Annotated in this window: 58 protein-coding genes (1 of these 58 running past the window's edge); 35 read left to right on the plus strand and 23 right to left on the minus strand. The window is 72.1% G+C overall.

Going from position 1 to position 54953, the window contains the following annotated elements; genetic code table 11:
- The coding region (locus HHX33_RS29690; RefSeq protein ID WP_182877488.1) for an ATP/GTP-binding protein at nt 1–283 on the plus strand (283 nt) is incomplete at its 5' end.
- A gap of 127 nt (nt 284–410) precedes the next feature.
- Complete coding sequence (gene ffh / locus HHX33_RS29695) at nt 411–1967, plus strand: signal recognition particle protein (protein WP_182877489.1); 1557 nt, start codon at nt 411–413, stop codon at nt 1965–1967.
- A gap of 10 nt (nt 1968–1977) precedes the next feature.
- Here ffh and HHX33_RS29700 read toward each other — a convergent pair whose 3' ends face one another.
- The gene (locus HHX33_RS29700; RefSeq protein ID WP_182877490.1) at nt 1978–2646 is read right to left on the minus strand and encodes a DUF4232 domain-containing protein; all 669 of its coding nucleotides are present in this window, start codon (nt 2644–2646) and stop codon (nt 1978–1980) included.
- A gap of 340 nt (nt 2647–2986) precedes the next feature.
- Here HHX33_RS29700 and rpsP point away from each other — a divergent pair, with 340 nt between their 5' ends.
- From rpsP to HHX33_RS37505, 10 genes are all read left to right on the plus strand, one after another.
- A complete protein-coding gene (gene rpsP, locus HHX33_RS29705) occupies nt 2987–3442 on the plus strand; it encodes a 30S ribosomal protein S16 (RefSeq protein ID WP_182877491.1) in 456 nt (151 codons plus the stop codon).
- 1 nt (nt 3443) lies between these two features.
- Nucleotides 3444–3686: an RNA-binding protein gene (locus HHX33_RS29710; protein WP_117409795.1), complete on the plus strand. Its 243-nt coding sequence runs from the start codon at nt 3444–3446 to the stop codon at nt 3684–3686.
- A gap of 189 nt (nt 3687–3875) precedes the next feature.
- Nucleotides 3876–4391, plus strand: coding sequence for a ribosome maturation factor RimM (gene rimM, locus HHX33_RS29715; RefSeq protein WP_182877492.1), 516 nt, complete (start codon nt 3876–3878; stop codon nt 4389–4391).
- Nucleotides 4392–4401: 10 nt separating this feature from the next.
- Nucleotides 4402–5250: a tRNA (guanosine(37)-N1)-methyltransferase TrmD gene (gene trmD, locus HHX33_RS29720; protein WP_182877493.1), complete on the plus strand. Its 849-nt coding sequence runs from the start codon at nt 4402–4404 to the stop codon at nt 5248–5250.
- Nucleotides 5251–5405: 155 nt separating this feature from the next.
- The gene (gene rplS / locus HHX33_RS29725; RefSeq protein ID WP_117409798.1) at nt 5406–5771 is read left to right on the plus strand and encodes a 50S ribosomal protein L19; all 366 of its coding nucleotides are present in this window, start codon (nt 5406–5408) and stop codon (nt 5769–5771) included.
- 158 nt (nt 5772–5929) lie between these two features.
- The gene (gene lepB, locus HHX33_RS29730; RefSeq protein WP_117409799.1) at nt 5930–6742 is read left to right on the plus strand and encodes a signal peptidase I; all 813 of its coding nucleotides are present in this window, start codon (nt 5930–5932) and stop codon (nt 6740–6742) included.
- 80 nt (nt 6743–6822) lie between these two features.
- Nucleotides 6823–7515, plus strand: a complete 693-nt coding sequence (gene lepB / locus HHX33_RS29735; protein WP_310741582.1) for a signal peptidase I — start codon at nt 6823–6825, stop codon at nt 7513–7515.
- A gap of 78 nt (nt 7516–7593) precedes the next feature.
- Nucleotides 7594–8319 carry a ribonuclease HII gene (locus HHX33_RS29740; RefSeq protein ID WP_182877494.1) on the plus strand — a complete coding sequence of 242 codons (726 nt, stop codon included), beginning with the start codon at nt 7594–7596 and terminating at the stop codon, nt 8317–8319.
- 78 nt (nt 8320–8397) lie between these two features.
- Nucleotides 8398–8721: a DUF2469 domain-containing protein gene (locus HHX33_RS29745; RefSeq protein ID WP_012888569.1), complete on the plus strand. Its 324-nt coding sequence runs from the start codon at nt 8398–8400 to the stop codon at nt 8719–8721.
- Between the two features lie 82 nt (nt 8722–8803).
- A complete protein-coding gene (locus HHX33_RS37505; RefSeq protein ID WP_310741583.1) occupies nt 8804–9541 on the plus strand; it encodes a M23 family metallopeptidase in 738 nt (245 codons plus the stop codon).
- Here the strand turns inward: HHX33_RS37505 and HHX33_RS29755 are convergent.
- The 5 genes from HHX33_RS29755 to HHX33_RS29775 all read right to left on the minus strand — a co-directional run bounded on the left by HHX33_RS29755 (nt 9521) and on the right by HHX33_RS29775 (nt 14613).
- Nucleotides 9521–10258, minus strand: coding sequence for a cytidylate kinase family protein (locus tag HHX33_RS29755; protein WP_220502357.1), 738 nt, complete (start codon nt 10256–10258; stop codon nt 9521–9523). The genes HHX33_RS37505 and HHX33_RS29755 overlap by 21 nt on opposite strands.
- Before the next feature lie 128 nt (nt 10259–10386).
- Nucleotides 10387–11307 (minus strand): tyrosine recombinase XerC, encoded by a 921-nt coding sequence (locus HHX33_RS29760; RefSeq protein ID WP_182877495.1) that lies wholly within the window; start codon nt 11305–11307, stop codon nt 10387–10389.
- Nucleotides 11308–11421: 114 nt separating this feature from the next.
- Nucleotides 11422–12705, minus strand: a complete 1284-nt coding sequence (gene dprA / locus HHX33_RS29765) for a DNA-processing protein DprA (protein WP_182877496.1) — start codon at nt 12703–12705, stop codon at nt 11422–11424.
- A gap of 5 nt (nt 12706–12710) precedes the next feature.
- Nucleotides 12711–14258: a YifB family Mg chelatase-like AAA ATPase gene (locus HHX33_RS29770; RefSeq protein WP_182877497.1), complete on the minus strand. Its 1548-nt coding sequence runs from the start codon at nt 14256–14258 to the stop codon at nt 12711–12713.
- A 1-nt stretch (nt 14259) separates the two neighbouring features.
- On the minus strand, nt 14260–14613 hold the full coding sequence (locus HHX33_RS29775; RefSeq protein WP_117409805.1) for a YraN family protein: 354 nt from the start codon (nt 14611–14613) through the stop codon (nt 14260–14262).
- 287 nt (nt 14614–14900) lie between these two features.
- Between HHX33_RS29775 and HHX33_RS29780 the strand changes: the two genes are divergently transcribed.
- The 6 genes from HHX33_RS29780 to HHX33_RS29805 all read left to right on the plus strand — a co-directional run bounded on the left by HHX33_RS29780 (nt 14901) and on the right by HHX33_RS29805 (nt 21193).
- Nucleotides 14901–16475 carry a CoA transferase gene (locus HHX33_RS29780; RefSeq protein WP_310741584.1) on the plus strand — a complete coding sequence of 525 codons (1575 nt, stop codon included), beginning with the start codon at nt 14901–14903 and terminating at the stop codon, nt 16473–16475.
- 296 nt (nt 16476–16771) lie between these two features.
- Nucleotides 16772–17680 carry a 30S ribosomal protein S2 gene (gene rpsB / locus HHX33_RS29785; protein WP_182877498.1) on the plus strand — a complete coding sequence of 303 codons (909 nt, stop codon included), beginning with the start codon at nt 16772–16774 and terminating at the stop codon, nt 17678–17680.
- Nucleotides 17681–17870: 190 nt separating this feature from the next.
- On the plus strand, nt 17871–18704 hold the full coding sequence (gene tsf, locus HHX33_RS29790; RefSeq protein ID WP_111701995.1) for a translation elongation factor Ts: 834 nt from the start codon (nt 17871–17873) through the stop codon (nt 18702–18704).
- A gap of 118 nt (nt 18705–18822) precedes the next feature.
- Nucleotides 18823–19521 (plus strand): UMP kinase, encoded by a 699-nt coding sequence (pyrH, locus tag HHX33_RS29795; RefSeq protein ID WP_244460937.1) that lies wholly within the window; start codon nt 18823–18825, stop codon nt 19519–19521.
- 9 nt (nt 19522–19530) lie between these two features.
- Complete coding sequence (gene frr, locus HHX33_RS29800; RefSeq protein ID WP_111701990.1) at nt 19531–20088, plus strand: ribosome recycling factor; 558 nt, start codon at nt 19531–19533, stop codon at nt 20086–20088.
- A gap of 160 nt (nt 20089–20248) precedes the next feature.
- Nucleotides 20249–21193: a phosphatidate cytidylyltransferase gene (locus tag HHX33_RS29805; protein WP_310741585.1), complete on the plus strand. Its 945-nt coding sequence runs from the start codon at nt 20249–20251 to the stop codon at nt 21191–21193.
- A gap of 63 nt (nt 21194–21256) precedes the next feature.
- Here the strand turns inward: HHX33_RS29805 and HHX33_RS29810 are convergent, their stop codons facing one another.
- Entirely contained in the window at nt 21257–22291 is a 1035-nt protein-coding gene (locus HHX33_RS29810) for a suppressor of fused domain protein (protein ID WP_182877499.1), read from the minus strand.
- A 106-nt stretch (nt 22292–22397) separates the two neighbouring features.
- Here HHX33_RS29810 and rlmN point away from each other — a divergent pair, with 106 nt between their 5' ends.
- Nucleotides 22398–23513: a 23S rRNA (adenine(2503)-C(2))-methyltransferase RlmN gene (gene rlmN, locus HHX33_RS29815; RefSeq protein WP_182883820.1), complete on the plus strand. Its 1116-nt coding sequence runs from the start codon at nt 22398–22400 to the stop codon at nt 23511–23513.
- A 42-nt stretch (nt 23514–23555) separates the two neighbouring features.
- On the opposite strand, the gene HHX33_RS29820 is transcribed toward rlmN, so the two are convergent.
- Nucleotides 23556–24227, minus strand: coding sequence for a hypothetical protein (locus tag HHX33_RS29820; RefSeq protein ID WP_182877500.1), 672 nt, complete (start codon nt 24225–24227; stop codon nt 23556–23558).
- Complete coding sequence (locus tag HHX33_RS29825; RefSeq protein WP_182877501.1) at nt 24224–24970, minus strand: ABC transporter ATP-binding protein; 747 nt, start codon at nt 24968–24970, stop codon at nt 24224–24226. The genes HHX33_RS29820 and HHX33_RS29825 overlap by 4 nt, the downstream gene beginning before the upstream one ends.
- A 155-nt stretch (nt 24971–25125) precedes the next feature.
- Here HHX33_RS29825 and HHX33_RS29830 point away from each other — a divergent pair, with 155 nt between their 5' ends.
- Nucleotides 25126–26529 carry a M1 family metallopeptidase gene (locus HHX33_RS29830; protein ID WP_182877502.1) on the plus strand — a complete coding sequence of 468 codons (1404 nt, stop codon included), beginning with the start codon at nt 25126–25128 and terminating at the stop codon, nt 26527–26529.
- Between the two features lie 322 nt (nt 26530–26851).
- On the opposite strand, the gene HHX33_RS29835 is transcribed toward HHX33_RS29830, so the two are convergent.
- The 7 genes from HHX33_RS29835 to HHX33_RS29865 form a co-directional block, all read right to left on the minus strand.
- Nucleotides 26852–28405 (minus strand): FGGY-family carbohydrate kinase, encoded by a 1554-nt coding sequence (locus tag HHX33_RS29835; RefSeq protein WP_182877503.1) that lies wholly within the window; start codon nt 28403–28405, stop codon nt 26852–26854.
- Complete coding sequence (locus HHX33_RS29840; protein ID WP_182877504.1) at nt 28402–30093, minus strand: glycerol-3-phosphate dehydrogenase/oxidase; 1692 nt, start codon at nt 30091–30093, stop codon at nt 28402–28404. Before HHX33_RS29840 ends, HHX33_RS29835 begins: the two co-directional genes overlap by 4 nt.
- A 70-nt stretch (nt 30094–30163) precedes the next feature.
- On the minus strand, nt 30164–31048 hold the full coding sequence (lsrF, locus tag HHX33_RS29845; protein WP_182877505.1) for a 3-hydroxy-5-phosphonooxypentane-2,4-dione thiolase: 885 nt from the start codon (nt 31046–31048) through the stop codon (nt 30164–30166).
- Complete coding sequence (locus HHX33_RS29850; RefSeq protein ID WP_138463249.1) at nt 31041–32087, minus strand: ABC transporter permease; 1047 nt, start codon at nt 32085–32087, stop codon at nt 31041–31043. Before HHX33_RS29850 ends, lsrF begins: the two co-directional genes overlap by 8 nt.
- Complete coding sequence (locus HHX33_RS29855) at nt 32084–33043, minus strand: ABC transporter permease (protein ID WP_182877506.1); 960 nt, start codon at nt 33041–33043, stop codon at nt 32084–32086. Before HHX33_RS29855 ends, HHX33_RS29850 begins: the two co-directional genes overlap by 4 nt.
- Nucleotides 33043–34551, minus strand: a complete 1509-nt coding sequence (locus HHX33_RS29860; protein ID WP_182877507.1) for a sugar ABC transporter ATP-binding protein — start codon at nt 34549–34551, stop codon at nt 33043–33045. Before HHX33_RS29860 ends, HHX33_RS29855 begins: the two co-directional genes overlap by 1 nt.
- Nucleotides 34552–34593: 42 nt before the next feature.
- The gene (locus tag HHX33_RS29865; RefSeq protein WP_259403011.1) at nt 34594–35712 is read right to left on the minus strand and encodes an ABC transporter substrate-binding protein; all 1119 of its coding nucleotides are present in this window, start codon (nt 35710–35712) and stop codon (nt 34594–34596) included.
- Between the two features lie 246 nt (nt 35713–35958).
- Between HHX33_RS29865 and HHX33_RS29870 the strand changes: the two genes are divergently transcribed.
- Complete coding sequence (locus HHX33_RS29870; RefSeq protein ID WP_182877509.1) at nt 35959–36702, plus strand: GntR family transcriptional regulator; 744 nt, start codon at nt 35959–35961, stop codon at nt 36700–36702.
- A 97-nt stretch (nt 36703–36799) separates the two neighbouring features.
- On the opposite strand, the gene HHX33_RS29875 is transcribed toward HHX33_RS29870, so the two are convergent.
- The gene (locus tag HHX33_RS29875; RefSeq protein ID WP_182877510.1) at nt 36800–37249 is read right to left on the minus strand and encodes a carboxymuconolactone decarboxylase family protein; all 450 of its coding nucleotides are present in this window, start codon (nt 37247–37249) and stop codon (nt 36800–36802) included.
- A gap of 83 nt (nt 37250–37332) precedes the next feature.
- On the opposite strand from HHX33_RS29875, the gene HHX33_RS29880 reads away from it, so the two are divergent.
- Nucleotides 37333–37953, plus strand: coding sequence for a sigma-70 family RNA polymerase sigma factor (locus HHX33_RS29880; protein WP_259403012.1), 621 nt, complete (start codon nt 37333–37335; stop codon nt 37951–37953).
- 21 nt (nt 37954–37974) lie between these two features.
- Here HHX33_RS29880 and HHX33_RS36715 read toward each other — a convergent pair whose 3' ends face one another.
- Together HHX33_RS36715 and HHX33_RS36720 are read right to left on the minus strand one after the other, a co-directional pair.
- Nucleotides 37975–38544 carry a PucR family transcriptional regulator gene (locus tag HHX33_RS36715; protein ID WP_259403013.1) on the minus strand — a complete coding sequence of 190 codons (570 nt, stop codon included), beginning with the start codon at nt 38542–38544 and terminating at the stop codon, nt 37975–37977.
- The gene (locus tag HHX33_RS36720; protein ID WP_310741586.1) at nt 38511–39494 is read right to left on the minus strand and encodes a PucR family transcriptional regulator ligand-binding domain-containing protein; all 984 of its coding nucleotides are present in this window, start codon (nt 39492–39494) and stop codon (nt 38511–38513) included. The genes HHX33_RS36715 and HHX33_RS36720 overlap by 34 nt, the downstream gene beginning before the upstream one ends.
- A gap of 92 nt (nt 39495–39586) precedes the next feature.
- Here HHX33_RS36720 and HHX33_RS36725 point away from each other — a divergent pair, with 92 nt between their 5' ends.
- Both HHX33_RS36725 and HHX33_RS29890 read left to right on the plus strand, forming a co-directional pair.
- Entirely contained in the window at nt 39587–39709 is a 123-nt protein-coding gene (locus HHX33_RS36725) for a hypothetical protein (protein WP_259403014.1), read from the plus strand.
- A gap of 15 nt (nt 39710–39724) precedes the next feature.
- Nucleotides 39725–40378 carry a cyclase family protein gene (locus HHX33_RS29890; protein WP_182877511.1) on the plus strand — a complete coding sequence of 218 codons (654 nt, stop codon included), beginning with the start codon at nt 39725–39727 and terminating at the stop codon, nt 40376–40378.
- Here the strand turns inward: HHX33_RS29890 and HHX33_RS29895 are convergent.
- Nucleotides 40375–40866, minus strand: a complete 492-nt coding sequence (locus tag HHX33_RS29895; RefSeq protein ID WP_111701955.1) for an Lrp/AsnC family transcriptional regulator — start codon at nt 40864–40866, stop codon at nt 40375–40377. The two genes, HHX33_RS29890 and HHX33_RS29895, sit on opposite strands and share 4 nt — an antisense overlap.
- Nucleotides 40867–41089: 223 nt before the next feature.
- Here HHX33_RS29895 and HHX33_RS29900 point away from each other — a divergent pair, with 223 nt between their 5' ends.
- From HHX33_RS29900 to HHX33_RS29925, 6 genes are read left to right on the plus strand one after another with little or no spacing between them, the layout of a single operon-like run.
- The gene (locus HHX33_RS29900) at nt 41090–42523 is read left to right on the plus strand and encodes a gamma-aminobutyraldehyde dehydrogenase (RefSeq protein ID WP_310741587.1); all 1434 of its coding nucleotides are present in this window, start codon (nt 41090–41092) and stop codon (nt 42521–42523) included.
- 52 nt (nt 42524–42575) lie between these two features.
- Nucleotides 42576–43721, plus strand: a complete 1146-nt coding sequence (locus HHX33_RS29905; protein ID WP_182877512.1) for an ABC transporter ATP-binding protein — start codon at nt 42576–42578, stop codon at nt 43719–43721.
- A 31-nt stretch (nt 43722–43752) separates the two neighbouring features.
- Nucleotides 43753–45012, plus strand: a complete 1260-nt coding sequence (locus tag HHX33_RS29910; RefSeq protein WP_182877513.1) for a polyamine ABC transporter substrate-binding protein — start codon at nt 43753–43755, stop codon at nt 45010–45012.
- Nucleotides 45009–45872 carry an ABC transporter permease gene (locus HHX33_RS29915; RefSeq protein WP_111701947.1) on the plus strand — a complete coding sequence of 288 codons (864 nt, stop codon included), beginning with the start codon at nt 45009–45011 and terminating at the stop codon, nt 45870–45872. The genes HHX33_RS29910 and HHX33_RS29915 overlap by 4 nt, the downstream gene beginning before the upstream one ends.
- Complete coding sequence (locus HHX33_RS29920) at nt 45869–46660, plus strand: ABC transporter permease (protein WP_111701945.1); 792 nt, start codon at nt 45869–45871, stop codon at nt 46658–46660. Before HHX33_RS29915 ends, HHX33_RS29920 begins: the two co-directional genes overlap by 4 nt.
- A 16-nt stretch (nt 46661–46676) precedes the next feature.
- Nucleotides 46677–48071, plus strand: a complete 1395-nt coding sequence (locus HHX33_RS29925; RefSeq protein ID WP_182877540.1) for an NAD(P)/FAD-dependent oxidoreductase — start codon at nt 46677–46679, stop codon at nt 48069–48071.
- A gap of 13 nt (nt 48072–48084) precedes the next feature.
- Here the strand turns inward: HHX33_RS29925 and HHX33_RS29930 are convergent, their stop codons facing one another.
- Entirely contained in the window at nt 48085–48489 is a 405-nt protein-coding gene (locus HHX33_RS29930; RefSeq protein WP_182877514.1) for a VOC family protein, read from the minus strand.
- An 89-nt stretch (nt 48490–48578) separates the two neighbouring features.
- Here HHX33_RS29930 and HHX33_RS37510 point away from each other — a divergent pair, with 89 nt between their 5' ends.
- The 4 genes from HHX33_RS37510 (at nt 48579) to HHX33_RS29950 (ending at nt 53091) form a co-directional block, all read left to right on the plus strand.
- Nucleotides 48579–49550, plus strand: coding sequence for a helix-turn-helix transcriptional regulator (locus HHX33_RS37510; RefSeq protein WP_182877515.1), 972 nt, complete (start codon nt 48579–48581; stop codon nt 49548–49550).
- An 86-nt stretch (nt 49551–49636) separates the two neighbouring features.
- Nucleotides 49637–51340: a serine hydrolase domain-containing protein gene (locus HHX33_RS29940; protein ID WP_182877516.1), complete on the plus strand. Its 1704-nt coding sequence runs from the start codon at nt 49637–49639 to the stop codon at nt 51338–51340.
- A 12-nt stretch (nt 51341–51352) separates the two neighbouring features.
- Nucleotides 51353–52015, plus strand: coding sequence for a response regulator transcription factor (locus tag HHX33_RS37515; RefSeq protein ID WP_396786001.1), 663 nt, complete (start codon nt 51353–51355; stop codon nt 52013–52015).
- Nucleotides 52012–53091, plus strand: a complete 1080-nt coding sequence (locus tag HHX33_RS29950) for a sensor histidine kinase (RefSeq protein WP_182877517.1) — start codon at nt 52012–52014, stop codon at nt 53089–53091. Before HHX33_RS37515 ends, HHX33_RS29950 begins: the two co-directional genes overlap by 4 nt.
- 41 nt (nt 53092–53132) lie before the next feature.
- Here the strand turns inward: HHX33_RS29950 and HHX33_RS29955 are convergent, their stop codons facing one another.
- Complete coding sequence (locus HHX33_RS29955) at nt 53133–54026, minus strand: aryldialkylphosphatase (RefSeq protein WP_182877518.1); 894 nt, start codon at nt 54024–54026, stop codon at nt 53133–53135.
- Nucleotides 54027–54099: 73 nt separating this feature from the next.
- Nucleotides 54100–54825 (minus strand): SDR family oxidoreductase, encoded by a 726-nt coding sequence (locus tag HHX33_RS29960; protein WP_182877519.1) that lies wholly within the window; start codon nt 54823–54825, stop codon nt 54100–54102.
- 44 nt (nt 54826–54869) lie between these two features.
- On the opposite strand from HHX33_RS29960, the gene HHX33_RS29965 reads away from it, so the two are divergent.
- Nucleotides 54870–54953: the 5' portion of a nuclear transport factor 2 family protein gene (locus HHX33_RS29965; RefSeq protein ID WP_165900768.1), read on the plus strand. The gene runs 375 nt beyond the window's last position; 84 of the gene's 459 nt are visible here — the first part of the coding sequence; its start codon is at nt 54870–54872; its stop codon lies off the right edge, out of view.

Below are 54953 nucleotides of genomic sequence, written 5' to 3' on the forward strand. Positions count from 1 at the left end.
GCGGGGGGCGATCGGTGCGGTGGTGCTGGTCGACACCCGGCGGTTGGCCGACAGTTTTCCCGCGGTGGACTACTTCGAGGAGGCGCGGCTGCCGTTCGTCGTCGGCGTCAACGGCTTCGACGGGCAGCACACCCATTCGGACGACGAACTGCGGGAGGCGCTCACGATCTCACCCGGGATTCCGATCGTCCGTACGGACGCCCGGGACCGGGAGTCGGTGAAGAGCACCCTGATCAGGCTCGTCGAGCACGCCCTGACGTCGCACGTCGGCGCGCTCCGTTGACGACCCCCGACGCCGTCGTCCTGCGATCTCACCCTGGCGGCGCGGGCGTGAACGCCGTACGGGCGGATAGTCTGGGGAGACTGATGGTTCACCGACCCGTCCACTCGCTTCGAGGCTGGCCAAACACGTGTTCGAGACGCTTTCCGACCGGCTGACTTCGGTCTTCTCCTCCCTTCGGTCCAAAGGCAGGCTTTCCGACGCCGACATCGACGCGACCTGCCGCGAGATCCGTATCGCGCTTCTTGAGGCGGACGTCGCGCTGCCGGTCGTGAAGGACTTCGTGGCCCGGATCAAGGAGCGGGCCCGCGGCGCCGAGGTCTCCCAGGCGCTGAACCCCGCCCAGCAGGTCGTGAAGATCGTCAACGACGAGCTGATCGAGGTGCTCGGCGGCGAGACGCGGCGGCTCCGCTTCGCCAAGAACCCGCCGACCGTGATCATGCTGGCCGGTCTCCAGGGCTCGGGTAAGACCACCCTCGCCGGCAAGCTCGCCAAGTGGCTGCGCGACCAGGGGCACGCCCCGCTGCTCGTGGCCTGCGACCTGCAGCGCCCCAACGCCGTGCAGCAGCTCGCCGTCATGGCCGAGCGGGCCGGGGTGGCGGTGTACGCCCCCGAGCCCGGCAACGGCGTGGGCGACCCGGTCGCGGTGGCGCGGCAGTCGGTGGACCACGCGCGGCGCCAGCAGCACGACGTGGTCATCGTCGACACCGCCGGCCGCCTCGGCATCGACCAGGAGCTGATGAAGCAGGCCGCCGACATCCGCGACGCGGTCACGCCGGACGAGGTCCTGTTCGTGCTGGACGCGATGATCGGCCAGGACGCCGTGAGCACCGCCGGCGCGTTCATGGAGGGCGTCGGCTTCGACGGCGTCGTGCTGACCAAGCTCGACGGCGACGCCCGCGGCGGCGCGGCCCTGTCGGTGCGGCACGTCACCGGCCGGCCGATCATGTTCGCCAGCACCGGCGAGAAGCTTGAGGACTTCGACGCCTTCCACCCCGACCGGATGGCCGGCCGGATCCTCGACATGGGTGACATCCTCACCCTGATCGAGCAGGCGCAGAAGACGTTCGACGAGCAGGAGGCCGCCAAGATGGCGGGCAAGCTCGTCTCCGGCGACGGCTTCACCCTGGACGACTTCCTCGAGCAGATGATGATGGTCCGCCGAATGGGGCCCATCAAGAACCTCCTCGGCATGATGCCGGGCATGGGCCAGATGCGCGAGCAGCTCAACCAGGTCGACGACCGCGACCTGGACCGCGTCGCCGCCATCATCCGCTCGATGACCCCGGGCGAGCGGCAGGACCCGAAGATCATCAACGGCTCCCGACGGGCGCGCATCGCCAAGGGCTCCGGAGTGACGGTCACCGAGGTGAACAACCTGGTCGTCCGGTTCTTCGAGGCACAGAAGATGATGAAGCGGATGACCCAGGGCATGGGCATCCCGGGGATGCCCGGAGGGCGCAAGCAGAAGGCGCAGAAGGCCAAGAAGGGCCGCCGCGTCAGCGGCGACCCCCGCAAGGCCGCGCTCGGCAAGGCCGGGGCGAACGCGTCGTCGGACGGCTCGGCCGAGCCGAAGCTGCCCAAGGGCCTGCTCGGCAACCTCGGGAACGGTGGTCAGCTGCCTCCCGGCCTGGAGCTTCCGCCCGGCTTCGACCCCTCCAAGCTCAAGCTGCCCGGCCAGAAGTAACGAGCGCGGGTCAGAGGCCGGAGCCGGGAGACATCGGCCTGGCGTCGATCCTGCCGTCGTCGCAGATCGAGGCGGCGAACGGGACCTCCAGGTGCGCCACCTCGTCCGGTGGAATGATCATCAGCCGGGCCGAGACGGGGCACCGGGTCTCGTGGTCGGTCGGCACCACCGTCCAGTGGAGCCGCGCGTGCGCGCTCGCGCCGGGCCGCAGCGTGACCCGGTGCGGCGTCACGCTCTCACGCCGGGTGCGGGTGCGCAGCACGTCGCCCCGGCCGTCGATCAGGACGAGCCCGACGAAGCCGTAGACCCAGCAGGTCCGGCCCGAGGCGTTGGTCAGGACGAGCGGCGCGTAGCGGTTGCCCGCCCCCGGGTCCTGCCGTCCGACGCGGGCCCGCAGTCCCGTCGTACGGCACCGAGCGGGCCCCTTCGCGGCGGAGGCCGTGGAAGCGGTGGAGGCGATGGCGGCGGAGGCCGCGCGGACGGTGCCGTGAGCCGCCGCCGGTGTCAGGGCGGCGGTACGTGCCGGGACGGTGGAGACCGTACCCGTGTCTCCGCCTGTGCCGGCGGCCGACGCCCCGGTGGCGGCCGGGGGCGCGGCGTGGCCGGTGGACAGGGCGCAGCCGGTGGACAGCAGGATGGCCGCCGCCGCGACGCCGGCCCTGCTCGTGATTGCTCGCATGCCTGTTGGACGGCCGATGCCGCCGGTCAGTTCGCGTGATCGGACGCCCTTTCACGTGGACGCGCGTCTCCCTGCCTCCGGCGCGGCCTCGCCGGGTCCTTCTCAGGGTGGTCCTTCTTCGGGCTGCCATTGCCGGGTGGCGGGAAAACGGGGACGGCGGCGGGGCCGTCGTTGCCCGAGCATGCGCAATCATCTGGCAGAATGTCAGGCTGGAACATCGTGACCAGGCGGATGCCCTCTCACCTCCGCCGGCCGCGTCTGTCCCTCGAGCGGGCTCCCGTCGTGCCCCACTCGACGAGACACCGCTCACCCACGCTCTAATGCAGGAGAGACCACACCCGTGGCAGTCAAGATCAAGCTCAAGCGGCTCGGAATGATCCGCAACCCGCAGTACCGCATCGTCATCGCCGACGCCCGGAGCAAGCGGGACGGCCGTGCGATCGAGGAGATCGGCCTCTACCACCCGAAGGAGAACCCCTCGCGCATCGAGGTGAACTCCGAGCGGGCGCAGTACTGGCTGAGCGTCGGCGCGCAGCCGACCGACCCGGTCCTCAAGATCTTCAAGCTGACCGGCGACTGGCAGAAGTTCAAGGGCGAGCCCGCCCCCGCCACGCCGCTCCAGGTCGCCGAGCCCAAGCCCGACCGGCACGCGGCGTACGAGGCCGCGGCCCGGGAGTCGCTGTCGAGCGACACCGGCGCCGCCGCCACCACGCCGAAGAAGGCCAGGAAGCCCGTGAAGGCCGAAGAGACCGCCGAGGCCCCGGCCGCGGAGGAGAAGCCGGAAGGCGAGGCCTGAGGTGCTCGAGGAAGCCCTCGAACACCTGGTCAAGGGCATCGTCGAGCACCCGGACGACGTCCGGGTCCGCGCCCGGCGCATTCGCACCGGGCGCGTTCTCGAGGTCCGGGTGCACCCCGACGACCTCGGCAAGGTGATCGGCCGTGGCGGCCGTACGGCCAGAGCGTTGCGCACCGTCGTCAACGCGCTGTCGGACGGCAAGTACGTGCGGATCGACCTGGTCGACCTTGAAGAGGCGCGCTGAGCCGGCTCTGGCGGCGATACTCGCGCCCGGGGGACCCCGCACCGGGGTCCCCCGGTGTGTTTTCCGGGGTCCTCCGGGGCTTTCCGAGGGTGGTCCGCGGGATGCGGTGATGCCTCGGGACGGGTCTCCCGGTGCGGGTTTCCCGGGCTGAAAGTGACGAAGAAGGATTGTTGCGGAGGTAGGCGGCACGTGCAGCTAGTCGTGGGCAGGATCGGCCGTCCGCACGGCGTGCGGGGCGAGGTCACGGTCGAGGTGCGCACCGACGACCCGGATTCGCGTTTCGCCCCGGGTACGACGCTCGCCACCGAACCGGCCTCGGCCGGCCCGGTGACCGTCGAGCGGTCCCGGTGGCACAAGGACATCCTGCTGCTGACCATCGAGGGCGTGGCGGGCCGCGACGCCGCCGAGGCGCTGCGCGGCACCCTGCTCGTCGTCGACTCGGCGGACCTGCCGCCGCTGGCGGACCCCGACGAGTTCCACGACCACGAACTCATCGGCCTGACGGTCGTCACGACCGGAGGAGAACGCGTCGGCGAGGTGGCCGACGTCCTCCACCACGGCCAGGACCTTCTCGTGGTGACCCGGCCGTCCCGCGACGACGCGTACATCCCGTTCGTCAAGGCGCTCGTGCCCGAGATCGACCTCGGGAAGGGGATCCTGGTCGTCGACCCTCCGCCCGGACTGCTCGACACCGAGGCGGAGTAGGAGCGGCCGCGTGCGCGTCGACATCATCTCGATCTTCCCGGAGTACTTCGCCCCGCTCGACGTCTCCCTGATGGGCAAGGCGCGCGAGCGCGGCATCCTGGACATCCACCTGCACCAACTCCGCGACTGGACCCACGACGTCCACAAGACGGTGGACGACACGCCGTACGGCGGCGGCCCTGGCATGGTGATGAAACCGGAGATCTGGGGCGCGGCCGTCGACGCCGTGATCGGCGAGGGACGCGCCGCCTCCGGCGAGGACACGCTGCCCCGGCTGATCGTGCCCACGCCGAGCGGACGGCCGTTCACCCAGGAAGTGGCGCTGGAGTACGCCAAGGAGCCGTGGTTGCTGTTCGCGCCCGCCCGGTACGAGGGCATCGACTCCCGGGTGGTGGCCGAGTACGGCGTCCGCCTGCGGGCCGACGAGGTCAGCATCGGCGACTACGTCCTGGCCGGGGGAGAGGCCGCCGTCCTGGTGATGGTCGAGGCCGTGGGCAGGCTGCTGCCCGGGGTCCTCGGCAACGCGCGGTCGGTGGCCGACGACTCCTTCGCCCCCGGTGCGATGGCCAACCTGCTGGAAGGCCCCGTTTACACGAAACCACCCGTGTGGCGGGGGCACGAGGTGCCCGAGGTCCTCCTGTCGGGCCATCACGGCAGGATCGCCCGGTGGCGGCGGGACGAGGCGCTGCGTCGCACGCTGGAGCGCAGGCCGGAACTGGCCGCCAGGTTCGACCCGGAGAGCCTCGACAAGCACGACCGGCGGGTCGTCGAGGAGTTCGGGGCACGCCGGTCCGCCGCCGCGCCGGAGGGCGCGCCGGGCGCCGCGTTTCGCGAACAGCCGGAAGATGTGGCAGACTGAATCGCTGCTGCCTCCTTCGGCATGTCCGGGTGAGCCCCGGTCGAGACGTGGCAGACAAGACGTATCAAGCCAAGCGCGCGTGTCCCCCTCGATGCCGAGCCCGTGGCCCGGCCGGGTGGACCTCCGCGTGCTCATGTCAATGAGGAACCGCCGCCATGCACACGCAGATCCAGGAGCTCGAGAAGGCTGCCCTGCGCAGCGACGTACCGGACTTCCGCCCGGGTGACACGCTGGAGGTTCACGTCCGCGTCGTCGAGGGCAACCGGTCCCGTATCCAGGTGTTCAAGGGGTTCGTCCTGCGCCGTCAGGGCGGCGGCATCCGTGAGACGTTCACGGTCCGCAAGGTCAGCTACGGCGTCGGCGTCGAGCGCACCTTCCCGGTCCACAGCCCGGTGATCGAGAAGATCACTCTGGTCACCCGCGGCGACGTCCGCAGGGCCAAGCTGTACTACATGCGTGACCTGCGCGGAAAGGCCGCCCGCATCCGCGAGAAGCGCGAGGCGCTGCCGGCCGCCAAGTAGGGCCTTGGGGATGGTGGTCCGCGCCTCAGGTGCGGGCCACTTTCTTTTTGGCCGGGGATGCGGTGTCCTCGACGCTCGCCGTCCTGGACATCATCTAGGCTCAGCAGCGTTGGCTAGCGAGGACAGGGGCCGGGCACGAGTCGCCTGTCGAGGACGGGGTGGACGTGGTCGCCGAAGACGTCAAGCAGAACGCCGAGGACGGCAAGAAGAAAGGCTCGTTCTGGCGGGAGCTGCCCGTTCTGATCGTGGTCGCTCTCGCTCTGGCCCTGCTGATCAAGTCTTTCGTGGTCCAGGCGTTCTACATCCCCTCGGGGTCGATGGAGAACACGCTCCTCATCAACGACCGGGTCCTGGTCAACAAGCTCGTCTACCGCGTACGCGACATCGCGCGCGGTGACGTCGTCGTGTTCTCCGGAGTGGACTCCTGGGACCCCGAGGTCCAGATAGAGGAGCCGTCGAACCCCGTCGTCGGGGCCATGCGCTGGATCGGCACGGCCTTCGGAATGGTGCCGGGGGAGAAGGACTACATCAAGCGGGTCATCGGCGTGCCCGGAGACAAGGTCAAGTGCTGCGACGCCCAGGGCCGCGTCACCGTCAACGGCGTGCCGCTCGACGAGAAGTCGTACCTGTACCCGGGCAACGCGCCGTCGGACCGGCCGTTCGAGGTGACCGTGCCGCCGGGCCGCCTGTGGGTCATGGGCGACCACCGCTCGCTCTCCTGGGACTCCCGCCTGCACACCGGTGATCCGGGCGGCGGTACGATCCCCGCCGACAAGGTGATCGGGCGCGCGTTCGTCATCGTCTGGCCGTTCGACCGGGCGAAGATCCTTCCGATCCCGGACACGTTCGGGCAGCCGGCCCTCCAGGCGGCCGCCGCCGGAGCCGCGCCGTTCGTGGCGGGCTTCGCCGGGGCCGTGCCGCTGGTCGCGGTGGGCCGTGGGTTCGGGCGCAGGCTGAGGCGGCGGCGGTAGGGCGGACGTGGCGAGCCCGGAGGAGAGAGCGAGAGCAAGTGAGCGAGGCCGACGAGAGCCGCTTAGGCGCGGGTAGGCCCGTGCGTCCCGTCGACGAGGACCCGGCCGTGGCCGAGCCCCCGGAGACGGTGCCGGCGGAGACAGTGCCCTCCGGCATCGGGCCGGCGGAGACCGGGCCGGGGGAACCGGGGAAGGACGCGCCCGCCAAGAAGGCCTCGGGCCTGCGGGACACCCTCCTGTACATGGTCGGCGGAGTGGTCGCCGCCCTGCTGATCCACACGTTCCTCCTGCAGTCGTTCTACATCCCGTCGGAGTCGATGCAGAACACGCTGCTGATCAACGACTACGTCGTGGTCAACAAGCTCGCGTACAAGCTGGGGTCCGTGCAGCGCGGCGACATCGTGGTCTTCAAGGGCTGGGACGGCGAGGACACGATCAAGCGGGTGATCGGCGTCGGCGGCGACCATGTGAAGTGCTGCGACGACAAGCGCCGCATCACCGTGAACGGGACGCCCCTGGACGAGGAGGGCAAGTATCTCTACCCGGGGGTCTATCCCTCCGGCCGGGACTTCGACGTGAAGGTCCCCAAGGGACGCGTGTGGCTGATGGGCGACCACCGGAACAACTCCGCCGACTCGCGCTTCTACATGGACGACGGACACCAGGGCACGATCTCGGAGGACGACATCATCGGGCGCGCGTTCCTGCGCTACTGGCCGCTGAACCGGATCTCGTTCCTGTCCCGTCCCGACACTTTCTCGGTCGTTCACTGAGCTCACCTGCGGCTTTGCCGCGGGAGGCGGTTTCGGCCGTATCGCGGGTCCCGAATGGGGCGTAATCTGCTTCTCGTCATGACAGCTGCCTATCGTCCGCGCCCGAGTGTCGTACGGCGGGACTCCGGACTCTACGGCTACGAGCGGGCCCTGGCCCGGCGGGGCTTCACGCCGGTCGCCGGGGTGGACGAGGCCGGGCGCGGCGCCTGCGCCGGACCGCTGGTGGTCGCCGCGGTCGTGCTGGGGCGGGAGATCGACGGGCTGGCCGATTCCAAGCTGCTCACCGAGACCGTCCGCGAACGTCTCCACGAGCGGATCATGGCGACCGCGCGGGCCGTGAGCGTCGTCGTCATCCCGCCCGGGGAGATCGACGAGCGCGGCCTGCACAAGTGCAACGTCTCCGGCATGCGGCGGGCCGTCGCCGGGCTGGGGCTCGTCCCCGGTTACGTCCTCGTGGACGGCTTCCCGGTGGCCGGGCTGCCCGCGCCGTCGCTGGCCGTCTGGAAGGGCGACCAGGTCGCGGCATGCGTGGCGGCGGCCTCGATCGTGGCGAAGGTGACCAGGGACCGGCTGATGCACGGTCTCGACGAGACCTTCCCGCAGTACGGCTTCGCCCTGCACAAGGGGTACGTCACGCCGGGCCACAGACGGGCGCTGGCCCGCCACGGGCCGTGCGCCCAGCACCGGTTCTCGTTCGTGACGGTGGCCAGGGTGACTCATGGGACATCGGTCCCGGCGCGGGGACTGCGGACGGGGCAGGATGGGGACATGCGCGAGAATGAGGTCGGGGCCGGTGCCCTCTGAAGAGGGCCGGTCTCGACCGGCGATCTTGATGGGGACCTCGACGGGGATCTCGACGGGGAGCGGAAGAGGAGGACCGGGATGAGCGCCGAAGATCTCGAAAAGTACGAGACCGAGATGGAGTTGCAGCTCTACCGGGAGTACCGCGATGTGGTCGGACTGTTCACCTATGTGGTCGAGACCGAGCGGCGCTTCTATCTCACCAACTCCGTCGATCTCGACGTGCGCACCGCCGAGAACGGCGACGTCTTCTTCGACGTCAAGATGCAGGACGCCTGGGTCTGGGACATGTACCGCCCGGCCCGCTTCGTGAAGAACGTGCGGGTCGTGACCTTCAAGGACGTCAACGTCGAGGAACTGGCCAAGCCGGACCTCGAGATGCCGAAGGAAGGCTTCTCCAACTGATCAGGTCCGGCGGCGGCTGACCCGGTGCGGCGGCCGACCCGGTGCGGCGGCTGATCGTGCGCGGTGGCTGTCTTCCACGTTGGTGCCTGTCCACAGAACGGCGCTCGGCCGCCTGGTGCGGGGCCGTACGGCGCACCCTGGCCGCATGCGTCTCGTCACCTGCTCGCTCGTCGTCGTCCTGCTGATCGCGGCCGCGGCCTCTCCCTCGGCCGCCGCCCGCCTCACCGGCGCCGCTCTTCCCCCGAACCTCTCCCCGAAGCCGTCCCAGGCCCCCGCGTCCTCGAAGGCGCCCCACCCGTTCCGCCCGTTCCGCCCCGAGGGGATGCGGCTCCCCGGAGGAGCGCCCAGGTGGATGTGGCCGCTTTCCCGGCCGGCACGGCCGCTCAGGCGCTTCGATCCGCCCGCACAGCGCTGGCTCGCCGGGCACCGGGGCGTGGACCTCGCGGCGGATCCCGGCGAGGAGGTCAGGGCCGCGGGGCCGGGAACGGCCGGAGTGGCGGAGCGGGTCGCCGGGCGGGGAGTCGTGACGGTCGTGCACGCCGGAGGGCTGCGCACCACCTACCTGCCGGTGCGCGCCCTGGTACGCCCCGGTGAGGTCGTCGTGGCCGGACAGGTCATCGGCGTCATCGAGGACGGCGCCGCGCACTGCCGGGTGTCATGCCTGCACTGGGGCCTACTGCGTGACCGGGGCCTACTGCGCGACCGGGGCCTGTTGCGTGACCGGCTCTACCTCGACCCGCTCCTCCTCTTCGGTCAGGGGCAGGTGCGTCTCCTGCCCCGATGGCCCATCGAGCGATCGTCAGATCCCGCGTATCGATGAGTGTGGCCGGACCTCCCAGGACGGCCGTTGGAGCTGGTCGTTGTACACGACGATGTCGGCGTGGTCGGTGGGGCGGGCGGTGGCGAAGTAGAGCTGCTGGGAGGGGATATAGCGGCCGCGCCAGGTCCGTTCGACTGCGGCGGTGTCGGCGGTGGCTCCGGCCAGCGCTGTGCTCCGGTCCCGGGCGCGATCCACCGTCGTCTCGAATGGGACGGACACGAAGACGCGCAGGTCCCACCGGTCGATGAGTTCCGGGCGCAGGAGGAAGACGCCGTCGAAGAGCAGTACGGCGTCCGCCGGGGCGCTCGTGGCCGGCGGGGACGTCGGGGCGTCGGCGTCTCTGTCGTAGACGGCGTGTCGGAACCTCCGGTCTCCGCCTGGGCCCAGGGGATCGAGCAGGACCCGGCACAGCGCGGCATGGTCGTGGGCGTCGAAGTAGCAGCCTTCGGCCGAGTACTGGCCGCGCCGGTAGCGCTGTGCACGGGGGAGAAGAAAGTCGTCGATGGTCGCGCGGATGACGTCGCGGTCCTGCGCGCGCAGGACGACGGCGAGCTCGTCGGCCAGCGTGGTCTTGCCGGAGGCGGGCGGGCCGTCGATGGCGACCCGCAGCGGGTGCGCGACCGTGACGGACCTGATCGCCTCGGCCAGCCGACTGATGAGCTCGCCGCGGGTGCCCTGGTCCATCGCCGCCTCTCTCACCGGGTCTGTTCTCAGCACCGTACGTCAGGCTGCGGTCGCCGGCTCGCGTTCGACGAGGCCGACTCGTTGCGTACTGGTCCGGGGGTGGCTCGGCCGGGCGCTGAAGGAGGGCGGGGTCGGCCGATCGAGGGTCGGCACGACGAGCGTCAGGCCCGGGGGTGGGCCTGGCGGTAGGCCGCCCGGAGTCGCTCTATCGACACGTGGGTGTAGATCTGCGTGGTGGCCAGCGAGGCGTGTCCGAGCAGCTCCTGGACGGACCGGAGGTCGGCCCCGCCTTCGAGCAGGTGGGTGGCGGCGGTGTGACGGAGCCCGTGGGGACCCATGTCGGGTGCCCCCTCCACCTGGGCCAGCCGGGCGTGGACGACACGCCGGACGGTGCCCTGGTCGACGCGGCCTCCCCGGACGCCGAGGAAGAGCGCCGGGCCGCTCCCTTCGCGGACCCACAGCGGCCTGCCACGCACACACCACGCGTCGAGCGCCCGGAGGGCGGGCAGGCCGAAGGGGACGGTCCGCTCCCTGCGCCCCTTTCCCATCACCCGGACCGTGTTGCGGTCCCGGTCCACGTCGTCGACGTCGAGGCCGCACAACTCGCTCACCCGCATGCCTGTGGCGTACAGCAGTTCGAGCATGGCCCTATCGCGCAGGTCCTTGGGTTCGTCCGCTTGGGGCGCGTCGAGAACGGCCCCGGCCTCGGTCTGGTCCAGCACCTTGGGCAGCCGGCGCTCCGCCTTGGCGGTGCCGAGAAGCAGACCCGGGTCGCTCGCCAGCCACCCCCGGCGGTGACAGAAGGCGGTGAAGACCCGGGCACACGCCGTCCGGCGGGCCAGCGTGGCCCTGGAGCGCCCGGCCTGGTGCTGGTCACCCAGCCAGTCACGCAGGCCGGTGATGTCCAGGCCGGACAGGTCCGTCTGCCCGGCGGCCGTCAGGTGCGTGATCAGCGCGGTGACGTCGCCCAGGTAGGCCCGCACCGTGTGCGGAGACAGGTCCCGTTCGAGGCGCAGATGCCGTTCGAACTGCTCCAGCACGACGTCGAACCGTCCCCGGTCCCGCCCTTCGCCCGCTGTCATGCCGCCATACCCTCTCGCACTCCACCCTTGTCGCGCCGGCGGGCCGCGCGAGCGGCCCACACAGGTGAACCTACGCGCGCTGGGGGCGATGTGGGGGAGTGCCGAGGCGCCCTGTCAGGTTCGGGCGGCGGGCCGCAGCCGCCAACCTCGGTCGGCGTTCTCGACGAATCCCGCGGCGGCCAGGACGCCGAGGCAGGCCAGCGCCGTCCCGATGTCCACCCCGGCTGAGACGGCGATCGCCGCGGGACCCGCCGCGCCACGCGCCGGGATCGCCTCCAGGACGCGCCTGGTCTCCTCGTTCAGCCCGTCGCGAGGCCGGACGGGGCCGCGCCGCTCAGGGGCGAGGTCGTCCCCGATGGAGCCGACCAACTCGACGACCTCCTCCGGGGAGGTCACGCAGACGGCCCTGCCCTGCCGGATCAGGATGTGGCAGCCCGCGGAGACCTCGGTGGTGACGGGACCGGGCACGGCCATCAGGTGCCTGTTGAGGCCGGAGGCGTGGGAGGCCGTGTTGAGCGCCCCGCTGCGGGCGGCGGCCTGGACGACGACCGTTCCCCGGGACAGGGCGGCGATGACCCGGTTGCGGACGAGGAAGCGGAGCCGGGTGGGGTGCGCACCCGGTGGCCACTCGCTGAGGATCACCCCACGCTCCCGCACGACGCGGAAGAGGTCCTCGTGCGCGCTGGGATAACAGACGTCTGTTCCGCAGGCCAGCACGACGATCGTCGGCGAACCGGAGGCCAGCGCTCCCCGGTGTGCCGCGCCGTCGATCCCGTACGCGCCGCCGCTGATCACGGTCCAGCCTCGCCCGCCGAGGCTCATGGCGAACTCGGCCGCCACGGTCGTGCCGTACGCGGTGGCCGCTCTGGCCCCGACGACCGACACCGAACGCAGGCAGGAGAAACGCAGGTTCGCCGGTCCGTCCACCCAGAGCCCGAAAGGCCTGACATGCCCAAGATCATCGAGCTGGGTGGGCCACTCGGCGTCGCCCGGGACGACGAGCCGCGCCCCCTGCCGCCGGCCCTCCGCGAGGTCGGCGGCCGGATCTCTGTAGCGGGCCGCCCAGGCGGCCGCATGCCGATCGAGGTCCACGTGGCGGGTCGACGGACCACCGCGGTCGCGCTCCTCACGCACGAACCCGGGGTCGAGCCGGCCCCGCCTCGCCTGCTCCATGGCGTCCAGGGGGCCGTGGCGGGCGATCAGGCGGCCCATCACGGCGTCACCCGCCTCCGCCATGCGCATGAGAGCCACCCGCGCCAGCCGTGCCGATTCGTCCGGCTGTTCCGCTCCGCCCGGTTGCCCTGCCCCGCCCGGCTGTTCCACCTCGCCTGGGTGTTCCGCTCCATCCGGCCGCTCCGGCTCGCCGGGCCGTTCGGTCTCCTTCGAGGGGTCGGTCATTCGCATCAGTCCACTCCGAGCCATAGTGCGAGGGCCGCCGATGTCTCGGTGCGGCCCGGACGGTCTTCGCCCGCGAGGTCCGCGAGCGTCCAGGAGATCCGGAGAACGCGGTCGAGGCCGCGCGCGCTGAGCGTGCCCACGTCGAGCCCCCGGTGCAGCGGGGCCATGACGGTGTCGGGCAGGCGGAACCGGCGGTGCAGCGCGGACGAGGACACCTCGGCGTTGGTGTGCCATGGCGTGCCCGCAAGCCTTCGGGCGGCCCGCTCCCGGGCCTGCCGGACCCGCTCGGCCACGGTCGCGCTGTTCTCCACGAAGTGCCGGTCCGCGAGCAACTCGGCACGGGTGGCCCGGCCGATCCGCACCTTGACGTCGACGCGGTCGAGCAGCGGCCCGGAGAGCCGGTCGAGGTAGCGGCGCCGGCCCGCCGGGGTGCATCTGCAGGGATGCCCGCCGGTGCCCTCAAGCCCGCAGGGGCAGGGATTCGCCGCCAGCACCAGCATGAACCGGGCGGGGAACGTGACCGTGCCGACGGCCCGGGCGATCGTGACCCTTCCCGACTCGAGCGGCTGGCGCAGGGAGTCGAGCACGGTGGTGGCGAACTCCGGCGCCTCGTCGAGGAAGAGCACGCCTCGGTGCGCGAGCGACACCGCCCCGGGCCGTACGACACCGCCGCTCCCGCCACCCACGACGGCCGCCATCGTCGCGCTGTGATGCGGGGCCATGAAGGGCGGCCGGGTGAGCAGCGGGCGTCCCGGCGGCAGCGTGCCCGCCACCGAGTGGATGGCCGACACCTCCAGGGCCTTGTCCTGGTCCAGTGGAGGCAGCAGGGTCGGCAGGCGCTCGGCGAGCATCGTCTTGCCGCTTCCCGGGGGACCCAGCATCCACAGGTTGTGCCCTCCGGCGGCGCACACCTCCAGCGCCTTTCGGCCCATCGGCTGCCCGGCCACGTCGCACAGGTCGGGCCCGGATGTGTCCTCCGTGCGGTCGTCGTCCACCGACAGGGACGCGGCGTCCGCCACCATCGGGAGCCGGCGCAGGTCGCCCGCTCGCAGCCATCCCACGAGTTCGCCGAGAGTGGTGACCGGAACGACGGTGAGGCCGGGCACCAGAGCGGCCTCGGTGGCGTTGAACGCGGGCACCACGATGATGCCCACACCCGCCTGGGCCGCGGCGAGCGCGGCGGGCAACACGCCCCTGACGGGCCGCACCCGCCCGTCGAGGCCGAGCTCGCCGAGGAACGCCGGAGTCGCGATCCGCTGCGCGGGCACCGCGCCGGCCGCGCCGAGGACGGCCACCGCGATGGCCAAATCGAAGATCGATCCGCGTTTGGGCAGGGTCGCCGGGAACAGGCTCACGGTGATCCGCGCGTCCGGCCAGGCGAAGCCACTGTTGATCAACGCGGACCGCACGCGGCCCCGGGCCTCGCTGATCGCGGTGTCGAGGAGCCCGATGAAGTGCGTTCCCGCTATGCCGCGGCCGACGTCGGCCTCGACCTCCACGAGGCGTCCGGCGACGCCCACGATGCCGGCGCAGTGGGTCCGGGCGACGGGCACCTCAGACCACCCCGCGTTCATGCCGGAGCGAGAAGTCGCCCGCGAACCTCTCCAACGCGATCACATCGACCCGTATCGTGTCGAACCGCTCGGCGTGCGCGGCCAGCCACCGGCCGGCCAGCGCGCGCAGGCGCAGCAGTTTGTCGCCGGTCACCGCCTCGAAGGCCGTGCCGTGGCTGCGCCCGGAGCGGGTCTTCACCTCCACGACCACCAGCGCGTTCCCGTCCCGGGCGACGATGTCGATCTCGCCGTCGGCGCAGCGCCAGTTCCGGTCGAGGACGCGCATGCCTCGCGCCGTCAGATAGGTCACGGCCAGTTGCTCGCCGTGCCTGCCCAATTGATCTTTCGCGGCCATGGGACCACCTCCGGCCCCCGACACTCGCCGAGCCCGCCTCGGCCACGTCCGGCCGAACGCCTTTCTGTGGACAGGCGGAGCGATCCACAGGCGCGGGACGGGGAGCGCTCCCTTGTCCACAGTCCGGCCCGCTGCCGGAAATCGGGAGGGGTGGCCGCGGCAGGCTGGGCACCGGCGTGGATACTTGCCCCGGTCCACCCGGGCGGGACGGCGGAGCACCGCGCCGCGGCGACGTGACGCGCCGTACGCGGAGGGTTCGCCGGGCGTTCGGGAGTGAGGAGTCGGCGGTGATCGAGAAGTTCATCCGGGATCTGGGGGCGGGTGTCGGGGTCGCCCTGCCCGCCGTGCGCGTCACGGGACAGGACCCCGTGCTGCCGTCCGTCTTCCCGCTCGGCACGATGGCCGCGGCGTCGGCCGGTGCGGTGAGCGCCGCCGTCGCCGCGTACGCCGCCCGGCACGGGCGCCCGGCCGGGCCGAATCCCGGGCCGAACTCAGGGCCGGTATCCGACCCGGATTCCGGGCCGATCCCGGGACCGGGCTCCGAGCCGGACCCCGCGACGGACCTCGGGCCGAGCTCCAAGCCGGACCCGGTGCCGGATCCCGCGCTGGGCCTCGGGCCGAACTCGGGGGCGGGGAGCGGGGACCCCGAGGTGGCGATCGACGTCCGCCACGCCGCCGTGGCCTTCCAGAGCGAGCGGCACTTCCGTACGGACGGGAAGGCCATGGACGTCTGGGCGGCCCTGTCGGGGGACTACCCCGCCTCGGACGGCTGGGTCCGGCTGCACTGCAACTTCGACCACCACAGGGACGCCGCCCTGCGCGCGCTCGGGCTCGCCCCGGGGTCGGGCAAGGAGGCCGTCGAGAGGGCGTGCGCCGGCCGTACGGCCGTGGAGGTCGAGGAGGCGGTCGTCCGCGAGGGCGGCTGCGCGGCCGCGATGCGGAGCAGGGCGGAATGGCTCGCGCACCCGCAGGCGCGGGCCCTGGCCGGCCTCCCTCTGGTCGGTCTCTCCCGGCTGCCCGTCCCCGGTGGCCCGGAGGACGGCGGCGGGAGCCGTGGCCGGGGTGGGGTGGGGGAGCACAGCGCGGGCGGTGGGGTACGACCGCTCGGCGGCGTCCGGGTGCTCGATCTCACCAGGGTGATCGCCGGTCCGGTGGCCGCCCGCACTCTCGCGGCCTACGGCGCGGACGTCCTGCGGGTGGGCGCGGCGCACCTGCCGGAGGTGCCGGGGCTCGTGGTGGAGACGGCGTTCGGCAAACGGTCGTGCCACGTCGACCTGCGCTCGGAGACGGGCCGGGAGCGGCTGCGGGAACTGGTCCGCGGGGCCGACGTCGTCATCCAGGCGTACCGGCCGGGGACACTTAGGGCCAGGGGCTTCGGGCCTGACGACCTGGCCGCCCTGCGGCCGGGCGTCGTCTGCGTCGACGTCTCCGCCTACGGAAGCCGGGGGCCGTGGGCCTCCCGGCGCGGGTTCGACAGCCTCGTCCAGATGGCGAGCGGGATCGCCCATGAGAACGGCGACGGGCTGCGGCCCGCGCCGCTGCCCGCCCAGGCCCTCGATCACGCCACGGGATATCTGGCGGCCTTCGGCGCGGTCGCGGCGCTGATCCGGCGCACCGCCGAGGGCGGCTCCTGGCACGTCGAGGTGTCGCTGGCGCGGACCGCGACCTGGCTCGACGATCTCGGCCGGATCGACGGCGGGGGAGTGCCGCGACCTACGGTCGAGGATCTGCTGGCGACGATGGACAGCCCCTTCGGCACGCTCACCTATGTGACGCCCCCCGGCCTCGCCGGGGGCGTGCGGCCGGGCTGGACGACCCCGCCGCCCCGCCAGGGTGAGCACCCCGCCGCCTGGGCGCTCTGAAGGGGCCGCGCCCGCGGAAGCCGCCGAGGTGAAGACCCTCTTCGGGAGCGCCGGAAGGAGCGTACGGGGCGCCGCCGGGTGCCGCGCCCGTGGAGGGTCATCGGAAGGGGCGGATCCGGGTAGACTGTTCGACGGCCTGTTAGGCCGAATTCGCACGCCCATTCACGAGCCGCCTTTCTCGGTCCGGACCGCGTCCGGTGAAAGTGGCGGCCCGGGGCGTCAGGGCGCGGGCAAGAGGGCCCGCGTGACCAACCGAGACCGTGCCCAAGGGCACACGACCATGGAGGACCATCACCATGGCCCCTGTCGTCACCATGCGGCAGCTGCTGGAGAGCGGCGTTCACTTCGGCCACCAGACCCGCCGGTGGAACCCGAAGATGAAGCGCTTCATCTTCACCGAGCGCAACGGCATCTACATCATCGACCTGCAGAAGTCGCTGTCGTACATCGACCGTGCCTACGACTTCGTGAAGGAGACCGTCGCGCACGGCGGCACCATCATGTTCATCGGCACGAAGAAGCAGGCGCAGGAGTCGATCGTCGAGCAGGCGTCGCGCGTCGGCATGCCGTACGTGAACCAGCGCTGGCTGGGCGGCATGCTCACCAACTTCTCCACCGTGCACAAGAGGCTCCAGCGGCTCAAGGAGCTGGAGGAGCTCGACTTCGACAACGTGGCCGGCTCCGGGCTCACCAAGAAGGAGCTCCTCATGCGCCGCCGCGAGAAGGAGAAGCTGGAGCGCACCCTCGGCGGTATCCGTGACATGGCCCGCGTCCCGAGCGCGGTCTGGGTCGTGGACACCAAGAAGGAGCACATCGCGATCAACGAGGCCAAGAAGCTCGGCATCCCGGTCGTCGCGATCCTGGACACCAACTGCGACCCCGACGAGGTCGACTACCCGATCCCGGGCAACGACGACGCCATCCGCGCCGTCAGCCTCCTCACTCGCGTGATCGCCGACGCCGTCGCCGACGGCCTGATGACCCGTGCGGGCGCCGGTCGCGGTGACGAGAAGCCCGCGGGCGTCGCCGCCGCCGAGCCGCTGGCCGAGTGGGAGCGCGAGCTCCTGGAGGCCCCCGCCGCCGAGGCTCCGGCCACCGAGGCCGCCGAGGTTCCGGCCACTGAGACCGCCGAGGCCGCGGCCACCGAGGCTCCGGCTGCCGAGGCCGCCGAGGCTCCCGCCGCCGAGCAGGGCGAGCAGGCCTAGGTAGACCACCGGTCCCCGCCGGTGCGGCTCCGGCCGCTTCCGACAGGCGGGGACCCCAGGGAAGACCTGGTCCCAGGCGCCGGTGCCGCACCGGGCACCGGCGCCCACGGCTCCACCGGGCGGGCGCGCCACACGGCCGGCCCCGCCCCCACGACGATTCGCATCCGGGTCCCGAAGAGGAAATTGGACAATGGCTTCCGTAAACATGGCCGACGTCAAGCGGCTTCGTGAGCTGACCGCCGCCGGCATGATGGACTGCAAGAAGGCGCTCGAGGAGTCCGAGGGCGACTTCGACAAGGCCGTCGACATCCTGCGCCTCAAGGGCGCCAAGGACGTCGGCAAGCGCGAGGCCCGCACCGCGTCGAACGGCCTGGTCGCCGTCAAGCACGAGGGAGACTCCCTCGCGGCGCTGCTGGAGCTCAACTGCGAGACCGACTTCGTCGCCAAGAACGAGCGTTTCCAGGAGCTCGCCGCCGACATCGTCGCGCACATCGTCGCGAGCAAGCCCGCCGACGTGCCGTCCCTGCTCGAGTCCGAGCTGAACGGCAAGACCGTCAAGGAGCTGCTCGACGAGGCCAACGCGGCGCTCGGCGAGAAGATCGAGATCCGCCGGTTCTCCGTGCTGGAGGGTGGCTTCATCACCTCCTACATGCACAAGACCGACCCACAGCTCCCGCCGGCCGTGGGCGTGCTCGTGCAGCTCGACACGCCGAACGCCGAGATCGCCAAGGACATCGCCCAGCACACCGCCGCGATGGCCCCGAAGTACCTCAGCCCCGCCGAGGTGCCCGCCGAGGTCATCGAGAAGGAGCGGTCGCTGTTCGAGCAGATGACCCGCGAGGAGGGCAAGCCCGAGGGCGCCATCCCGAAGATCGTCGATGGCCGGGTCAACGGCTGGTACAAGGACTTCACGCTCCTTGAGCAGGCGTTCGTCAAGGACAACAAGAAGACGATCGCGAAGGTCGCGGACGAGGCCGGCGTCAAGGTCCTGGCCTTCACCCGCTACAAGGTCGGCCAGGCTTAGGCTTAATTGCCAGGATCGACCCACGCGACACGAGGAGGCCGCCGCCGTGCAGGAGAACACCAGACCCGCCACGCCGGCGGCTTCGTCGTACGACGGGCCGCTGCGGTGGAAGCGGGTGATGCTGAAGCTGTCGGGTGAGGCGTTCGCCGGCGGCGAGTCCCTCGGGATCGACCCGCGCGTCGTCGCCCAGCTCGCGGACTCGGTCGCCGAGGCGGTCCGCGAGGGCGTGCAGGTGGCCGTCGTCGTCGGCGGGGGCAACATGTTCCGCGGCGCGGCCCTGTCGCAGGGCGGCATGGACCGCGCCCGGGCCGACTACATGGGGATGCTGGGGACGGTCATCAACTGTCTCGCCCTGCAGGACTTCCTGGAGAAGCGCGGCATCGACACCCGCGTGCAGACGGCCATAACGATGCAGCAGGTGGCCGAGCCGTTCCTGCCGCGCCGGGCGATCCGCCACCTGGAGAAGGGGCGCGTGGTCATCTTCGGCGCGGGCCTCGGGTCGCCGTTCTTCTCGACCGACACCTGTGCCGCGCAGCGCGCGCTGGAGATCGGCGCCGAGGCGCTGCTGAAGGGCACCCAGGTCGACGGCGTGTACGACTCGGACCCGCGCAAGAACCCCGACGCGGTCCGATTCGACCAGCTTGAGTACGGTGAGGTGCTGACGCGGGGACTCGGGGTCATGGACGCCACCGCGATCAGCCTGTGCATGGACAACGGCCTGCCCATCGTGGTCTTCGACCTCATGGGCGAGGGCAACATCCTGCGGGCGGTCCGCGGTGAGAAGATCGGCACGCTGGTGAGTCCGGCAGGGAAGTAGGGAGCCGCAGTGATCGACGAAACCCTCCTCGAGGCCGAGGAGAAGATGGACAAGGCGGTGACGGTCGCCAAGGACGATTTCGCGAGCATCCGCACCGGCCGCGTGACGCCCTCGATGTTCAACAAGATCAACGTTGACTACTACGGGTCGCCGACGCCCATCCAGCAGCTCGCGTCGTTCCACGTCCCCGAGGCGCGCATGGTGCTCATCCAGCCGTACGACAAGGGCTCGCTGAACGGGGTCGAGAGGGCCATCCGCGACAGCGATCTCGGCGTCAACCCCAGCAACGACGGCACCGTGATCCGCGTGGTGTTCCCCGAGCTGTCGGAGGAACGCCGCAAGGAGTACATCAAGGTCGCCCGCAACAAGGCGGAGCACGGCCGGGTGTCCGTGCGGAACATCCGGCGGCACGCCAAGGAGATCCTCGACAGGCTCGTCAAGGACGGCGAGGCCGGCGAGGACGAGGTCCACCGCGCGGTCAAGGAACTCGACGACCTCACCCAGAAGCACGTCGCGAAGATCGACGAGCTGCTGAAGCACAAGGAAGCCGAGCTGCTCGAGGTCTGACACCGCGGTCCCCGGGAGTGCCTGACAAAGGCTGCCCCACGCGCAGCAGGGCTTGATTTGTCAGACACGACCTAGGGCCGAACGGCATGACCGTGATCCTTGTGCCGCGCCATGGGCAGGTGCGGCACAAGGATCACGCGTATATGGAGAGTGAGACGCTGTGGACGGAACTGCTGCCGCCGGCGACCGGAACCCGGCGGGGGGCGCGACCGGCCCCTCCGGCGCCGGACACGGTACCGAGAGGGACGACCCGGCGGACGCGGCCGTGCCGTCCGGCGACGCCGGGAAGGCCACCGGCCGCACCGGGCGCAACCTCCCGGCCGCCGTGGCGGTCGGCGTCGCGCTGGGCGCGGTGGTCATCGGCTCGCTCTACTTTGTCAAGGTGGCGTTCCTCGTCGTGGTCCTGGTGGCCGTCGGCGTGGGTGTGCACGAGATCGTTAAGGCGCTCGGCGGCTACGGCGTGCGGGTGCCCCTCGCGCCGCTGCTCGCGGGCATGGCGGCCATGGTGCTCGGCCCGTACTGGGGCGGCGCCACGTTCCTGGTCGGCGCGTTCGCGGTGACCGTGATGGTGCTGCTGGCGTGGCGGATGTTCCAGGGCGCCGAGGGCTTCGTCCGGGACGCGACGGCCGCGTTGTTCGTCGCGGCCTACCCGGCGCTGATCGCCGGGTTCGTCCCCCTGCTGCTGGCCCCTGAGGACGGGCCCGACCGGGTGATCGTGTTCGTCGCGGTGACGGTCTGCAGCGACATCGGGGGCTACTTCGCCGGAATCTTCTTCGGCAGGCACCGCATGTCGCCGCTCATCAGCCCGAAGAAGACCTGGGAGGGCTTCGCCGGGTCCACCCTCGCCTGCGTCGTCGCCGGCGCCTTACTGGTGCACTTCCTGCTGGGCGGCGAGTACTGGGAGGGCGCGGTCGTCGGCCTGGCCGGAGTCACCTGCGCGACGCTCGGCGACCTGGTCGAATCGGTGATCAAGCGCGACATCGGAATCAAGGACATGGGCACGCTGCTGCCGGGCCACGGCGGGGCGATGGACCGTCTCGACTCGCTGCTGTTCACGCTCGTCCCCGTGTGGCTGCTCCTCACCCTGCTCGTTCCGGCCGCCTGACGACCGGCCGCGCCTGACAACCGTACGCCTCACAACCAACCGCCCGGCGACCGCGACGCCGGGTCAGATCCGGCTGGTGGGGGCGAGCCGCTCGGTCACCGCCCGATGCCCGTGCTCGGCCACCAGGCGGAGTTCGGCGTCGGTGAGCGGGAGCAGCCACAGCCACCGTACGACGTCCCCGCCAAACATGAATCCGGACATATCCGGTAGTCCTGGCGGGTCCATCAGCATGAGGACGCCCTCATGCCCGCCGCCCAGCGGGAACGTCACCGGCTTCTGGAACCAGCGGGCCGTGTGCCCGTGTCCCAGCCAGGTCACCGACCGCCACGGGTACTGCCCGAGCCAGGAGAACAACCGGGCGGCGACCCTCGGATCCTGCCTGGTCGCGAGCGCGAGTTCCACCCGGCACGCCGTGTCGTACATCTCCGCGGTGGGCATCCGCTGGCAGCTCATCCCCACGGTCGACAGGACGGTGTAGTCCCTGGTGAACGTCGGCGGGCGCTCGCTGACGCCGACGAGCGGCAGGCGGTCGCCGCCGACGTCCCAGTAGCGCCCCGGCGGGCCGAGCCTGCCGTCGAGGTGACCCAGCACGAACTGCTGGAAGGTGGCCCAGCTTCCCTCCGCCTGCCGCCACTGCCAGTAGGCGCGGGCCTTGGCCACGCGGGGGGCCAGCCCCTCCAGCGCCTCGGCGAGCGACCAGGCGTACGGCGACTCCCCGACCGCGTCCCTGGCGTATCCGGGCAGGCCGCGGTCGAGGTCGGCCCAGGACGGAATGACCGCGAGGAGTTCGCCGTTCTCGTACAGGGCGACGCCGTCGCCCTCCTCGAACCACAGCACCGACAGCGCCGCCGGGTCGAGCGGCGGGGTGCCCTGCGGCCGCGTGGTGCGGTTCGCGGGCAGCACCGGCGGCAGCCCGGCGCCCACCCGTGCGGGGTCCTCCTCGGCGGGGGCCGGGACGTGGTTGGCCAGCCAGACCGCTCCGTGGACGATCCCCCGCGCGTCGCGAAGGTAAGCTACGGAGGAGGTCCGGTCGGCTTCGATCGTCAGTGTGCGGCTCCCGTAGGGGTTGGGGCTGGTGAGCACGACAGTGATGTCCAACACCTCACCTCTCGTAGGCCTGCGGGATTCGGCCGCCAGACAGAATGTAGAACCGCTCGCGGCAGTCGTTAAGAGGACGGCCGCGAGGAGATGGAAAGGGTTTCGCGTGAGCGAGCAGCCGAAGACCGGGCAGCTGACCTTCGTCGCGCCCCGACGGGCCAAGCCGCAGCGCCATCTGGCCGACCTCACGATGGCCGAGCGCAGGGCGGCCGTAGCCGAGATCGGCGAGAAGCCGTTCCGCGCCGACCAGCTCTCGCGGCACTACTTCACCCGGCTGACCGGCTCGCCGGAGCAGATGACCGACCTGCCGGCGCCGCTGCGCGAGCGGCTGGTGGAGCAGCTCATGCCTCCGCTGCTGACGTCCGTACGCGAGATCACCTGCGACGGCGGCACCACCCGCAAGAACCTGTGGAAGCTGTTCGACGGCTCGCTGGTCGAGTCGGTCCTCATGCGTTATCCCGACCGCGTCACGATGTGCGTGTCCTCCCAGGCCGGGTGTGGCATGAACTGCCCGTTCTGCGCGACAGGGCAGGCGGGGCTCACCCGCAACATGTCCACCGCCGAGATCGTCGAGCAGGTCGTCGCGGGGGCGCGGGCGCTGGCGCGGGGCGAGGTCCCGGGCGGGCCGGGGCGCGTCACCAACGTGGTCTTCATGGGCATGGGCGAGCCGATGGCCAACTACAAGGCCGTCATCGGCGCCGTCCGCCGCCTGGTCGATCCCGCGCCGGAGGGCCTCGGCATCTCGGCCCGCGGGGTCACCGTCTCCACGGTCGGCCTGGTGCCGGCGATCGGCAAGCTGGCCGACGAGGGCCTGCCGGTGACGCTCGCCGTCTCCCTCCACGCTCCGGACGACGAGCTCAGGGACACGCTCGTGCCGATCAACACGCGGTGGAAGGTCGCCGAGGTGCTCGACGCGGCCTGGAGCTACGCGGCCAGGACCAAGCGGCGCGTCTCCATCGAGTACGCGCTGATCAAGGACGTCAACGACCAGGAGTGGCGGGCCGACCTGCTCGGCCGCCTGCTCAAGGGCAAGCTGGTGCACGTCAACCTCATCCCGCTCAACCCCACCCCCGGCTCGAAGTGGACCGCGTCGCGTCCCGAGGACGAGCGGGCCTTCGTACGCCGCCTGGAGTCCCACGGCGTCGCCGTCACCGTGCGGGACACGCGGGGACGGGAGATCGACGGGGCGTGCGGCCAGCTCGCCGCCGCGCCCCAGCCGTAGCGCGTCGGCCGCAGAGTCAGCCGTAGGGTCGGCCGCGGCGGGTCACGGCCGGGTGCGGCGCAGCCACGTGTAGGCCGCCAGGCCGATCGCGGGCCACAGCACCGACTGCGCCGTGAGCAGGAGCGGGTTCGCCAGCAGCACTCCGTGGTGGGCGTCCCGCATCCAGCCCATGACCGGCACGGTGAGCCAGCGGGCCCCGGTGAGGCTGAGCATCAGCATCAGCAGGTACCCGAAGATCAGGGCCATCGTGGAGACCGCCGGGGAGCGCAGGATCGGGCGGCTCGTCAACGCCCCGAGGGCGAGCCCCGCCGCCGCCGACAGCAGATGCAGCCATACGCCGGTCAGCAGCACGCCGGTCGTGGGGACGGTGGTCAGCCGGCCGAGCAGCGCGGCCTCGGCGATCGCGGCGAGCACGAGCAGCGTGGCGAACGCCGCCAGCAGGCCGCTCACCTGTTCCCGCGTTCGCAGGGCGGACAGGGCGACGGCGCGCTGCTCGTCCGGCTCGGTGTCCAGCAGGCCGCGGGCGGCCCACGCGAGCACCGGCACGAGCATGGCCGCCGAGTCGGCCGTGGCGGCGATCTCCTGACCGGTGGGCACGGCGGTCGCGTAGAGGACCGCGAGCAGCGCGAGCAGCGCGAGCAGTGGTTGCAGGGCCCGGTGCGAGGCGACGTATCCGGCGACGCGGAACCGCGCCAGGGCGATCACGGAGGTCATCCCGCGGCCTCCCCGGCGACGCGGGCCGTGCTACGCACCGTGCAGCCCTCGGCGCGCAGGCGGTCGGCCAGTTCCGCGGCCCTCGACGCGGGCACCGCCACCTCCAGCACGGTCAGGGGCTCCTCGGCGGCCCGCTCGACCGGCTCCAGTTCCCGTACGGCGCGGTCGCGGACCTCGAAACGGCGCAGCCCGGGGAAGTCGCGCAGGTCGCCCTGGTGGTCGCTCACCACCACGATCCCGCCGCGCGCGCGGATCTCCCCGATGATCCGGGGAAGCTCGGCGCGGGTGGCGGTGTCGAGCCCGGCGAACGGTTCGTCGAGCACGAGCAGCCCCGGCTCGGCGAGCAGCGCCTGGGCGAGGCCCACCTTGTGGGCGCTGCCCTTGGACAGGTCCGGCAGGCGCCGGCCGAGCAGGTGGTCCATGCCGAGCCGCTCGCTCCAGTGGCCGATCGCGTCCTGGGTCACGCGGCGGACCGCCGCCATGTGCCGCAGATAGGCCGCCACCGTGAACGGCTGGTCGGCGGGGAAGCGCTCGGGGGCGTACCCGACGACCCGGGGGCGGCCCTCCACGCGTCCGCGCACGGGCCTGAGCAGCCCGGCGGCGAGCCGCAGGAGGGTCGACTTTCCGGTGCCGTTGGGGCCCACGACCTCGGCGACGTCCCCGGGATCGAGGACCAGATCGGCGTCGGACAGGACCCACGGGTCGCGCCGTCCGTACCGGAAGGAGACGCTGGCGATCCGCATAGGTTTCCGAGCCTATCGAAGGATCTCCGCCCATTTCGGGTATTCGTGATCAATAGCCCGGCGTCCGGGCTGAAGCGGCACCCAGCTCCGCCGGAAAACCCTCATAAATCGCAACAAGTGTCAATTTCGTGGCGCGATACACCACGATGGTGCTCATGCTTCGCAGATCATCCCCCCTGACGGCTGTCCTCGCCGCCGGTCTCACATTGACCGCCTCCCTGGCCGCCGCCCCCGCGGCCTGGGCCGACACCTACACGCCGGGCTCGGCCGGCCTGGGAGACCCGTACTTCCCGCACGCGGGCAACGGCGGGTACGACGCCGGCCACTACGCGATCAAGCTGAGGTTCACGCCGAAGACGCACCACATCAGCGCCACCACCACGATCACGGCCACGGCGACCAAGAACCTGTCCCGCTTCAACCTCGACTTCTCCGGGCCGAAGATCAGCCGCGTCGAGGTCAACGGCAAGCGGGCGGCGTACAAGCGGAAGGGCCAGGAACTCGTCGTCACCCCCCGGCACGGGCTGCCGTCGGGGGAGAAGTTCACGGTCGAGGTGTCCTACGCGGGCCGGCCGAAGCCGATCCAGGACGAGGCGCTCGGTGCCTCCGGCTGGATCGACACCCCGGACGGCGCCGTCGTCGTGGCCGAGCCGGACGGCGCCCGCAGCTGGTTCCCGGTCAACGACAACCCCCGCGACAAGGCCACCTTCAGCTTCCAGGTCTCCGCGCCCCACGGCGTCACGGTCCTCGCCAACGGAGAGCCGAAGAACTCCGGGATCGTCGGCGTCCGCGGCGGCTACAGCACGTGGAGGTGGGAGATGTCCCAGCCCATGGCGCCGTACCTCGCCACGGTCGCGATCGGGAAGTTCAAGGTCACCGAGGGCACCGTCGACGGCATCCCCAGCATCACGGCGGTCGACCCCTCGCTTGCCAAGGAGTTCAGGTATCTGCACCGCACCACCGCCAAGGCGATCATGTGGGAGTCGAAGGTCTTCGGCGCCTACCCGTTCACGTCCACCGGCGGCATCGCCGACAAGCTCGACGTCTCCTACTCACTGGAGACCCAGGGCAGGCCGGTGTACGACAAGGGCATGGCCGACGACCTGGTCATCGTGCACGAGCTGGCCCACCAGTGGTTCGGCGACAGCGTCGGCCTGCGGAGCTGGAAGGACATCTGGCTCAACGAGGGCTTCGCGACGTACGCCGAGTGGCTGTACGAGGAGCAGCACGGCGGTCCGTCGGCCGAGAAGACCTTCGCGAAGCTCTACAAGAAGAAGAGCGGCAGCGATTTCTGGAAGCTCAGGACGGGCGATCCGGGACGCGCCGGCATGTTCGACGGCGACGCGATCTACACGCGCGGCGCCATGACCGTGCACGCCCTGCGCAAGAAGATCGGCGACGAGACGTTCTTCACGCTGCTGCGCACGTGGACGGAGGAGAACCGGCACTCCACGGTCACCACGAAGGACTTCGTGGATCTCGCCGAGCGGCTCTCCGGCCAGGACCTCGACGCCCTGTTCGACGCCTGGCTCTACAAGGCGCACAAGCCCAAGCTCTGAGACGCGCCGACGTCCTCACGCAGGGCGGTGCGACGCGCCAGGGCACTCGCGACGGGCCCGGTCATGTGACGCGACCGGGTCATGTGAGGAGTTCGGGCGGGCGCGGGCGGCCGGTGAGACACCCGCCGCCCGCGCACCCGCCCCCGCACCCGCCGTCTCCGGGCGGCCGTCAGCGTGACGCCCACGGCGTTCGCGACCCCGCACGGCCGCGACACCGGGCTTCACGCGTCCGCCGGACGTCACGCGCGACGTCCGGCCTCCACGCGCCCGCGACGCGGGTGCCACGCGACGACGGATCCACGCCGGAGGTGGCGGGCGGGGCTCAGCCCGCGGAGGCCGCGGGAGCGGGTTCGAACCCCGCCGTACGGTACCGCTCGATCTCCACCCATGCGGCCGACATCCCGGTGAGGCACCGGTCGAACACCTCCGCCTGCCGGACGTACGCCTCCCGGGCGGGACCGGGACGCACGCACAGGTCGTCGGTGTCGCTGACCGACCACGGCACGTCGCTGTGGCCGAGCGCGGCGGGCAGCAGCGAGGCGACCCCCCGCGCGCCCAGCTCGCTGGTGAGCTGCCGCCGGACGGGACGGCCGAGCACGTCGGCGAACACCTGCGCCCAGACCTCCGACCGCGCGCCGCCGCCGGCCAGCCGCCAGGGCCGGTCGCCGACGTCGGCCCCGCTGGCCAGGACCCGGTCGAGCTGGACCCGGTGATACTGGGCGACGCCCTCGATGACCGCGCGGGTGAGGTGACCGCGGCGGTGGACGGCGGAGACGCCGAGGAACGTCCCGGAGGCCGCCGGATGCTCGGGGGCGCCGTTGACGAAGGGCAGGAACAGCAGACCGCCGGCGCCCGGCTCGACCGTCGCCGCCTCCTCCAGCAGTTCCGCCGCGGGGACGCCGCCGCCCGTCTGCCGGTGCGGGGCCGAGGCCGAGCTCAGCCAGTCGAGGTTGGCGGCCGACGTGGGCGCGACCTCCATGGCGAGCATCGTGCCCGAGTCCGGCATCAGCGCGCTGAGCGTGACCTCGGGCGCGGGCGTCGCCGCGGGGACGACGACCCCGTTGATGGCCCACGTCCCCACGATGATCGTGACGTCCCCCGGTGCCCGGCCGCCCGCGCCGAGCGTCGCGGCCACGCAGTCCATGCAGCCCGCGATGACCGGCAGCCCCTCGGGCAGCCCGGTCAGCTCCGCGACCCGCGCGCTCAGCCCGGCGACGACCTGCCCCGACTGCCGCAGCGGCGGGAAGCGGTCGAGGTCCGCGGCCGGCAGCCCCACGAGTTCGAGTGCCGTCGGGGTGTAGGCGCGGGTGTCCAGCGCGACCATCCCGAACGCGCTCGCGTCGCTGTAGTCGGCGCTGGGCACGCCGGTGAGCCGCGAGGTCACCCAGTCCTTGCACGACAGCGCCCACCGGGTCCTCGCGTACGCCTCCGGCTCGGCGTCGTGCATCCAGCGCAGCAGCACGGCGGGCTGGGCGGCCCACGGGATGGAGCCGGTCTCGGCGGCGAGGCGGCGGGCCGCCTCCGGCTCGATCGCGTCCACGATGTGCTGGGCGCGGCTGTCGGACGACGCGATGGCGGGCCCGACCGGCCGCAGCGACTCGTCGACGGGGTAGAGCCCGTTGCCGTGGGCCGCGACGCCGATCCCGGCCGGCACGTACCCGTCGGCCGCGAGCTTGCCCGCGAGGTCGCCGAGCAGCGAGACGACGGTCTCGGCGAGGCCGGCCATGTCCACGTCGTGGCGGTGGGCCGTCACGCTGGTGCGCGGCGTGCGGGCGTGCACCACCCCCACCTCGCGGCCCTCCGCGTCGAACGCCGCCGCCTTCGACGCGGTCAGGCCCACGTCGACCCCGATGTAACACGTGGCCTGGTTCGTCATGCCGTCCTCCCGCTGCCCCTGCTCCCGCCCACGCCCCCGCCAGTGCTTCCGCCCGTGCCCGCCGCCTCGGCCAGGGCACGGGGACGGTGACGCCGCAACTCCCTCTCGTACGCGGCCACCTCGGAGCGGGCCCGTCCCTCGTCCCAGCCGAGGTGGCGTACGGCGACGTCCGCGCAGGTCGCGGCGCTGTTCAGGCCCATGTCGCCGTTGAGCCCGACAAGGATACGCCGCAGCATGACGTCGGCCAGCGTCACCGCCCCCTCCTCGCGCACGGCCATGACGATCTCGGCGGCGAGCGCCCCGGTCTCCTTGTCGACCACCTCGGCGAGCGAGGGGTCCCCGGCGGCGATCTCCAGCACCCTGCGGGCGCGCACGCCGTAGAGCTGCAGCAGGCGGCGGGAGGACGCCCGGTCGAGCGGGGAGTCGCGGAGGAAGTCGCGGACGAACTCCGGCCAGGCCGAGGTCTCCGCGCCGGGCAGGGGCCGTTCCCGGGTGACGCACGGGCGGGGGCGGCGGCCGAGCACGCGCAGCGCCGCGTCGGTGACGTCCTCCGCCAGCGCCCGGTGGGTGGTGAGCTTGCCGCCGATGACGGTCAGCAGCCCCCGGTACGCCGGCCCGTGGTCGAGCACCGTGTGCCCACGGCTGATCTTCGCGTTGTCCGACACCCCGCTCGTGTACGGCAGGGGCCGGATCCCGGCGACGCTCCACAGCACGTCGGAGGGGGTCAGCCCGGCGCCGGGGAAGATCCGGTTGGTCTCCGCGAGCAGATACTCGATCTCGGCGTCGCTCGCGACGACCTCGTCCAGGTCGCCCTCGTACGTCAGGTCGGTGCTGCCGAGCACGTAGCGGCCCTGCCAGGGGAAGACGAAGATCGGCCTGCCGTCGGCCGCCGCCTCGAAGAAGATGCAGGTGTCGGGGGCGCCGGGGAACGGGTCGAGCACGACGTGGCTGCCCTTGGTGCCGCCGTTCAGGCGGCGGCTCTCGATCTGGCCGTCGAGGATCCGGTCGATCCACGGCCCGGCGGCGTTGACGGTGACGGCGGCCCGTATCTCGCCGCGCGCCCCCGTCCGCACGTCCTCGGTGCGCAGGCCCGCGACGCGGTCGCCCTCGACGACGAGTCCGGTGACGGAGGTGTAGGTCAGCACCCGCGCGCCGAGGCGGCGCGCGTCGAGGAACAGCTCGACGCAGAGCCGCTCCGCCCAGGGCACCTGCGCGTCGTGGAAGAGCGCGGCCCCGCGCAGGCCGTCGCGGGAGAGCGTGGGCCATCTGCGGGCCACGGTGCGGACCGGGACGGTCCGGCTCAGGCCGCGTCCCCGGCACAGAGCCAGCAGGTCGAACGCCAGCAGGCCGAGGCGGATCAGCGTGCCGGGCCGGGTGTTCCCCTTGTAGAAGGGGATCAGCATCGGGTAGTCGCGGACGAGGTGCGGAGCGGTGCGGAACAGCAGGTTCCGCTCCCGGATGGATTCGTGCACGAGCGCGAAGTCGTAGCGCTCCAGGTACTTGAGGCCGCCGTGGATGAGCCGGCTGGACGTGCTCGACGTGCCCGAGCCCACGTCGGCGCGGTCGACGACGACGACGCGCAGGCCGCGGGCCGCGGCGTCCCGGGCGATGGCGAGCCCGTTGATACCGGCTCCGATGACGGCGAGATCGACGACGTCGTTCTCGCCGGAGGGGACATGGTGCGACATGGGAGGCTCCCGGGGGAATGACGGGCGCGGGTCCGCGGGCGGCGCTCGCCGGACCCGCGCCCTTGGGGGTTCAGATCGCGGCGCCGGCCGTCTTCTCCTGGAAGATCTCGTACGCCTCCTCGGGCTTGAGCCCGTCGTGCACGACCCCGCGGACGGCGGCGAGCATCCCGGCGGGGTTCTCGCTCTGGAAGATGTTGCGGCCCATGTCGACGCCCGCGGCGCCCTCCTGGATCGACCGGTAGGCCATCGTCAGGGCGTCCAGCTCCGGCAGCTTCTTGCCGCCGGCCACGATGATCGGGACCGGGCAGCTCGCGGTGACGGTCTCGAAGCCCTCCTCCACGTAGTACGTCTTGACGATGTGGGCGCCCATCTCCGCGCTGATCCGGGTGGCCAGGCGGAAGTAGCGCGCGTCGCGGACCATGTCCTTGCCGACGGCGGTGACGCCGAGCACGGCCACGCCGTGCCGCTGACCGGCGTCGACCAGCGCGGCCAGGTTGGCCACCGACCGCGACTCGTGCTCGCCGCCGATGAACACCTGGATGGCCACGGCCGCGGCGTTGAGGCGCAGCGCGTCCTCCATGTCGAGCGCGATGTGCTCGTCGGACAGCTCGCGCAGGATGCTCGGGCCGCCGCTGGCGCGCAGCACGATTCCCGCGCCGGTGGTCGCGGGGATGCTGGTGCGCAGCGCGCCGCGGGTCATCATGATCGCGTCGGCGTCCGGCGTGAGCGGGGCGATCCGGGTGTCGAGGCGCTCCAGACCGGCCATCGGTCCCACGAAGTAGCCGTGGTCGAAGGCGAGCATGACCGTGCGCCCGGTGTCCGGCCGGAAGATGCGCGACAGGCGGTTGCGCAGGCCCCAGTCCTGCCCGTGCGCGCCCTTCACGTGGAAGCCGCCCGCCGCGGGCCCGGACGTCCCGAAGTCGCGGGCGTCGAGCAGGCCGTCGGTGTCAGCCATCAGTGTCGTCTCCTGTGATAGTGGTGGTGGTTGTGGCGGCCGCGGGTCGCGGCCGCCGTCTGAACAGGGAGGCCAGGCCTCCGCTACGGTCGCCTCCGCCTGCGAGGAACAGGACGAAGAGCACCAGGCCGCCCTTGAGCAGGTTCTGCGCCGCGGTGCTCCAGCCGACGAGGTTGACCAGGCCGTCGAGGAGGATGAAGAACAGGGCCGCGCCCCACACGCCCACCGGGACCGCCCGGCCGCCGGAGATCAGCGTGCCGCCGATGACCACGACGGCCACGGAGTCGAGCAGGTAGCGGGTGCCGAGATCGGCCGAGGGCGCGATGTAGGCGGCGAGCAGCGCGCCGGTCAGCCCGGCCAGCGCCCCGCTCAGCAGGTACGTCGTGGCGATGACCCGGGCCACCGGGACGCCGGCCCGTTCGGCGGCGCGGCGGTTCTGCCCCACCGCGACCAGCGACCGCCCGTAGACCGTACGGCGCAGCAGGGCGGCGACGAGCACGGTCAGCACCGCGATCGCCAGCGCGAGGACCGGTACGCCCGCCGGACGGAGGTTGAGCGCCGCGCGGAGACCGGCGTCGGGCACGGCGGTGAAGCCGTTGGCCGTCGACAGCGTGATCGACGAGGCGACGAGCCCCGCGGCCAGCGTGGCGATGATCGGGGGGACGGACAGGCCGAGGATGGCCACGGTGCTGACCGCCGCGACGAGGACGCCCACGCCGATGCCCGCGAGGATGCCCACGGCCGCCGAGCCGGTCGCGGAGGCCGCCGCCACCGAGACGAACCCGGCGAGCGAGATGATCGAAGAGACCGACACGTCGATGTTGCCCGGGCCCGCGGTGACGACCAGCATCTGCCCGAGCCCGACGATGACGAGGTAGGGCGCGAGGGACAGGGCCAGGGAGACCGTCTGCCCGCCGCCCTGGCCCGAGATGACCAGGATCACCAGCCACACGAGCGCGGCGGCGGCGAAGCCCCAGACCCAGGGGGCGCCGTTCCGGGGGCCGCTCCAGGAGCGCGGCCCGGCCACGCGGATGTTCATCGCAGCACCTTCCCCACGACGACGCGGCCGGCGAGCACGGCCAGGACGATCACTCCCTGTACGGCCGACTGCATGTCGGACCGCACGTCGAGCAGGCTGAGAACCACGCTGACCAGGCCAAGCGTGACCCCGCCGACGGCCGCGCCCCACGGCACCGCGGTGCCGCCGGCGAAGGAGCCGCCGCCGAGGATCACCGCGGCCACCGTCATGAGCGTGTAGCTGGAGGCCGACGACACGTCCCCGCCGCCCGTCTGGGAGGCCAGGACGAGGCCGGACAGCACGCCGAGCACGCCCGCCGCGGCGTAGGCGACGACGCGGGAGGTCACCGGGCGCAGCCCGGCCCGCCGCAGCGCGACCGGATTGCTGCCGAGACCGCGCATCCGCACCCCGAGGGCGCTGCGCGCGGAGAGCAGGTAGACCAGCAGGGCGACGACCACGATCGGCAGCAGCGGCGCGGGGAAGCCGGCGGGCTGCCACGCGCCGAAGGACGCCAGCCACTCCGGGGTCGTGCCGCCGGGCGTGGGCAGCAGGAACAGGCCGAGGCCGAGCCAGACGAACGACGCGCCGAGGGTCGCGATCAGCGCCGGCACCTGCCGCAGGTGGATGAGGAGGCCGAGGACGGCGTACGCCGCGACCAGCCCGGCCAGCACGAGGACGCCGGTCAGGGGCGACGACACCAGCAGCGTGGCGGAGACCACGGTGACCAGGCCGACGAAGTTGCCGATCCCGAGGTCGATGTCGCCGACGGCCATCAGCGTCATCTGGGCCTGCGCGGCGATCACCAGCGGCACGGTCGCGGACAGGACCAGGGTGAGGCCCTCCACGGTCAGCACGCCCGGCTGGAGGGACGAGCAGACGCCGATCATCACGATCAGGGCCACGGCGCTGACCGCGGCGGGTGCGGAGCGGCGCATCCGCGCCCGGCCCGGCAGGGCGGGGGCGAGAAGCTGGGCCATCAGTCGTCTTCTCCCTTCTCGGCGAAGGAGACGCCGATGATGCGTTCCTCGGAGATCTCCTCGCCGGTGAGTTCGGCCACCACCCGGCCGGCGCGGAAGACGTAGACCCGGTCGCAGTGGGCCATCTCGGCGTTCTCGCTGGAGTACCAGACGACGCTGCGGCCCTTCGCCGCCTCCTGCCGGATCAGGCCGTACAGATCGGTCTTGGTGTGCACGTCCACGCCCCGGAACGGGTCGTCGAGCAGCACGAGCCCGGCGGGAGAGGCGAACGCGCGGGCGACGATGACCTTCTGCTGGTTGCCGCCGCTCAGCTCGGTGATCCCGGCCTCCGCGCCGCCCCTGATCGACAGGCGCTTCACCCAGTCGGCGACGACGGCGCGTTCCTCCGCCGGGCGGCGCAGCCCGCGCCGGGCGATCCCGCGCAGCGCGGTCACGATCAGGTTGTCGCCCACGCTCCACAGGGGCAGCACCCCCGAGCGCTGCCGGTCGCCGGGCACGTAGGCCCGGCTCACACCGACGGTGGTGTCGCGCCGGACGGGCCGCCACAGGCGTTCGAGCACCTCCTGCTGGCCCTGACCGGCCAGCCCGGCGAGACCCACGACCTCGCCCCTGCCGACCCGCAGGGTGACCTCCCGCAGGCCGGGGCCGGTGGCCCCGAGCAGTTCGGCCACCGTCTCGCGGGCGGCGGTCCCGGCGGCGGCCGGCGCGCCGAACGTCGGCGGAGCGGCGACGTGCGCGCCCATCAGCCCGAGGACGTCCGGTTCGCTCAGGCCGGAGGCGGGCCGCTCGGCGGTGACCGCGCCGTCGCGCAGGACGGCGACGCGGTCGGCCACCGAGAGGACCTCCCGGATGCGGTGCGAGATGAGCAGCACGGCCGTCCCGGCCTCGGTCAGCCGCCGCACGTAGGCGTACAGCGAGCGGGCGGCGTCCGGGCCGAGCGACTCGGTGGGCTCGTCGAGGATCAGCAGGTCGAGCCGGTCCACCAGGCAGGCGCGGGCGATCTCCACCATCTGGCGGCGGGCGAGCGACAGGTCCTCCACCCGGTCGCGCGGGGAGACGCCGTGACCGGGGAACATCTCGTCGAGGCGGCGGCGCACCGCGTCGCTCGCGGCCCGCCGCCACCGCAGGCGGGGCAGGCAGTGCCGCGAGGACACCCACATGTTCTCCGCCACGGTGAGATCGGGGCACAGCGACGTCTCCTGGTAGGCCATCCGCACCGTGCGGAAGTCTCCGGCGGACGCCTTCGCACCGTGGACGAGGACCGTGCCGGCGTCGCAGGGCTCCAGCCCGGCGAGGACCCGCATGAGGGTGCTCTTGCCGGCGCCGTTGTGGCCGACCAGCCCGAGCACCTCACCCGCGCGGACCTCCAGGTCCACGCCCGCCAGCGCCCGGGTGCGCCCGTACGTCTTGGTCACGCCCCTGGCGGTGACGACGGGCGGCCGGCCGGCCGGTCCGGTGTCCGTGTCCGGCGGCGCGGTGCCGCCGGCCGGGAGATTGTCGACGTGCATGCCCGGTCTCCTCCGTCTCCTGCCGTCGGTGTGTGGAGCGGGTCAGCCCTGCGCCGACGGGATCGGCGGCTGCACCGGCTTGCCACCGGTCTTGACGGCCTCGACCTGCTGCCGGAACAGGTCGCGGGTCCACGGCCAGGCGGCGTACTCGTCGGGCTTGAGCACCGAGGCCCAGGCGTCGCGGTCCTTCTGCTCGATCAGGACGATCGGGAAGGTCATCTGCTTGGGCACGTCCTTGCCGTCGAGCAGGTCGAGCGCCTCCCAGAGGGCCGCGACCGACTGGCCGGGGTCGGACATGACGGCGACCGAGCCGTTGTCGATCTTGTTGTCCCGCCAGTAGCTCAGCGCGCGGCCGTTGGTCTCGAAGTCCACCGCGGGCACGGTCTTGCCGGCCGTGGCGAACGCCTGGGCGACGCCGTAGCCGTCGCCGCAGCCGATGACGCCGTCGACCTTCGGCACGCTGGACAGCACGCCGAGCACCGCCTTCTGCGCGGTGGCGCCGTCGCACATGCCGGTCACCGTCGCCACGGTCTTCACCCCGGGGTAGTCCTCGAGGATCTTCTTGGTGGTGTCGAGCATCTCGGCCTCGGGCTGGGACCCGACGACGCCGCGGCTCACTATGACCGAGCCCTTGCCGCCGATGCCCTCCAGGAGCGGCTTCGCGGCGTACGTCGCCCAGTCGACGAAGCTGTTCTGCAGGACGTGTGCGCAGGGCGCGTCGATGGCCGAGTCGAAGACCACGACCTTGACGCCCGAATTGCAGGCCTGCTGGATGACGGGCTGCAGCGCGGTCGGCGAGGCCGGGTCGATGAGCAGGGCGTCGGGCTTCTGCAGCAGCAGGCTCTTGATCTGGGCGACCTGCTCGGTCGCGGAGTTGTCGCCCGGCGCGTTGACGACCTTGTACTTGCCGATCAGCCCGTCGCTCTTGGCCTGCTGGGCGGCGGCCTCGAACTTGGCGATCATCGTCTGCCGCCAGCCGTTGCCGATGAAGCCGTTGCTCAGCGCGATGAAGGGCTTGCCGCCGCCGTTGCCGCCGCTCGCGGCCCCGTCCGCGGCGGCGGTGTCACCGGAGCCACCGGAGCCGCAGCCCGCGGCCAGGACGGCGAGAGCGGAGATCGCCGCGGCCGAGGCGGTGCGCCAGGGCCGGCGTGTGGGACGCATGTGCATGGTGTCTCCAGTCAGAGCGGGTTCGCGAGGGGGATCGGCTGGGACACGTCGGCCCGGTGCCGACTTGTCATTACAGGCCTGTAGTGACAAGCAAACTAAGACGGCGTTTCGGGCATGTCAAGAGGCTGTTTCCGGACGCACTACTAGGAGAGTCATGGATAATCTTGATGACGGCTTCGACCACTTGTAGTGACAGGTGTTGGTCGGGCATGCTGCTGCGGTGCCGCCAAGGAGGTTCCCGTGACCCTGACCTATCCGCCCCTGGACCGCGACGGGGCGGAACCGCTGTGGATGCAGCTCATGCGGGCGTTGCGCGCGGAGATCGAGAGCGGCGAGCGCGGCCCCGACCGGCCGCTGCCGTCGGAGGCCGAGCTGAGCGACCTGTTCGGCGTCTCCCGCACTGTGGTCAGGGAGGCGCTGCGCGAGCTGGTCCAGCAGCGCCTGATCTACAAGGTGAAGGGCAAGGGGGCCTTCGTCGCCCCCCGCAAGACCGAGCTGAGGTTCGTCGGGTCGATGTCCGGATCCGCCGACGACCTGCGGGAGTCGGGCCGCCGGGTGACCACCCAGACCATCCGCCAGGCGCTCGGCGAGGCAGACGAGCGGGAGGCCGCGCTGCTGCGGATCCCACAGGGGGAACAGGTCGTACGGCTGCGCAGGCTCCGCCGCGTCGACGGCCAGCCGTGGCTGCTCGTCGAGACGGCCCTGCCCGCCCGGCTCGTCCCCGGCCTGGAGCGGGTCGTCCTGGAGAACCAGTCGCTCTACGACACGCTGCGCCGCCGGTACGGCATCGAGCCCGCGGCGGCCGACCGCTGGATCGAGGCGGTCTTCCCCGACCGGGAGGACGCGGCGCTCCTGGAGGTGTCCACCTCGACACCGCTCCTCGGCATCGAGTCGGTCGCGTGGCTGGAGGACAACACCAGGTTCGAGGCCTACCACGCCCTCCACCGCAGCGACCAGACCCGCTTCTACGTCGGCATCCGCTGACCACGCCGTCGTCCGTGCCTCCCGGCGTCCCGGGCGGTGGGGCGTCATCCCTCGCTTCGGATGCCGCGGCCTCCGGACGGACGACGCCCCGCCCGGCTCACCAGCTCTTGCCGGCCTGCTCCCGGACCGTACGGTTGATCCGGTTGAAGAAGTTGGTCAGCGCGATCTCCAGATTGATCGCGGACAGCTGCGCCTCGTCGAAGTGCGCGGCGGCGGCGTCCCAGATCTCGTCGGTCACACCCGGCGCGCCGTCCTGGATCCGGGTGGCGGCCTCGGTCAGCGCGAGCGCGGCTCGCTCCGCCTCGGTGAAGAAGGGCGTCTCGCGCCACGCGACCACGTTGTGCAGCCGCTCGTCGGTCTCCCCGTGCTTCCTGGCCGCCGCGACCCCGGCGAAGACGCACGGGCTGCAGCCGTTGATCTGGCTGGCCCGCAGGTGGACCAGGTCGAGCACGCGCGGTTCGACGCCGCTGGCGTGAATCGCCTTGTAGAGGTGCTGGATCGCCGTCGTCACGTCGGCATTCGCCCGGCTCTTCATGCGTGCTTCCATCGGTGTCGCCCCTTCATCGGTTACCCGCGCCCGTCCGGGCGCGTCATCACCCATGACGTGGCGGATTCGAGGAAGGTAACAACATGTCCGACACCAGCCCGGCCGACCCGGTGGGCGAGGCGTTCGAGGCCCAGCGCGACCGGCTGCGCGCGGTCGCCTACCGCATGCTCGGCTCGCGGGCCGACGCCGAGGACGTGGTCCAGGAGGCCTGGCTGCGGCTCTCCCGCCAGGGCGCCGAGAGCATCGACAACCTCGCCGGCTGGCTGACCACGGTGGTCGGCCGGATCAGCCTGGATGTCCTCCGGTCGCGCCGGGCCCGCCCCGAGGCGTCCTACGACGACCGGCTGGCCGAACTCGTGGTGACGGCCGACGACAGGCCCGCGCCGGAGGAGGACGTGGCGCTCGCCGACTCGGTCGGGGTCGCGCTCCTGGTCGTCCTGGAGTCGCTCCGGCCGAGCGAGCGGCTGGCGTTCGTCCTGCACGACCTGTTCGCGGTGCCGTTCGACGAGATCGGCCGCATTCTCGGCAGGTCCGCTGACGCCGCCAAGATGCTCGCCAGCCGCGCCCGCGGGAAGGTGCGGGCGAACCCTCAGGAGCCCGGACGGCCGAGGGCCGCCGGACGGGAACAGCGCGAGGTGGTCCAGGCCTTCCTGGCGGCGGCCCACCGCGGCGACTTCGAAGGGCTGCTGCGCGTGCTCACGTGAAGACCGAAGTCCGTACCGGCCCTAGAGACCGCCGAGCTGGGAGGCGGCGCGGATGGCGAGCCACACCTCGGCGAAGTCGCCGGTCGCCGACAGGTCGCGGCCGGTCAGTGCGCCGAACCGGCGCAGCCGGTACGCCAGCGTGTTGGGGTGGACGTGCAGGGCCCGCGCGGCGTCGTCGACGCGGCGGTCGCGTTCCATCCAGGTCCGCACCGACGCGACCAGGTCCGATCCGTGCGCGGTGTCGTACCGCAGGGCGTCGCCGAGCACGTGCTCGACCAGGGCGGCCAGCACGCCCACGTCGTCCGGCAGCCACCGGCCCGTGGTGTCCTCGCCGTACGTCACCAGCGGCCGGCCGGACTCGGCGGCGCGGGAGGCCGCCCACAGCGCCTCGCGCTGGGCGACCCGCAGCGACGACCCGGGCGGGAGCGGGCGGCTGACGCCCGCCGCGGTCCCCGGGATCTCCCGCAACGCCGCCCCCGCCTCTCCGGCGCCCGCCCCGCCGTCCTCCCCACGCGGTGCGGCGCCCCCCGCGTCGCCGGTGATCACGGAGGCCGGCGTCAGCACGTACAGGTCGCGGTGCCGGCGGAGCATGAGGTGGGGTGCTCGCCGAGGGCGCCCACGACGGCGTCGTCCTCGGCGTCGCGCGCCACGAGCAGCACGACCTCGACGTCCGGGAGGAGGCCCATGAGGGCGAGCCTGCGCCGGGCGGTCTCCGGGTCGAGCACGTCCTGCAGCAGTTCGGCCAGTGTCTCCGCGCCCTGCCGCCGCAGCGTCTCGCGACGGCTGCGCACCATCGCGAGCCGCAGCGCGGCGACGGTCGCGATGTGCTGCACCACGGCCAGCCCGGCCGGGCGGGCGCCCTGCCGCTCGAAGGCCACCAGCCATCCCGCCGGGCCGCCGGGCGCGGGGACCGGGAGCGCGAAACCGCCGGGGATGGTCGGCGGCGCGTCCGCCGAGGCGGGCAGCCGTACGCCGGGAGGGGGCGCGGGCACGCCGGGCAGCAGCGGCCGCCCCTGCGGTGTGCTCAGGTGGATGGCGTACCCCGACAGCCGTTCGAGCCGCTGGAACAGCCCGGCCGTGTCCAGCCCTTCCGAGGCGAGCCAGCGCAGCGCGCCGAACACCTGGAGCTGGGCTCCCAGCCGCTGCCGGGCGTCCTCCTGCACGGCCGCCGCGACCTCCTGCGCGATCGCGATGAACGGCACGGCCAGCGGCACCTCCAGCACCGGGAACCCCCGCTCCTCGGCGGCGTCGAGGAAGGCCCGGCGCAGCGGCGGGACGTGCAGGCCCGCGCTGAGCGCGAGCGCGGCCACCCCCGCGTCGTCCAGCCGTTCCAGGTACGCGCGCTGCGCGGCGGCGGCGCGCGGCACGCCGATGCCGGTCGTCATGATGACCTCGGCCCCGAGCAGCCAGGGGGTCGGGTCGCCGAGCTCGCTCACGTGCGCCCAGGAGACCGACCTGCCGAGGCCACGCTCACCGGCCACGACCCTCAGTTGCAGCGCGGGGGAGCGCAGCAGGTCCTCCACCGTGGTGTGCGTGTCCACATCGTGGAGCCTATTTCTGGTGATAGACCCAATTGTCCTTATTCGGAGGGGTGGGGCACACTCAAGCGGTCTCCCTTGACCTGGAGGAACGCATGACCGGCCGTCCCACCCTGATCGACGCCCCGGCGGGACCGCCGCGACCGCCGGACGGACCTCTACCGACGCTCGACGTGGCCTACGATCTGATCGGCCTGCTCGCGCCGGGCACGGCCTGACGCCGGGGAGAAGCGATGATCGTCGACCTGTCGGTGCCCGTCGAGAGCGGCATGCCCGTCTACCCCGGCGATCCGGAGGTGGAGATCGCGCCCGCTCTCACGGTGGCGGAGGAGGGCGTGAACGTGCTCCGCCTGCACCTCGGGTCGCAGTCGGGCACTCACGTGGACGCGCCGTGCCACATCGACGACGCGCTGCCCACGCTCGGCGACCTGCCGCTGGAGCGGTTCCTCGGCCCGGCGGCGGTCCTCGACGCCCGGGGCCTGCCGCCGCGGGCGCCGATCACCCCCGCGATGCTCGGCCCGGTCTCCGGGCGGCTCGGGCCGGGGACCGTCCTGCTGGTCGCCACCGGCTGGGACGCCCACTGGGGCACACCCGGCTACCTGGCCCACCCGTACCTGGAGGCGGAGACCGCCCGCCTGATCGTCGCCGCGGGCGTGCGGACCGTCGGCGTCGACGCCCTCAGCGTCGACCCGACTCCCGCTCCCGCCGACCTGCCCGCGCACCGCGTGCTGTGCGGCGCGCACGCCGTCATCGCGGAGAACCTGCGCAACCTCGGCCCGCTCCTGGAGGCTCAGGCCGCCGGTCGTCCGATCGAGGTCTCCCTGCTGCCGCTGCGCCTCCACGCGGCCGACGGGTCTCCCGTGCGCGCCGTCGCGGTCACGCGCTAGCGCGTGCCCCAGGAGTAGGTCTGCTTGTGCAGCTTGAGGTAGACGAACGTCTCGGTGGCGCGGACGCTGGAGATGGCCCGGATCTTGCCGAGGATCTCCAGCAGGTGGGTGTCGCCCTCGCAGACCACCTCGACCATGATGTCCACCGAGCCGGCCGTGAGCACGACGTAGTCGATCTCGGGGATCTGCGACAGTTCGTCGGCGACCTGCTCCAGGTCGCCCTCGCACTTGATGCCGATCATCGCCTGGCGCGGGAAGCCCAGGGTCAGCGGGTCGGTCACGGCGACGATCTGCATGACGCCGAGATCCAGCAGGCGCTGCACCCGCTGGCGCACCGCCGCCTCGGACAGGCCCACGGCCTTGCCGATCGCGGCGTACGGCTTGCGCCCGTCCGTCTGAAGCTGCTCGATGATCTGCTTGGAGATCTCGTCGAGCACCACCGGCCCGCCCTTCGCGGCAGCCGCGCGGGATCTAGGCGGAGTCGTCATCCTCGGGGGGTGTCCTCTCTTGGAGAGCGCGTCGGTCCTACCGACCTCGTGTTACGGCATCGTTTTTGCCATGTTGCGATCGTGGTCTGACATGGTGTCAGCTCAGTCGCTTCCGTCAAGCGATTCCGTAGCAATTTGGTATCTTAGCCACGAAATCCCTTGTCGTAGGCTCTTTCCTCTGTCAGAGTCGCGACATCCTAGCTACCTCAACAGGAGGTCAACGGTGACCACCCGTCTCCAGAACTTCGTGAACGGGAAGTTCGTCGACGCCGCGAGCGGCCGTTTCTCCGACGTCGTAGACCCTACGACGGGAGAGGTCTACGCCCAGGCACCGGTGTCGGCCCAGGAGGACGTCGACGCCGCGTACGTCGCCGCGACGGCCGCCTTCGAGACGTGGGGCCAGACGACGCCGGGTGAGCGCGCGGCGCTGCTGCTGAAGGTCGCCGACGCGATCGAGGCCCGGGCCGACGAGATCAACGAGGCCGAGTGCCGCAACACCGGCAAGCCCCGGGCGCGCATGGCCGAGGACGAGACCCCGGTCGCCGCCGACCACTTCCGCTTCTTCGCGGGCGCGGCCCGCACCCTGGAGGGCCCGACCTCCGGCGAGTTCATGGCCGACCACACCTCCGTCATCCGGCACGAGCCGATCGGCGTCATCGGCCAGGTCACGCCGTGGAACTACCCGATGATGATGGCCGTGTGGAAGATCGCCCCCGCGCTCGCGGCCGGCAACACGGTCGTGCTCAAGCCGTCCGACACCACCCCGGCCTCCACGCTGAAGCTGGCCGAGATCCTGGGCGACGTCCTGCCGGCCGGCGTCTTCAACGTCGTCACCGGCGACCGGGAGACCGGCGCGCTGGTGGTCGGTCACCCGGCCGCGAGCATGGTCGCGATCACCGGCTCGGTGGGCGCGGGCATGGCGGTCGCGAAGACCGCCGCCGACGACGTCAAGCGGGTCCACCTGGAGCTGGGCGGCAAGGCCCCCGTCGTTGTCTTCGACGACGTGAAGGACATCAGGGCCGTCGCCGAGGGGATCGCCGGGGCCGCCCTCTACAACGCCGGCCAGGACTGCACCGCGGCCTGCCGGGTGCTGGTGCACGAGAGCATCCACGACGAGTTCGCCGCGGCGCTGACCGAGGCCGCCGCCGCCACCAAGCTGGGCGGGCTCGACGAGGAGGACGCCTACTTCGGCCCGCTGAACAACGCCAACCAGCTCGCCCGGGTCGAGTCGTTCTTCGAGCGGCTGCCCGAGCACGCGAAGGTCCTCACCGGCGGCGCCCGCGTCGGCGACAAGGGCTACTTCTTCGCCCCCACGGTGGTCGACGGGCTGCGGCAGGACGACGAGATGGTGCAGGACGAGATCTTCGGCCCCGTCATCACCGTCCAGACGTTCACCGACGAGGCCGACGCGCTGGCCAAGGCGAACGGCGTCCGCTACGGCCTGTCGGGCTCGGTCTGGACCTCCGACCACGGGCGCGCGATGCGGATGTCCAAGCGCCTCGACTTCGGCGTGGTCTGGGTCAACACCCACATCCCGTTCGTGTCCGAGATGCCGCACGGCGGCTTCAAGCACTCGGGCTACGGCAAGGATCTGTCCGTCTTCGGGCTGCACGACTACACCCGCGTCAAGCACGTGATGCACTACATCGGCGAATAGGTTCCCCCGGCGCGAGCCGTACGACCTATCGATAAAGAGGGATAAGCCTGGAATGACAGATATCCAGGCGGGCCCGGGGGCGGCGGTCGCCGCCCCCGGATCAGTCAGCGTGCCCGCCATCGAACTCGACAACGTGGTCAAGGAGTACACCTCGCACGGCGAGGTCGTACGGGCGGTCAAGGGCGTGAGCCTCGCGATCGCGGAAGGGGAGTTCTTCTCCCTCCTCGGGCCCTCCGGCTGCGGCAAGACCACCAGTATGCGAATGATCGCCGGGTTCGAGGACCCCACGCAGGGGGTCGTCAGGCTCCACGGGGAGGACGTCACGCACGTCCCGCCGAACAAGCGTGACATCAACATGGTGTTCCAGTCGTACGCCTTGTTCCCGCACATGAACGTCTGGGACAACGTCGCGTTCGGGCTCAGGCGCAAGAAGGTCCCCGACGCGGAGATCACGCGCCGCGTCGGCGAGATCCTGGAGGTCGTGGACCTCACCGGCCGTGAGAAGCGCCGTCCCAAGGAGATGTCCGGCGGCCAGCAGCAGCGGGTCGCGCTCGCCCGCGCGCTGGTCAACCGGCCCCGCGCGCTGCTGCTCGACGAGCCGCTCGGCGCGCTCGACCTCAAGCTCCGCCAGGCCATGCAGATCGAGCTCAAGCGCATCCAGCGCGAGGTCGGCATCACGTTCGTCTACGTGACGCACGACCAGAGCGAGGCGCTGACGATGAGCGACCGCATCGCGGTCATGAACGACGGCCTGGTGGAGCAGCTCGCCGAACCCCGCGAGATCTACGAGCGGCCCGCCAGCAAGTTCGTCGCCGGCTTCATCGGCACCTCCAACCTGTTCAGCGGCACAGTGCAGCAGGTGAGCGGCGACACGGCCGTGCTCGCCCTCGGCCCGAGCGACCGGATCCTCATCCCCGCGGACGGCGCGCTGTCCGCCGGGCAGGCGGTCGATCTCACCGTCCGCCCCGAGAAGATCAAACTCGCCAAGGAGCAGCCGGAGGGCGACCTGAGCGTCGTCCGGGGGACCGTGGCCGAGGTCGTCTACCTCGGGACGTACAACAGCTACGTCGTGGTGCTCGGCGACGGGGCCGAGATCACGGTGTTCGAGCAGAACGCGAACGACAGCACGATCACCGCCGAGCGCGGCGACGAGGTATGGCTCTCCTGGCAGCCCTGGCATTCCTACGCGCTGAGGTAAAACCCCGAACTCCCCGGAGCACACGAACCCCATGAACCATCCTCACAGGCAGGACCCCGCCTTCCTCCGCGGCACGACCCAGCGCCGGCTCGGCAGGCGCGACGCCTTCCGGCTCGCGGGACTGTCGGCCGCCGGGCTCGCCCTCGCCGCCTGCGGCGTGCAGGGCAAGGGCACGGCCAAGCCGACCTCCTCCGCGCAGGCCCAGTCCGAGGTGGAGAAGTACTGGTCGGGCAAGACCGGGAACGGCCACGTGGACTTCGCCAACTGGCCGCTCTACATGGACCCCAAGCAGCCCGAGCTCAAGCAGTTCACCAAGCAGACCGGGATCACGGTGACCTACAAGGAGGTCATCCAGGACAACCCGAGCTGGTTCGCCAAGATCCAGCCGCAGCTCGCGGCCGGGCAGTCGATCGACTACGACCTGATGGTCGTCACCAACGGCCTGCACTTCACCCAGCTCGTGCAGCTCGGCTACCTCGTCCCGCTCGACCACTCCAAGCTGCCGAACTTCGCGGCCAACGCCGGCGACCGGTACAAGAACGAGTCGTTCGACCCCGGCAACGTCTACAGCATCCCGTGGGCGTCCGGCATGACCGGCATCGCGTACAACCCGAAGTACGTCGACACACCGCCGACCAGCATGGCCGACCTGTGGAACCCCAAGTACAAGGGCAAGGTCGGCATGATGTCCGACTCCCAGGAGATCGCCAACTTCGGCCTGTTCGCGCTCGGCATCGACCCCGACAAGTCGACCGAGGCCGACTGGGAGAAGGCCGCGGCCAAGCTCCGGGAGCAGCGCGACGCCGGCATCGTGCGCAAGTACTACGACCAGGCGTACATCGACCCGCTGGCCAAGGGCGACATCTGGCTCACCATGGCGTGGTCGGGCGACGTCTTCCAGAAGAACGTCTCCGACGGCACGGACCTGAAGTTCGTGCTCCCCAAGGAGGGCGCGACCATCTGGACCGACAACATGATGATCCCGAAGACCGCGACGAACCCGGTCGACGCGATCACGCTGATGGACTTCTTCTACGACGTGAACGTCGCCGGGCGGCTGGCGGAGTACATCAACTACGTCACCCCGGTCCCGGCCGCCAAGGACGTCATCGCCGCCGACGCCGCGAAGGCCACCGGGGAGGACAAGAAGCTCCTCGACGCGGTGGCGGGCAGCGAGCTGGTGTTCCCGACCGAGGACGACTACGCCAGGCTGCGCAGCTACAAGAACTTCGCGACGCCGCAGGAGCAGAAGAAGTTCGAGTCCATCTTCCAGGCGATCACGACGGCATGAGCAGGCTCAGGGCTTCGCTGACGCCGTACGCGCTGCTCTTCCCGGGCACGCTCTGGCTGGCGATCTTCTTCGTCATCCCGACGGTGGTCATGCTGTCGCTGTCGCTGCAGTCCGGCGACGTGGTCAACGGCTACGCGTTCACGTTCAACTGGCACAGCTACGTGGACGGGATCAGCACCTACCACGACCAGATCATCCGGTCCCTGGTGTACGGCCTGGCCTCGACCCTGATCCAGATCGTCATCGGGTTCCCCGTGGCGTACTGGATCGCCTTCAAGGGGGGTAGCCGCAAGTCGGTCTACCTGTTCATGCTGCTGCTGCCGTTCCTCGTGTCGTTCGTGCTGCGCACCATCTCCTGGCAGTTCTTCCTGTCCGACAACGGCCTGCTGCTCGGGCCGCTGAAGTCGGCCGGGCTGGTGCCGCAGGACTTCCACATCCTGGCCACGAGCGCGGCGGTGATCGGCGGCCTGGCGTACAACTTCCTGCCGTTCATGATCCTGCCGATGTACGTCGCGCTGGAGCGGATCGACCCGCGCGTCCTGGAGGCCGCGCAGGACCTGTACGCCAGCAAGGCGCAGACCTTCCTGCGGGTGGTGCTGCCGCTGTCGCTGCCGGGGGTCTTCGCCGGGGTGCTGATGACGTTCGTCCCGGCCACGTCCGACTACGTCAACGCGTCCGTGCTCGGCGGCACCAGCAACACGATGGTCGGCAACGTCATCCAGAACCAGTTCCTGATCAACCAGGACTACCCGACCGCCTCGGCGCTGTCGTTCACGCTGATGGCCCTGCTGCTGGTGGGCATCTTCGCGTACGCGAGGGCGCTCGGCACCGAGGACGTGCTGGAGGTGGCGGCGCGATGAAGCGTGGCCTGCTGCGGGGCCGCCTCCTGCAGATCTACACCTGGCTCGTGATCGCGTGGCTGGTGCTGCCGATCGCCGTCATGATCCTCTTCGGCTTCAACGACACCCACGGCCGGTTCAACACGAGCTGGCAGGGCTTCACGCTCAAGTGGTACGGCAAGCTGTTCGAGATCGGCGACCTCACCCAGGCCCTGGTGAACTCGCTCGTCATCGCCGTGCTGACGATGCTGGTCGCCGGGGTGCTCGGGTCGCTGATCGGGCTGGCGCTCGGCCGCTACCGCTTCCGCGGGGCAGGGGCGATGAACCTGGTCATGTTCGCGGCGATCTCCTGCGCCGAGATCGTGATGGGCGCGTCGCTGCTGTCGCTGTTCGTCACGCTCGCCGTGCCGCTCGGGTTCTGGACGATCGTGATCTCGCACGTCATGTTCTCCATCTCGTTCGTGGCCGTGACCGTGCGGGCCAGGGTGATGACGCTGGACGCCTCCCTGGAGGAGGCGGCGCGCGACCTCGGCGCGGGGCCGTGGACGACGTTCCGCCTGGTCACCCTTCCGATGATCTTCCCGGGTGTGCTGGCGGGCTCGATGCTGGCGTTCGCGCTGTCGATCGACGACTTCGTCATCACCAACTTCAACTCCGGCGGCACGGTGACGTTCCCGCTGTGGATCTGGGGCGCCACCCGGGTCGGCATCCCGCCGCAGGTGAACGTCATGGGCACGCTGATCTTCGCGGCCGGTGTGCTGATCGCCCTCGGCAACGCCCTCCTGGCCCGCCGCCGCGCCAACGCTTAAGAAGGAAGTGGAATTCGTGGTTCCGTCGAAGGCGCTCGCCGACGCGGAGCGCAGGCCGTACTGGCTGGACCGGCCGCTCGCACCCGAGCCGCTGCCGCCGCTGACCGGAGACGTCACGGCGGACCTCGCGGTGGTCGGCGGCGGCTTCACCGGGCTGTGGACCGCCCTGATGGCCAAGGAGCGCGACCCCTCGCTCGACGTGGTCCTCCTGGAGGGCCGCGCGGTCGGGTGGGCCGCCTCCGGCCGCAACGGCGGGTTCTGCGCGGCGAGCCTGACGCACGGGCTCGGCAACGGCCGGGACCGCTGGCCGGCGGAGATCGCGACGCTGGAACGGCTCGGCCGGGAGAACCTCGACGAGATCGAGCGGACGCTCTCCCGCCACGGCGTCGACTGCTCCTTCGAGCGGACCGGCGAGCTGCGCGTCGCCACCGAGGAGTGGCAGCTCCCCGGGCTCGACGAGGACGTCAGCGCGGCGGCCTCGCTCGGCGGGCGGCTGGAGCGGCTCGACCGGGAGCGCGTGCGAGCCGAGATCGACTCCCCGACCTACCTCGGCGGGGTGTGGGACCGGGACGGCGTCGCCATGGTCGACCCGGCACGCCTCGCCTGGGGACTGCGCGACGTCTGCGTCCGGCTCGGCGTGCGCGTCTTCGAGCACACGCCGGTGCGCTCGCTGCACGAGGACGGCCCGGCGCTGGAGCTGGGGACGCCGAAGGGCCGGGTCAGGGCCGGGCGGGTGGCGCTCGGCACCGGCGCCTTCCCGCCGCTGCTGCGCCGGCTCCGGCACTTCCTGGTGCCGGTGTACGACTACGCGCTGATGACCGAGCCCGTGTCGGACGACCTGCTGGCGGAGATCGGCTGGCGGAACCGCCAGGGCGTCGGCGACTCGGCCAACCGGTTCCACTACTACCGCCTGACCGACGACAACCGCATCCTGTGGGGCGGCTACGACGCCGTCTACCACAACGGCGGGCTGGTCAGGCCGGAGTACGACCAGCGCGACGCCACCTTCGAGAAGCTCGCCACCCACTTCTTCGAGACGTTCCCGCAGCTCCACGGCCTGCGCTTCACCCACCGGTGGGGCGGGGTCATCGACACCTGCAGCCGGTTCAGCGCCTTCTTCGGCACGGCGTACGGCTCCCGTCTCGCCTACGCCGCCGGATACACCGGTCTCGGCGTGGGGGCGACCCGCTTCGGCGCCAACGTCATGCTCGACCTGCTCCAGGGGCGTCTCACCGAGCGGACCGAGCTGGAGATGGTGCGGCACAAGCCGATGCCCTTCCCGCCCGAGCCGGTGCGGTCCGGCGTCATCCAGCTCACCCGCTGGGCCATCGCCCGCGCCGACGAGCACGAGGGCCGCCGCAACGCCTGGCTGCGCACCCTCGACGCCTTCGGCGTGGGCTTCGACTCCTGACGCGGCGTCCGCGTCACCGGCCGCGGACCTCCAGGAAGTGCCGGTTGTACATGACGCCGAGGACGTTGCCGAAGGGATCGACCACGGAGGCGGTGACGAATCCCGGGCCGCGCTCCACGGGCTTCTCGTACGTCGTGGCGCCGAGGGCGAGCAGCCGGTCGACGGCGGCCTCGACGTCGTCCAAGTGCCAGTAGACGACCGCGCCCGCGGGCTCGTCCGGCCGGGGGCGGGGGGCGAAGCGGCTGTCGACGACGCCGAGCTCGTCCTCGTGGTCGCCGATCCGGAACTCGGCGTAGGCGAGCGTCCCCTCGACGGAGCGCGTGAAGTACGGCTCCACTCCGAGCAGTCCGGCGTACCAGCGGGCGGCGGCGGTGACGTCGTCGGCGTAGAAGCTGACGGTGCTGAGGCCTCGCAACATCGGGTTTCCCTTCTCGACGGGTGATGTCGTCAATCCTCCGGCCTGAAGTGCTCACCTTCTGAGCACTTTTCCGGGCAGAATCGGGAACCATGCGCGCCGACCGTCTCGTCGCCGTCCTGCTGCTGATGCAGGCTCGCGGCCGGGTGACCGCGGCCGAGCTGGCCGGCGAACTCGAGGTGTCCGTGGCCACCGCCCGCCGGGACCTGGAGGCGCTGTCGGCGGCGGGCGTCCCGGTCTATCCGCAGCCGGGGCGTGGCGGCGGCTGGTCGCTGGTCGGCGGCGCCCGTACCGACCTCAGCGGCCTGTCGGCGGCCGAGGCACAGGCGCTGTTCCTGCTCCTCGGCCCGGCAACGGCCGGGCCGTCCGCGTCGGGGCCGGCCGAGGCCGGAGCGGCGCTGCGCAAGCTCCTGGCGGCCCTGCCCCGGACCTTCCGGGCCGACGCCGAGGCCGCCCGCGACGCGACCCTGGTCGACCCCGTCCGGTGGGGGGAACGCGACCGCCCGCGGCCCGCGACGGTCGACCTCCTGCAGACCGCCGTGGTGAGCCGTCGCAGGGTCCGCCTGACCTACGCCGGCAGGGACGCGGAACCCGCGGAGCGGCTGGTCGACCCGTGGGGACTGATCGACAAGGACGACGTCTGGTACCTGCTGGCGGGAACCGACCGGGGGCGGCGGACCTTCCGTGTCGACAGGATCGTCCGGGCCGAGGCGACCGGCGAGACCGCCGAACGCCCCACCGGCCTCGTCCTCGCCGCCGCCTGGCAGGAGGTGGTCGAGGAGATCGAGCGGCGGCGTTCGCGCACCTGGGCGACCGTGCTCGTCGAGGAGCGGTTCGTGCCGGTCCTGCGCGACCGGTTCGGACGGCACTGCCACACCGAAGGCGAGGCGGGCCGGGGCCGTGTCCGGGTGCGCCTCGCCGCCCCGACCCCGCTGGACGTCGCCCGTCACCTCGCGGGGTGGGGCGCGATGATCGAGGTCGTCGAGCCGAGCACCGTCCGGGACGAGCTCGCCCGCATCGGCGCCGAACTCGTCGCCCGCAACTCGGGACGGGAGCCGGCCTAGGACGGCCGGGGTTCTCCGGCCGGCCGGCCGGTCGCCGTCGGAGTTCGTTCACATCAGGTTCGCGCGGGGGTCCGTACGTTTCCCGCATGCGAAGACTCCTGGTGGGACTGCCGGCGGGACTGACCGTCGCCTCCCTGCTCCTGACGGCCTGCGGCGCCGGGCCCGGCCGGCCGGCGCGTACCCCTGAGGCGCCCGCGTGCGCCCCCGCACTCGACCGCGCGTTCGGGGCCTGGGCGGGGGCGGGGTTCAGCGGGTCGGTCGCGATACTCCGGGACGGCGCGTTCGAGTGCCGCGCCGCGTACGGCACGGCCGACGCCGCCGCCCACCGGCCGAACACGCCCGGCACGGTGTTCAGCATCGGCTCGGTGACCAAGGCGGTCACCGCGGCCGCGATCCTCCGGCTCGCCGACGAGGGGCGGCTGTCGCTGGACGACCGGGTGGGCGCGATCCTGCCGCGGCTGCGCGGCCCGGTGGCCGGCGCGACGGTCAGGCAGCTTCTGCTGCACACGAGCGGGCTCAACGGCACCCACGGCGGCGACTACGAGCCGCTGTCGCCGGACGCGGCGCTGGCCGCGATCGGCAGGCTGAAGCTCGCCTTCCCGCCGGGCACCGGATACGTCTACTCCAACGCCGGATACACCCTGCTGGCCCTCGTCGTCGAGCGACTGTCGGGCCGCGGCTACCGCGACTACGTGGGCTCCGCCGTCCTGCGGCTGCCCGGCGGTCGTACGGCGGGCGGGTTCTGGGACGGGCGCCCGGCCGCGCCGGGCCCGAGAGCGGTCGGCTACCTCGACGACGGGAAGCCGGGACACCGGGGCGGCTTCGCCGGGCCGTACTGGGGCGCGGAGGGCAACGGCGGGCTGGCGATGACCATGCCCGATCTGGCGGAGTGGACGGACGCGCTGTTCACCGGCCGGGTGGTCACGCCCGCGTCGGCCGGACTCGTCGCCCGCCCGGGGTGGCCGCTGGGGAACGGCAGGTCCGAGACGCCCGGGTGGGTCGCCTTCGACCGGTCGGTCTACGGCGAGCGGTTCCTGAGCGCCGCAGGCGGCGGTGGCGACGTCGGCCACAACGCGGTCGTCGCCTGGGTCCCGGCCCAGCGGCGCGTGGTAGCCATCGCGTCGAACACCGCGAAGCTGCCGGCCGAGGCGCTGCTGCGGGCGGTGGGACCGGCGCTGCTGGCCGGTCGCCCGCTGCCCGCGCCCGGCCCCGCCACCACTGCCGCGGGCCCCGCCCGCGGCGGCGATCTCGCGGCTATGGTCGGGACGTACCGGCTGGCGAGGGGAGGCGGGTTCCAGGTGTCCGCCGAAGGGGGCAGGCTGACCGTCTCCGCGACCGGGGCCGACGCGGTCCGCGCGCTGGCGCCGCCCGGCCCGGAGGTGACGGAGGCGGCGCTGCGCGCGCACGAACAGCGGGTGCTGGCGCTGCTGAACGGCCGGACCCAGGAGGGCCGCAGGGAACGGGCCTCCCTTGAGAAGGCCTTCGGCGCGGTGGCGGGGCTCACGCTCGCCGGCACGGTCACGAAGGGCGCCGACACCCGCACGTACGTCACGCTCACCACCGGCAGGGGGCCGGTCCTGGGCTGGTACGCGGTCAACGAGCAGGGCGGGGTGATGGCCGCCGAGGTCCCGGCGAAGCCGCCGGCGCTGACGCTCGTGCCGTCGGGCGCCGGCCGGTTCCGCCCGGACGATCCCACCGGCACCGGCCCCCGCGTCGAGGTCGCGTTCGAGGGCCGCCGCATGACCGTCACCGGCGCGCCCGGCACCGTCACCGCCGAGCGGTCCGGCTGACCCGCCGTGCGCGTGCTCCTCGTCGAAGACGACCCCGAGCTGTCGGAACTGGTCGCCCTCGGCCTGCGCAACGAGTCGTACGCCGTCGACGTGGCGGCGACGTACCGCGAGGCCGAGGAGTCGCTGCGGGTCACCTCCTACGACGTGGCCTGCCTCGATCTGGGCCTGCCCGACGGCGACGGCCTGGACCTGCTGCGCCGGCTCGCCGGCGACGCGCACCTGCGCCGCCCCCGGCGCACACTCGTGGTCACCGCCCGCGACGCGGTCGGCGACCGCGTCGCGGGGCTGGACGCGGGCGCCGACGACTACCTGGTCAAGCCGTTCCACTTCGCCGAGCTGGTGGCCCGGCTGCGGGCGCTGGGCCGTCGCGGCGACCAGCACGGCTCGCTGCTGCGGGTGGGCGACCTGGAACTCGACCAGGTCACCCACCGGGCCTGGCGGGCGGGCGACGAGCTGGAGCTGACGTCGCGCGAGTTCGCCCTGCTGCGCTACTTCATGCACCACCCCGGCCGGGTGCTGTCGGCCGAGGACCTGCTGGAGCACGTGTGGGACGCCAACGCCAACCCCTTCACCACCTCGGTGCGGGTGATCCTCAGCAGGCTGCGCAGGAAGCTCGGCGACCCGCCCGTCATCACCACCGTCACCGCCGCCGGTTACCGCCTGGAGGGACCGTGACGCGGCCCTGGCGCTCGCTCCGCGTCCGGCTCGCCGTGCTCGCCTTCCTGGGGTTCTACGTCCCGCCGCTGCTGCTGTTCGGCGTGGTCCTGCTGACCGACACCGAGACGACCGCGCAGGCGCTCAACGGGGCCGAGCACGTGCGCAGCGCCTCGGCGCACCGCCTGCCGTGGCTCTCCTGGACCCTCCTCGCGCTCGCCCCGGCCGCCGCCGCGGCCGCCTGGTGGTGGGCGGGACGGGCCGTCGCCCCGATCAACCGGGTCCGCGCGGTGGCCCGGGAGATCGGCGGCACCGACCTGAGCCGCCGGATCGGGCTCGGCCACGGCCCACTGGAGGTGGTGGCGCTGGCCGCCGAGTTCGACGCGATGCTGGACCGGCTGGCGGCGGCCGCGGCGGCCCAGCGGCGGCTGCTGGAGGAGACGAGCCACGAGCTGCGCAGTCCGCTGTCGGTGCTGATGACCAACGCCGAGGTCCTGCTCGCCCACCCCCGGCCCACTCTGGAGGTCTACCGCGACGGGCTGCGCCGTTCGGAGAGCGTGGCCCGGCGGTTGCGGGCGACCGTCGACGACCTGCTGACCGAGGCCCGCGGACGCGCCCGTACGCTCGACCACCGGCCGGCCGACCTCATGGCGGTGGCGCGTGACGTGCTCCGGCAGGCCGAGGTCCTGGCCGCCGGGAAGCGGATGACGCTGTCCTTGGCAGGCCCGGCGGAGGCCGTGTGCCCGGTCGACGAGGCCACGGTGACCCGCGCCCTCGCGAACCTCGTCGACAACGCCGTCCGCTACGGCCCGGAGGGCACGCCGGTGACCGTGGAGATCGGCCTCACGCCCGGCCTGGCCGTGGTCACGGTCGCCGACCGGGGGACGGGCATTCCCGAGGAGGAGCGGGAGCGCGTGTTCGAGCGGTTCTGGCGCGGCCACCGCGACGTGCCCGGCACCGGCCTCGGCCTGCCCATCGCCCGGCAGATCGCCCGGGCCCACGGCGGCGACCTCACCGTCGTGTCCGGCGATCCCGGCGCCCCGGGCTGCGCCTTCCGCCTCACCCTGCGCCGCCCGCGCGGCCAGGTACGGCGGTGAGATCAGCCGGTGCGGTCAGGCCGTTTGGTCAGGCGGTGCGGTCAGGCGGCGAGGCGGCCCTGGCCGGCGGTGAGCCAGCGGACGGGGTTGTCGCGGGTGACGAGGCGGAGGGTGACGTCGTCCACCCCTGCCGCTCGCAGGGCCGGGACGACCGAGGAGAACAGCCGGCCGTAACCCTGCCCGCCGTAGCCGGCGAGGTGCTCGCGCAGCCGTATGCCGCTGCTGACCAGGATGCGCTCCGCGTGACCGGCGTCGAGGAGGGTGAGCACGTCCTCCGCACAGGAGACGCTCACGTACGCGCCGGTCTCGGCGATCTTGCGCTGGGCCGGCGTGTCGGCGCCCGGGGCGCTGAGCCGCTGGGCGGGCACGTTCTGGGAGAGCAGCAGTTCCAGCAGCTCCAGCCCGCCGGCGGCCACCGGGAGGTCGGTGCGCAGCGAGGCGCGGGCGGCGGCGGTGACCGCCCGCTCCTCGGCGGGGGTGGGCGTCTCGTCCCACGACGCGGCGACGATGACGCCCGGCCGGGCGCCGGTCCCGTCCAGCCCGGCGCCGATCTCGTGGAGCAGGTCCGCGGTCAGGTCGTCGACGCCGTACCGGGTGATCGCCGCGCCGGCGAACGGCTGGGCGGCGAAGCCGGTGGCCGCGACGATCGGGACCCGCGCGGCCATGGAGATCCGGGCGAGGGACGCGGGGTCGCGGGCCATGCCGACGCAGCTGTGCTCGACGACGAGACCCAGCTCCCGGCCCCTGCCGAGGTCCTTGATCTCGGCCAGCACGTACCGCTCCTCGTCCAGCCACCGGGCGGGATCGGAGTCCACGCCGATCCCCCAGCGGGTGTCGGTGCGCAGGTGCTCGTGGGGGAGCACCGGCCCGTCGATCTCAGAGACGGGAAGGGCGCCGGTGACGGTCTGGATGCGGGGGAAATATGCGCCGGACATGAACGGACATTAACTCATTTTTTGACGAAACCCTCTCTGGATCTCCAGATTCTTTACCTCTCTTAAGGTTTGGTCAGCTCATCGTCCTGCCGCCGTTGACGGCGAGACGTTGACCGGTCACGAAACGGGCGCCGGGGGAGGCCAGGAACGCCACCGCCTCGGCGATGTCGAGCGGCACGCCCATGTGTCCCAGCGGCACGTCACGCAGATAACCGGTGTAGTCCTCGGGCGGCACGTCCGCGTGGCGCTCCACGGGGATCCAGCCGGGCTCGACCGTGTTGACGGTGATCCCGTACGGCCCCAGCTCCCGCGCCCACGACCGGGTGAGCCCGTGCATCGCGGCCTTGGCCGAGACGTAGTGCCCGAACTCGGCGTTGCCGAGGTCGGCGACCTCGCTCCCCACGTTCACGATCCGGCCCGAGCCGGCCTCGCGCATGCCGGGCAGCACGGCCTGCAGGAGCAGCAGCGGGGCCTTGACGAAGAAGCGGAGCTGGCCGAGGTGGTCGTCCCAGGTCTGCTTCTCCACCGGCATCATCGGCTGCGGGCCGGTGGCGTTGTTCACCACGACGTCGACCCGCCCGAGCGCGGCCACGCCCTCCCGTACGGACTGCTCGTCGGTGACGTCGAACCGGGCCGGGGCCGCCGAGCCGCCGGCGGCGGTGATGCGGCCGGCGACGGCGGACGCTCCGGCGGTGTCGTTGGCGTAGTTGACGGCGACGTGCCAGCCGTCCGCGGCGAGCCGTTCCGCGATGACGGCGCCGAGCCCTCGCGAGGCGCCGGTGACAAGTGCGATTCCCATGGGAACCGTGCCTATCACACGATCTCATGGGCATGATGGGGCGCATGGATCAGATCGCCGCACTGGTCGACCGCGCCGAGATCGTGGACGTGGTGACCGCAGTCTTCGACACCGTGGACGCAAAGAAC

The sequence above is a fragment of the Microbispora sp. H10670 genome, from assembly GCF_014161385.1.
Classification (GTDB): domain Bacteria; phylum Actinomycetota; class Actinomycetes; order Streptosporangiales; family Streptosporangiaceae; genus Microbispora; species Microbispora triticiradicis.

Excerpts from the sequence above, each read along its gene's own strand:
- HHX33_RS29915 (WP_111701947.1), top strand. The coding sequence starts at position 45,009 with ATGAGCAGGCTCAGGGCTTCGCTGACGCCGTACGCGCTGCTCTTCCCG.
- HHX33_RS29855 (WP_182877506.1), bottom strand. The coding sequence starts at position 33,043 with ATGGCCCAGCTTCTCGCCCCCGCCCTGCCGGGCCGGGCGCGGATGCGC.
- HHX33_RS29830 (WP_182877502.1), top strand. The coding sequence starts at position 25,126 with ATGCTTCGCAGATCATCCCCCCTGACGGCTGTCCTCGCCGCCGGTCTC.
- HHX33_RS29835 (WP_182877503.1), bottom strand. The coding sequence starts at position 28,405 with ATGACGAACCAGGCCACGTGTTACATCGGGGTCGACGTGGGCCTGACC.
- HHX33_RS29865 (WP_259403011.1), bottom strand. The coding sequence starts at position 35,712 with ATGCGTCCCACACGCCGGCCCTGGCGCACCGCCTCGGCCGCGGCGATC.
- HHX33_RS29860 (WP_182877507.1), bottom strand. The coding sequence starts at position 34,551 with ATGCACGTCGACAATCTCCCGGCCGGCGGCACCGCGCCGCCGGACACG.
- HHX33_RS36725 (WP_259403014.1), top strand. The coding sequence starts at position 39,587 with ATGACCGGCCGTCCCACCCTGATCGACGCCCCGGCGGGACCGCCGCGA.
- HHX33_RS29960 (WP_182877519.1), bottom strand. The coding sequence starts at position 54,825 with ATGGGAATCGCACTTGTCACCGGCGCCTCGCGAGGGCTCGGCGCCGTC.
- HHX33_RS29875 (WP_182877510.1), bottom strand. The coding sequence starts at position 37,249 with ATGGAAGCACGCATGAAGAGCCGGGCGAATGCCGACGTGACGACGGCG.
- pyrH (WP_244460937.1), top strand. The coding sequence starts at position 18,823 with ATGCTGAAGCTGTCGGGTGAGGCGTTCGCCGGCGGCGAGTCCCTCGGG.
- HHX33_RS29745 (WP_012888569.1), top strand. The coding sequence starts at position 8,398 with ATGAGCGCCGAAGATCTCGAAAAGTACGAGACCGAGATGGAGTTGCAG.
- HHX33_RS29930 (WP_182877514.1), bottom strand. The coding sequence starts at position 48,489 with ATGTTGCGAGGCCTCAGCACCGTCAGCTTCTACGCCGACGACGTCACC.
- HHX33_RS29760 (WP_182877495.1), bottom strand. The coding sequence starts at position 11,307 with ATGACAGCGGGCGAAGGGCGGGACCGGGGACGGTTCGACGTCGTGCTG.
- HHX33_RS29840 (WP_182877504.1), bottom strand. The coding sequence starts at position 30,093 with ATGTCGCACCATGTCCCCTCCGGCGAGAACGACGTCGTCGATCTCGCC.
- HHX33_RS36715 (WP_259403013.1), bottom strand. The coding sequence starts at position 38,544 with ATGCTCCGCCGGCACCGCGACCTGTACGTGCTGACGCCGGCCTCCGTG.
- HHX33_RS37510 (WP_182877515.1), top strand. The coding sequence starts at position 48,579 with ATGCGCGCCGACCGTCTCGTCGCCGTCCTGCTGCTGATGCAGGCTCGC.
- HHX33_RS29940 (WP_182877516.1), top strand. The coding sequence starts at position 49,637 with ATGCGAAGACTCCTGGTGGGACTGCCGGCGGGACTGACCGTCGCCTCC.
- tsf (WP_111701995.1), top strand. The coding sequence starts at position 17,871 with ATGGCTTCCGTAAACATGGCCGACGTCAAGCGGCTTCGTGAGCTGACC.
- HHX33_RS29740 (WP_182877494.1), top strand. The coding sequence starts at position 7,594 with ATGACAGCTGCCTATCGTCCGCGCCCGAGTGTCGTACGGCGGGACTCC.
- HHX33_RS29920 (WP_111701945.1), top strand. The coding sequence starts at position 45,869 with ATGAAGCGTGGCCTGCTGCGGGGCCGCCTCCTGCAGATCTACACCTGG.
- dprA (WP_182877496.1), bottom strand. The coding sequence starts at position 12,705 with ATGACCGACCCCTCGAAGGAGACCGAACGGCCCGGCGAGCCGGAGCGG.
- HHX33_RS29890 (WP_182877511.1), top strand. The coding sequence starts at position 39,725 with ATGATCGTCGACCTGTCGGTGCCCGTCGAGAGCGGCATGCCCGTCTAC.
- HHX33_RS29700 (WP_182877490.1), bottom strand. The coding sequence starts at position 2,646 with ATGCGAGCAATCACGAGCAGGGCCGGCGTCGCGGCGGCGGCCATCCTG.
- HHX33_RS29895 (WP_111701955.1), bottom strand. The coding sequence starts at position 40,866 with ATGACGACTCCGCCTAGATCCCGCGCGGCTGCCGCGAAGGGCGGGCCG.
- HHX33_RS29825 (WP_182877501.1), bottom strand. The coding sequence starts at position 24,970 with ATGCGGATCGCCAGCGTCTCCTTCCGGTACGGACGGCGCGACCCGTGG.
- HHX33_RS29775 (WP_117409805.1), bottom strand. The coding sequence starts at position 14,613 with ATGGCCGCGAAAGATCAATTGGGCAGGCACGGCGAGCAACTGGCCGTG.
- HHX33_RS29910 (WP_182877513.1), top strand. The coding sequence starts at position 43,753 with ATGAACCATCCTCACAGGCAGGACCCCGCCTTCCTCCGCGGCACGACC.
- HHX33_RS29905 (WP_182877512.1), top strand. The coding sequence starts at position 42,576 with ATGACAGATATCCAGGCGGGCCCGGGGGCGGCGGTCGCCGCCCCCGGA.
- HHX33_RS29880 (WP_259403012.1), top strand. The coding sequence starts at position 37,333 with ATGTCCGACACCAGCCCGGCCGACCCGGTGGGCGAGGCGTTCGAGGCC.
- lsrF (WP_182877505.1), bottom strand. The coding sequence starts at position 31,048 with ATGGCTGACACCGACGGCCTGCTCGACGCCCGCGACTTCGGGACGTCC.
- HHX33_RS29955 (WP_182877518.1), bottom strand. The coding sequence starts at position 54,026 with ATGTCCGGCGCATATTTCCCCCGCATCCAGACCGTCACCGGCGCCCTT.
- rpsB (WP_182877498.1), top strand. The coding sequence starts at position 16,772 with ATGGCCCCTGTCGTCACCATGCGGCAGCTGCTGGAGAGCGGCGTTCAC.
- rplS (WP_117409798.1), top strand. The coding sequence starts at position 5,406 with ATGCACACGCAGATCCAGGAGCTCGAGAAGGCTGCCCTGCGCAGCGAC.
- HHX33_RS29850 (WP_138463249.1), bottom strand. The coding sequence starts at position 32,087 with ATGAACATCCGCGTGGCCGGGCCGCGCTCCTGGAGCGGCCCCCGGAAC.
- HHX33_RS29820 (WP_182877500.1), bottom strand. The coding sequence starts at position 24,227 with ATGACCTCCGTGATCGCCCTGGCGCGGTTCCGCGTCGCCGGATACGTC.